67 protein-coding genes (2 of these 67 cut by a window edge) are annotated in these 54,795 nt (G+C 62.3%); 13 read left to right on the forward strand and 54 right to left on the reverse strand.

Annotated elements, in window-relative coordinates; genetic code table 11:
* The 7 genes from tsaD to ACFQ6Y_RS20820 all read right to left on the reverse strand — a co-directional run.
* A protein-coding gene (tsaD, locus tag ACFQ6Y_RS20790; RefSeq protein ID WP_378534429.1) for a tRNA (adenosine(37)-N6)-threonylcarbamoyltransferase complex transferase subunit TsaD crosses the window boundary here: on the reverse strand, positions 1–315 show its 5' end (the start). It extends 723 nt beyond the left edge of the window; the window shows 315 of its 1,038 coding nt (coding positions 1–315); it begins with the start codon at positions 313–315; the stop codon falls past the left edge of the window.
* On the reverse strand, positions 312–806 hold the full coding sequence (gene rimI, locus ACFQ6Y_RS20795; protein ID WP_378549971.1) for a ribosomal protein S18-alanine N-acetyltransferase: 495 nt from the start codon (positions 804–806) through the stop codon (positions 312–314). Before rimI ends, tsaD begins: the two co-directional genes overlap by 4 nt.
* A 27-nt stretch (positions 807–833) precedes the next feature.
* A complete protein-coding gene (gene tsaB, locus ACFQ6Y_RS20800; RefSeq protein ID WP_378636639.1) occupies positions 834–1,487 on the reverse strand; it encodes a tRNA (adenosine(37)-N6)-threonylcarbamoyltransferase complex dimerization subunit type 1 TsaB in 654 nt (217 codons plus the stop codon).
* A 78-nt stretch (positions 1,488–1,565) separates the two neighbouring features.
* Positions 1,566–2,057 carry a tRNA (adenosine(37)-N6)-threonylcarbamoyltransferase complex ATPase subunit type 1 TsaE gene (gene tsaE / locus ACFQ6Y_RS20805; RefSeq protein ID WP_378534434.1) on the reverse strand — a complete coding sequence of 164 codons (492 nt, stop codon included), beginning with the start codon at positions 2,055–2,057 and terminating at the stop codon, positions 1,566–1,568.
* On the reverse strand, positions 2,047–3,099 hold the full coding sequence (locus ACFQ6Y_RS20810; protein ID WP_378636644.1) for an alpha/beta fold hydrolase: 1,053 nt from the start codon (positions 3,097–3,099) through the stop codon (positions 2,047–2,049). Before ACFQ6Y_RS20810 ends, tsaE begins: the two co-directional genes overlap by 11 nt.
* Positions 3,096–4,298, reverse strand: a complete 1,203-nt coding sequence (gene alr / locus ACFQ6Y_RS20815) for an alanine racemase (RefSeq protein ID WP_378447801.1) — start codon at positions 4,296–4,298, stop codon at positions 3,096–3,098. The genes ACFQ6Y_RS20810 and alr overlap by 4 nt, the downstream gene beginning before the upstream one ends.
* 55 nt (positions 4,299–4,353) lie before the next feature.
* Positions 4,354–5,787, reverse strand: coding sequence for an NAD(P)H-hydrate dehydratase (locus ACFQ6Y_RS20820; RefSeq protein ID WP_378636649.1), 1,434 nt, complete (start codon positions 5,785–5,787; stop codon positions 4,354–4,356).
* Between the two features lie 38 nt (positions 5,788–5,825).
* Here ACFQ6Y_RS20820 and ACFQ6Y_RS20825 point away from each other — a divergent pair, with 38 nt between their 5' ends.
* Entirely contained in the window at positions 5,826–6,197 is a 372-nt protein-coding gene (locus tag ACFQ6Y_RS20825; protein ID WP_378636652.1) for a plastocyanin/azurin family copper-binding protein, read from the forward strand.
* Between the two features lie 53 nt (positions 6,198–6,250).
* Here the strand turns inward: ACFQ6Y_RS20825 and glmS are convergent, their stop codons facing one another.
* Complete coding sequence (glmS, locus tag ACFQ6Y_RS20830; RefSeq protein WP_378636656.1) at positions 6,251–8,113, reverse strand: glutamine--fructose-6-phosphate transaminase (isomerizing); 1,863 nt, start codon at positions 8,111–8,113, stop codon at positions 6,251–6,253.
* A gap of 112 nt (positions 8,114–8,225) precedes the next feature.
* Here glmS and ACFQ6Y_RS20835 point away from each other — a divergent pair, with 112 nt between their 5' ends.
* Entirely contained in the window at positions 8,226–9,065 is an 840-nt protein-coding gene (locus ACFQ6Y_RS20835) for a dienelactone hydrolase family protein (protein ID WP_283303192.1), read from the forward strand.
* Positions 9,066–9,071: 6 nt separating this feature from the next.
* Entirely contained in the window at positions 9,072–9,260 is a 189-nt protein-coding gene (locus ACFQ6Y_RS20840; RefSeq protein ID WP_378636660.1) for a hypothetical protein, read from the forward strand.
* Positions 9,261–9,306: 46 nt separating this feature from the next.
* Here ACFQ6Y_RS20840 and ACFQ6Y_RS20845 read toward each other — a convergent pair whose 3' ends face one another.
* The 9 genes from ACFQ6Y_RS20845 to eccCa form a co-directional block, all read right to left on the reverse strand.
* Positions 9,307–10,350 (reverse strand): hypothetical protein, encoded by a 1,044-nt coding sequence (locus ACFQ6Y_RS20845; RefSeq protein WP_378636664.1) that lies wholly within the window; start codon positions 10,348–10,350, stop codon positions 9,307–9,309.
* Between the two features lie 80 nt (positions 10,351–10,430).
* Positions 10,431–10,736 carry a hypothetical protein gene (locus ACFQ6Y_RS20850; RefSeq protein ID WP_378636668.1) on the reverse strand — a complete coding sequence of 102 codons (306 nt, stop codon included), beginning with the start codon at positions 10,734–10,736 and terminating at the stop codon, positions 10,431–10,433.
* Positions 10,737–10,875: 139 nt separating this feature from the next.
* On the reverse strand, positions 10,876–12,213 hold the full coding sequence (gene glmM / locus ACFQ6Y_RS20855) for a phosphoglucosamine mutase (protein ID WP_378636673.1): 1,338 nt from the start codon (positions 12,211–12,213) through the stop codon (positions 10,876–10,878).
* 155 nt (positions 12,214–12,368) lie between these two features.
* Positions 12,369–12,881, reverse strand: a complete 513-nt coding sequence (gene rpsI, locus ACFQ6Y_RS20860) for a 30S ribosomal protein S9 (RefSeq protein WP_230812265.1) — start codon at positions 12,879–12,881, stop codon at positions 12,369–12,371.
* Positions 12,878–13,321: a 50S ribosomal protein L13 gene (gene rplM / locus ACFQ6Y_RS20865; protein WP_019747566.1), complete on the reverse strand. Its 444-nt coding sequence runs from the start codon at positions 13,319–13,321 to the stop codon at positions 12,878–12,880. The genes rpsI and rplM overlap by 4 nt, the downstream gene beginning before the upstream one ends.
* A 312-nt stretch (positions 13,322–13,633) precedes the next feature.
* Entirely contained in the window at positions 13,634–13,927 is a 294-nt protein-coding gene (locus tag ACFQ6Y_RS20870) for a WXG100 family type VII secretion target (RefSeq protein ID WP_003940975.1), read from the reverse strand.
* Between the two features lie 86 nt (positions 13,928–14,013).
* On the reverse strand, positions 14,014–14,319 hold the full coding sequence (locus ACFQ6Y_RS20875; RefSeq protein WP_003940986.1) for a WXG100 family type VII secretion target: 306 nt from the start codon (positions 14,317–14,319) through the stop codon (positions 14,014–14,016).
* 184 nt (positions 14,320–14,503) lie between these two features.
* Positions 14,504–16,006: a type VII secretion-associated protein gene (locus ACFQ6Y_RS20880; RefSeq protein ID WP_378636678.1), complete on the reverse strand. Its 1,503-nt coding sequence runs from the start codon at positions 16,004–16,006 to the stop codon at positions 14,504–14,506.
* Positions 16,003–20,007: a type VII secretion protein EccCa gene (gene eccCa, locus ACFQ6Y_RS20885; RefSeq protein WP_378636682.1), complete on the reverse strand. Its 4,005-nt coding sequence runs from the start codon at positions 20,005–20,007 to the stop codon at positions 16,003–16,005. Before eccCa ends, ACFQ6Y_RS20880 begins: the two co-directional genes overlap by 4 nt.
* 237 nt (positions 20,008–20,244) lie before the next feature.
* Between eccCa and eccD the strand changes: the two genes are divergently transcribed.
* Together eccD and mycP are read left to right on the forward strand one after the other, a co-directional pair.
* Positions 20,245–21,711 carry a type VII secretion integral membrane protein EccD gene (gene eccD / locus ACFQ6Y_RS20890; RefSeq protein ID WP_378636686.1) on the forward strand — a complete coding sequence of 489 codons (1,467 nt, stop codon included), beginning with the start codon at positions 20,245–20,247 and terminating at the stop codon, positions 21,709–21,711.
* 14 nt (positions 21,712–21,725) lie between these two features.
* Positions 21,726–23,138 (forward strand): type VII secretion-associated serine protease mycosin, encoded by a 1,413-nt coding sequence (gene mycP / locus ACFQ6Y_RS20895; protein WP_378636690.1) that lies wholly within the window; start codon positions 21,726–21,728, stop codon positions 23,136–23,138.
* Between the two features lie 11 nt (positions 23,139–23,149).
* On the opposite strand, the gene eccB is transcribed toward mycP, so the two are convergent.
* Positions 23,150–24,616 carry a type VII secretion protein EccB gene (gene eccB, locus ACFQ6Y_RS20900; RefSeq protein WP_378636695.1) on the reverse strand — a complete coding sequence of 489 codons (1,467 nt, stop codon included), beginning with the start codon at positions 24,614–24,616 and terminating at the stop codon, positions 23,150–23,152.
* Between the two features lie 96 nt (positions 24,617–24,712).
* Here eccB and eccE point away from each other — a divergent pair, with 96 nt between their 5' ends.
* Positions 24,713–26,353, forward strand: a complete 1,641-nt coding sequence (eccE, locus tag ACFQ6Y_RS20905) for a type VII secretion protein EccE (protein WP_378636699.1) — start codon at positions 24,713–24,715, stop codon at positions 26,351–26,353.
* A 16-nt stretch (positions 26,354–26,369) separates the two neighbouring features.
* On the opposite strand, the gene ACFQ6Y_RS20910 is transcribed toward eccE, so the two are convergent.
* Positions 26,370–26,927, reverse strand: coding sequence for an NADPH-dependent FMN reductase (locus ACFQ6Y_RS20910; protein ID WP_378636704.1), 558 nt, complete (start codon positions 26,925–26,927; stop codon positions 26,370–26,372).
* Positions 26,928–26,949: 22 nt separating this feature from the next.
* Positions 26,950–27,528, reverse strand: coding sequence for a TetR/AcrR family transcriptional regulator (locus ACFQ6Y_RS20915; protein WP_378503995.1), 579 nt, complete (start codon positions 27,526–27,528; stop codon positions 26,950–26,952).
* 57 nt (positions 27,529–27,585) lie between these two features.
* Between ACFQ6Y_RS20915 and ACFQ6Y_RS20920 the strand changes: the two genes are divergently transcribed.
* Positions 27,586–28,728: an acyl-CoA dehydrogenase family protein gene (locus ACFQ6Y_RS20920; RefSeq protein ID WP_230812255.1), complete on the forward strand. Its 1,143-nt coding sequence runs from the start codon at positions 27,586–27,588 to the stop codon at positions 28,726–28,728.
* Positions 28,729–28,786: 58 nt separating this feature from the next.
* Here the strand turns inward: ACFQ6Y_RS20920 and truA are convergent, their stop codons facing one another.
* From truA to rpsJ, 33 genes are all read right to left on the reverse strand, one after another.
* Entirely contained in the window at positions 28,787–29,671 is an 885-nt protein-coding gene (gene truA / locus ACFQ6Y_RS20925) for a tRNA pseudouridine(38-40) synthase TruA (protein ID WP_378447819.1), read from the reverse strand.
* A gap of 6 nt (positions 29,672–29,677) precedes the next feature.
* Complete coding sequence (rplQ, locus tag ACFQ6Y_RS20930; protein WP_020906897.1) at positions 29,678–30,235, reverse strand: 50S ribosomal protein L17; 558 nt, start codon at positions 30,233–30,235, stop codon at positions 29,678–29,680.
* 29 nt (positions 30,236–30,264) lie between these two features.
* Positions 30,265–31,326, reverse strand: a complete 1,062-nt coding sequence (locus tag ACFQ6Y_RS20935; RefSeq protein ID WP_003941016.1) for a DNA-directed RNA polymerase subunit alpha — start codon at positions 31,324–31,326, stop codon at positions 30,265–30,267.
* Between the two features lie 120 nt (positions 31,327–31,446).
* Positions 31,447–32,052 carry a 30S ribosomal protein S4 gene (gene rpsD, locus ACFQ6Y_RS20940; protein ID WP_003940769.1) on the reverse strand — a complete coding sequence of 202 codons (606 nt, stop codon included), beginning with the start codon at positions 32,050–32,052 and terminating at the stop codon, positions 31,447–31,449.
* A 22-nt stretch (positions 32,053–32,074) separates the two neighbouring features.
* Positions 32,075–32,488 (reverse strand): 30S ribosomal protein S11, encoded by a 414-nt coding sequence (gene rpsK, locus ACFQ6Y_RS20945; protein WP_003940683.1) that lies wholly within the window; start codon positions 32,486–32,488, stop codon positions 32,075–32,077.
* Entirely contained in the window at positions 32,488–32,862 is a 375-nt protein-coding gene (gene rpsM, locus ACFQ6Y_RS20950) for a 30S ribosomal protein S13 (RefSeq protein WP_003940834.1), read from the reverse strand. Before rpsM ends, rpsK begins: the two co-directional genes overlap by 1 nt.
* A gap of 250 nt (positions 32,863–33,112) precedes the next feature.
* Positions 33,113–33,226: a 50S ribosomal protein L36 gene (rpmJ, locus tag ACFQ6Y_RS20955; protein ID WP_003938068.1), complete on the reverse strand. Its 114-nt coding sequence runs from the start codon at positions 33,224–33,226 to the stop codon at positions 33,113–33,115.
* Between the two features lie 90 nt (positions 33,227–33,316).
* The gene (gene infA / locus ACFQ6Y_RS20960) at positions 33,317–33,538 is read right to left on the reverse strand and encodes a translation initiation factor IF-1 (RefSeq protein WP_003418601.1); all 222 of its coding nucleotides are present in this window, start codon (positions 33,536–33,538) and stop codon (positions 33,317–33,319) included.
* Between the two features lie 314 nt (positions 33,539–33,852).
* The gene (gene map / locus ACFQ6Y_RS20965; protein ID WP_378447820.1) at positions 33,853–34,650 is read right to left on the reverse strand and encodes a type I methionyl aminopeptidase; all 798 of its coding nucleotides are present in this window, start codon (positions 34,648–34,650) and stop codon (positions 33,853–33,855) included.
* A complete protein-coding gene (locus ACFQ6Y_RS20970) occupies positions 34,650–35,195 on the reverse strand; it encodes an adenylate kinase (RefSeq protein ID WP_003940868.1) in 546 nt (181 codons plus the stop codon). The genes map and ACFQ6Y_RS20970 overlap by 1 nt, the downstream gene beginning before the upstream one ends.
* Positions 35,192–36,511 (reverse strand): preprotein translocase subunit SecY, encoded by a 1,320-nt coding sequence (secY, locus tag ACFQ6Y_RS20975; protein ID WP_230812251.1) that lies wholly within the window; start codon positions 36,509–36,511, stop codon positions 35,192–35,194. Before secY ends, ACFQ6Y_RS20970 begins: the two co-directional genes overlap by 4 nt.
* Positions 36,512–36,768: 257 nt before the next feature.
* Complete coding sequence (rplO, locus tag ACFQ6Y_RS20980; protein ID WP_138869531.1) at positions 36,769–37,212, reverse strand: 50S ribosomal protein L15; 444 nt, start codon at positions 37,210–37,212, stop codon at positions 36,769–36,771.
* Positions 37,213–37,214: 2 nt separating this feature from the next.
* Positions 37,215–37,394, reverse strand: coding sequence for a 50S ribosomal protein L30 (rpmD, locus tag ACFQ6Y_RS20985; RefSeq protein WP_003940751.1), 180 nt, complete (start codon positions 37,392–37,394; stop codon positions 37,215–37,217).
* Positions 37,394–38,065 carry a 30S ribosomal protein S5 gene (rpsE, locus tag ACFQ6Y_RS20990; RefSeq protein WP_003940718.1) on the reverse strand — a complete coding sequence of 224 codons (672 nt, stop codon included), beginning with the start codon at positions 38,063–38,065 and terminating at the stop codon, positions 37,394–37,396. Before rpsE ends, rpmD begins: the two co-directional genes overlap by 1 nt.
* 31 nt (positions 38,066–38,096) lie before the next feature.
* The gene (gene rplR, locus ACFQ6Y_RS20995) at positions 38,097–38,504 is read right to left on the reverse strand and encodes a 50S ribosomal protein L18 (protein ID WP_003940996.1); all 408 of its coding nucleotides are present in this window, start codon (positions 38,502–38,504) and stop codon (positions 38,097–38,099) included.
* A 1-nt stretch (position 38,505) separates the two neighbouring features.
* Positions 38,506–39,045, reverse strand: a complete 540-nt coding sequence (gene rplF / locus ACFQ6Y_RS21000) for a 50S ribosomal protein L6 (protein WP_003940970.1) — start codon at positions 39,043–39,045, stop codon at positions 38,506–38,508.
* Positions 39,046–39,059: 14 nt separating this feature from the next.
* A complete protein-coding gene (rpsH, locus tag ACFQ6Y_RS21005; RefSeq protein WP_003940873.1) occupies positions 39,060–39,458 on the reverse strand; it encodes a 30S ribosomal protein S8 in 399 nt (132 codons plus the stop codon).
* 209 nt (positions 39,459–39,667) lie between these two features.
* Positions 39,668–39,823, reverse strand: a complete 156-nt coding sequence (locus tag ACFQ6Y_RS21010) for a hypothetical protein (protein WP_378636708.1) — start codon at positions 39,821–39,823, stop codon at positions 39,668–39,670.
* Between the two features lie 98 nt (positions 39,824–39,921).
* Positions 39,922–40,107 carry a type Z 30S ribosomal protein S14 gene (locus ACFQ6Y_RS21015; protein WP_003940698.1) on the reverse strand — a complete coding sequence of 62 codons (186 nt, stop codon included), beginning with the start codon at positions 40,105–40,107 and terminating at the stop codon, positions 39,922–39,924.
* A gap of 4 nt (positions 40,108–40,111) precedes the next feature.
* Positions 40,112–40,678 carry a 50S ribosomal protein L5 gene (rplE, locus tag ACFQ6Y_RS21020; protein WP_003940924.1) on the reverse strand — a complete coding sequence of 189 codons (567 nt, stop codon included), beginning with the start codon at positions 40,676–40,678 and terminating at the stop codon, positions 40,112–40,114.
* A gap of 1 nt (position 40,679) precedes the next feature.
* The gene (rplX, locus tag ACFQ6Y_RS21025; protein ID WP_003941019.1) at positions 40,680–40,997 is read right to left on the reverse strand and encodes a 50S ribosomal protein L24; all 318 of its coding nucleotides are present in this window, start codon (positions 40,995–40,997) and stop codon (positions 40,680–40,682) included.
* Positions 40,997–41,365, reverse strand: a complete 369-nt coding sequence (gene rplN / locus ACFQ6Y_RS21030) for a 50S ribosomal protein L14 (protein ID WP_003940951.1) — start codon at positions 41,363–41,365, stop codon at positions 40,997–40,999. The genes rplX and rplN overlap by 1 nt, the downstream gene beginning before the upstream one ends.
* 346 nt (positions 41,366–41,711) lie before the next feature.
* On the reverse strand, positions 41,712–41,993 hold the full coding sequence (gene rpsQ, locus ACFQ6Y_RS21035; RefSeq protein WP_003941020.1) for a 30S ribosomal protein S17: 282 nt from the start codon (positions 41,991–41,993) through the stop codon (positions 41,712–41,714).
* Positions 41,990–42,226 carry a 50S ribosomal protein L29 gene (gene rpmC, locus ACFQ6Y_RS21040; protein ID WP_003940734.1) on the reverse strand — a complete coding sequence of 79 codons (237 nt, stop codon included), beginning with the start codon at positions 42,224–42,226 and terminating at the stop codon, positions 41,990–41,992. The genes rpsQ and rpmC overlap by 4 nt, the downstream gene beginning before the upstream one ends.
* Complete coding sequence (gene rplP, locus ACFQ6Y_RS21045; RefSeq protein ID WP_003940899.1) at positions 42,226–42,642, reverse strand: 50S ribosomal protein L16; 417 nt, start codon at positions 42,640–42,642, stop codon at positions 42,226–42,228. Before rplP ends, rpmC begins: the two co-directional genes overlap by 1 nt.
* 3 nt (positions 42,643–42,645) lie before the next feature.
* The gene (gene rpsC / locus ACFQ6Y_RS21050) at positions 42,646–43,452 is read right to left on the reverse strand and encodes a 30S ribosomal protein S3 (RefSeq protein ID WP_003941003.1); all 807 of its coding nucleotides are present in this window, start codon (positions 43,450–43,452) and stop codon (positions 42,646–42,648) included.
* Positions 43,452–43,856, reverse strand: a complete 405-nt coding sequence (gene rplV / locus ACFQ6Y_RS21055; protein ID WP_003940717.1) for a 50S ribosomal protein L22 — start codon at positions 43,854–43,856, stop codon at positions 43,452–43,454. Before rplV ends, rpsC begins: the two co-directional genes overlap by 1 nt.
* A complete protein-coding gene (rpsS, locus tag ACFQ6Y_RS21060; protein ID WP_003940820.1) occupies positions 43,853–44,134 on the reverse strand; it encodes a 30S ribosomal protein S19 in 282 nt (93 codons plus the stop codon). Before rpsS ends, rplV begins: the two co-directional genes overlap by 4 nt.
* 13 nt (positions 44,135–44,147) lie before the next feature.
* Positions 44,148–44,984 (reverse strand): 50S ribosomal protein L2, encoded by an 837-nt coding sequence (gene rplB / locus ACFQ6Y_RS21065; RefSeq protein ID WP_033231378.1) that lies wholly within the window; start codon positions 44,982–44,984, stop codon positions 44,148–44,150.
* 39 nt (positions 44,985–45,023) lie between these two features.
* Complete coding sequence (rplW, locus tag ACFQ6Y_RS21070) at positions 45,024–45,329, reverse strand: 50S ribosomal protein L23 (protein WP_003940990.1); 306 nt, start codon at positions 45,327–45,329, stop codon at positions 45,024–45,026.
* Positions 45,326–46,000, reverse strand: coding sequence for a 50S ribosomal protein L4 (rplD, locus tag ACFQ6Y_RS21075; protein WP_003940723.1), 675 nt, complete (start codon positions 45,998–46,000; stop codon positions 45,326–45,328). Before rplD ends, rplW begins: the two co-directional genes overlap by 4 nt.
* Complete coding sequence (gene rplC, locus ACFQ6Y_RS21080) at positions 45,997–46,653, reverse strand: 50S ribosomal protein L3 (protein ID WP_003940826.1); 657 nt, start codon at positions 46,651–46,653, stop codon at positions 45,997–45,999. The genes rplD and rplC overlap by 4 nt, the downstream gene beginning before the upstream one ends.
* 17 nt (positions 46,654–46,670) lie before the next feature.
* Positions 46,671–46,976, reverse strand: a complete 306-nt coding sequence (gene rpsJ, locus ACFQ6Y_RS21085) for a 30S ribosomal protein S10 (RefSeq protein WP_003938093.1) — start codon at positions 46,974–46,976, stop codon at positions 46,671–46,673.
* A gap of 553 nt (positions 46,977–47,529) precedes the next feature.
* Here rpsJ and ACFQ6Y_RS21090 point away from each other — a divergent pair.
* From ACFQ6Y_RS21090 to ACFQ6Y_RS21110, 5 genes are all read left to right on the forward strand, one after another.
* Entirely contained in the window at positions 47,530–48,006 is a 477-nt protein-coding gene (locus ACFQ6Y_RS21090) for a hotdog fold domain-containing protein (RefSeq protein ID WP_378534470.1), read from the forward strand.
* 231 nt (positions 48,007–48,237) lie between these two features.
* Positions 48,238–48,627, forward strand: a complete 390-nt coding sequence (locus ACFQ6Y_RS21095) for a chorismate mutase family protein (RefSeq protein WP_378636712.1) — start codon at positions 48,238–48,240, stop codon at positions 48,625–48,627.
* Entirely contained in the window at positions 48,624–50,708 is a 2,085-nt protein-coding gene (pabB, locus tag ACFQ6Y_RS21100; RefSeq protein WP_378447823.1) for an aminodeoxychorismate synthase component I, read from the forward strand. The genes ACFQ6Y_RS21095 and pabB overlap by 4 nt, the downstream gene beginning before the upstream one ends.
* Positions 50,709–50,716: 8 nt before the next feature.
* Positions 50,717–51,595 (forward strand): prephenate dehydrogenase dimerization domain-containing protein, encoded by an 879-nt coding sequence (locus tag ACFQ6Y_RS21105; protein ID WP_378636715.1) that lies wholly within the window; start codon positions 50,717–50,719, stop codon positions 51,593–51,595.
* Positions 51,596–51,601: 6 nt separating this feature from the next.
* A complete protein-coding gene (locus ACFQ6Y_RS21110) occupies positions 51,602–52,579 on the forward strand; it encodes a diiron oxygenase (RefSeq protein WP_378636719.1) in 978 nt (325 codons plus the stop codon).
* A 121-nt stretch (positions 52,580–52,700) separates the two neighbouring features.
* Here the strand turns inward: ACFQ6Y_RS21110 and ACFQ6Y_RS21115 are convergent, their stop codons facing one another.
* Positions 52,701–53,558 carry a glycosyltransferase family 2 protein gene (locus ACFQ6Y_RS21115; RefSeq protein WP_378636723.1) on the reverse strand — a complete coding sequence of 286 codons (858 nt, stop codon included), beginning with the start codon at positions 53,556–53,558 and terminating at the stop codon, positions 52,701–52,703.
* Between the two features lie 404 nt (positions 53,559–53,962).
* On the opposite strand from ACFQ6Y_RS21115, the gene ACFQ6Y_RS21120 reads away from it, so the two are divergent.
* A protein-coding gene (locus ACFQ6Y_RS21120) for an ATP-binding cassette domain-containing protein (protein WP_378549860.1) crosses the window boundary here: on the forward strand, positions 53,963–54,795 show its 5' portion. 139 nt of this gene lie beyond the right edge of the window; only the first 833 of its 972 coding nucleotides appear in the window; its start codon is at positions 53,963–53,965; its stop codon lies off the right edge, out of view.

The raw sequence follows: 54,795 nt of genomic DNA on the forward strand, positions 1-54,795 counted from the left end.
GTTCCATGCTGCCGCATAAGCTTTCGCGGCGGCAACACCGACCAGCAGCGCGCCGGCCAGGCCAGGTCCGATAGTGACGGCAAGCGCGTCGGGCTTCTCGATACCGGCGACGGCAAGGGCGCGGCGCATCGTCGGCACTATCGCCTCGAGGTGAGCCCGCGAGGCTACTTCTGGAACCACTCCGCCGTACCTGGCGTGCTGATCCACGCTCGAGGCCACCTCGTCGGCCAACAGGTCGCAGGTTCCGTCGCCGTTCCAGCGAACGACACCGACTCCTGTTTCGTCGCAAGAGCTTTCGACACCCATGACGATCATGCTTGCTGCTCCTCAGTTTCGCGGACACCGAGCACGGCGGGCCGTCGCATCGTGTACGCATCTGCCCCACTGGGCTGGTAGTACTTCTTTCGCGTTCCGACGATCTCGAATCCTTCACGCCGGTACAGCGCGATCGCAGGTTCGTTGTCGGTACGCACTTCCAGGAACACCGGGCACTGCCGTGAATCCGCCAGCGTCAGAAGCGCATCGAGCAACGCGCTGCCGATTCCCACCCGCTGAGCCGAAGGATCCGTGCCGATGGTGTGAACCTCGGCCTCCATGTTCGGCGACGCCCCCAACAGGGCGACTCCGGCGTAGCCGAGGACGTGACCGTCGGGTTCTCTGGCAACGAAATAATGATTATGTGCGCCCGCAAGTTCCGAGACGAACGCTTGTGCGCTCCATGGCCCGTCGCCCGCGAACAAGGCGCGCTCTAACTCCGCGCACCGTTCGGCGTCATCGACATTCATCGGCTCGATGCTGTACTTCATCTGCTCTGTCACTTCATCTGCTCTGTCTCACTTGCCACGTTCTGCGAGCGTCTTCGCATCCGGGCGTCGGAGGTACAGCGGCTCGAGCGGGGCAGGAACCGAGCCGGCCAGAATCTCGCGGGCAGCGACAGTCACCAACCCGGCCGGCGACGGTGTCTCAGCAGGTTCGACGGGCAGGTCGAAGAAGTCCACGTGCGACGCCGATCCGGCAATCAGCGTCGAGGGCGAAGGATCAACGTCGCCGGCGGAATTCACAGCCGGTCCTTCGACGCGCGCACCGCCGTCGTAGCGCGCCCAATAGATCTCCCGACGCCTCGCGTCGGTCACGACGAGCAAGCTCTCCGTGGTCGGTACCGCAGCCGCGATGGCGTCGAGGCTGCAGACGCCGTACACGGGAACACCGAGAGCATCGCCGAAGGCAGCGCCAGTCGCCATGCCGACCCGCAAGCCGGTGTACGGCCCCGGCCCGACACCCACTACGACGGCGTTCAACTCGGCCGGCGTGAGCCCTGCCTCGGCGAGGCATTCGAGGACGTGAGGAGTCAGGACCTCGGCGTGCGCACGAGGATTGACCGTGACACGCACGGCAAGCGTCTCCACTGTGTCCGGTGACGAAGCCGACAGGGAGACGACCCCGGCAGTGACTGCCGGAGTGGAGGTGTCAATTGCGAGAACAAGCACGATTTCTCAGGGTACCCGCACGTGAAGAACTACTTCCGGCCCGGGAGGGTCACGACGGCTGTGACACCAAACTCCGTTTCACGACGTCCAGGCCCAGCTGGCCGTCCGCACATCTGATTCAGGTTCCCGATGAAGCTGCACTCGCAGGTGCCGTTCGACGAGCCTTTCCACAACGTCGCCACCCCATTCGACAACCACCACTGCGTCGGTGAGGTCTGTATCGAGGTCGAGAGCATCGAGTTCGTCGAGTGCGTGCGGTCCGCTGTCGCCCAGTCGGTATGCATCGACGTGAATCATGCCGACGGGATCGCCGCCGCCGGGACGGGTGCCCGGTCGATGCTCACGGGCGATGACAAACGTGGGGGACGTCACCCGGCCCTGCACGCCGAGGCCCGCTCCGATACCGCGAGTCAACGCCGTCTTGCCTGCCCCGAGCGGTCCGTCGAGCACCACCAGGTCGCCGGCAACAAGCCCCGCCGCCAATCGTCGGCCGAAAGCCTCGGTGTCCTCGGCCGTTTCCAACGTGATCTGTCCGGATTCGGGAAGTCCGGTGAAGTTCTCAGCCGACATCGGACCGCTCTTCGACCTGCGCTCGCTGCACCAACTTGTCGATTGCCTCCGTCACGATCGCCGGGAACTCGAGCTGCACCAGATGGCCGGCCCCGTGAACTCGCACGAGTTCGGATTCGGGTAGATCGGCAGCGAGACGCTTGGAGCTGATGAACGGAATCATCATGTCTTGATCGCCGCAGATCACGACTGCCGGTGTGTGCGCGAGGACCTCGAGAGAAGCGGACTCGTCGTGCAGTTCCAACGTCCGCAGGAAATTGACGATGGTCACAACCGAGGTGCGGTCGAGCATGCCGTCCGAGAGTTCATGCAGCCGTGGGCTGACATCGGTGCCGTACGAGGCCGCACGCAGGATCGGCGTGATCAATACTCGCGCAGCGCCCCGTGCATGCTGAACTACTCCCGGTGAGGTGCGCACTGCCAACCGGAATCCGTCGATGATCGGATTCTGCAGATTGCGGGTCAGGCCGGTCTCGGCCAGGCCTGCCGCCGTCGTCGCGACCAGCCCCACGCCGATGACGCGGCCCTCGAACCATTCGGGTCGCTGACCGGCGAGCGCGAGTACCGTCATACCGCCCATCGAGTGACCGACGAGAACTATCGGGCCCTTGGGTACCTTGGCCTCGACGACGGTCGCGAGATCGCGGCCGAGCTGCGAAACCGTACAACTCTTCGAGCGTGGCATACCCGAATCCCCGTGTCCGCGCTGGTCGTAGAACACCATGCGAACCTTGTTGCCCCATCGCTCTTCGAGCTGGCGGCGCTGGAAATGCCAGGACAGCGCACTCAGGCAATATCCGTGCACGAAAACGACTGTCAGCGGAGCGTCGTCCGGTCCCACTTCGCGAACTGCCAGCTCGACGCCGTCCTCGGTGCGCACAGTGCTCTTGCGGTCGCGCGTCATGAGGTCGAAGTCCTCGTCGGCGTAGATTTCCCGGCCAGGACGCGTCGCGGTCTTGAATGCGTTCACGCCGGCCATCGACCCGAGCGCCACAGCGCTGAGCAGGCCACCGAGAATGCTCATTTTTCCTGCAGTCTTCATGACGTCTCTCCCCCGATGTACGTACGCACAGTGCGTCCACGTATTCCGGTCACGACCTCGTAGTGAATGGTGTCGAGTACGTCGGCCCAGGCCTGCGCGTTGGGTTCGCCGTGATCGCCATTGCCGAAGAAGATCGCGGTGTCGCCTTCGCGAACTCCGTCGCCGTCCGGCCCCAGGTCCACCAACACCTGGTCCATGCAGATACGCCCGACCGCCTGGCGACGCTTACCGCCCAACTGCACTTCGAACTTGCCGCTCAGGGAACGAGACAAACCATCGGCATAGCCGACGGGCAGCAGCGCAAGAGTGGTGTCGTGCGGTGCGACCCACTGATGCCCGTAGGAGACGCCCTCTCCGGCGGCCACCTTCTTCACCAGAATCACCTTCGCTCGCAGCGTCATCGCCGGTCGTAAACCGAAATCTCCGAGTTCGGGCACCGGAGACAATCCATATATCGCTATTCCGGGTCGAACCATGTCAAATCGCAGGTCAGGGCGGGTAACCGTCGCTGCCGAGTTGGAAAGATGAACAACTTCGGGGTCGAATCCGTGGGCACGGACGTCGGCAACCGCGTCGATCAGGCGTTGCTTCTGCATGTCGATGACGTCGTGATGTGGCTCGTCGGAGTGCGCGAGGTGCGAGAACACTCCGCGTAGCCGGATCGTGCCCTCGTCCCGGGCAGCGGCGAGGTCGTCGAGCATCTGCGGCCACTCGGTTCTCGATACGCCGTTGCGATTGAGACCGGTGTCCACCTTGAGCGTCACCGTCGCCGGTAGTCCCAGAACTCGTGCCGCGTCGACCACCGCAGCCAGGTGTCGCGGCGAGGAGACCCCGATCTCGACGTCCGAGCGGATCGCCGACGCGAAATCGGCATCGACGCCGTGCAACCAGGCCAGGACGGGAGCGGTGATGCCTGCCTCGCGAAGAACCAATGCCTCGGCGATGGTGGTGACGCCCAGTTCCCGCGCTCCGGCTGAGAGTGCCGTCCGTGCCACCGCAACTGCGCCGTGGTTGTATCCGTCCGCCTTGATGACCGCCATCAACGCTGCATCCCCGGCAAATTCACGCAGGACTCGCACGTTGTGCGCGATAGCGTCCAGATCGACGACTGCCTCCGTCTGCGGCCCTACTGCGATGTCAAGTTGGCTCGACTTCCCCTCCGCAGGCTCCTTCGGTGCTCTTCCCTGGGCAAGCGTCATGGCGACAATCCTGCCACCCACACAGGATCGGACACGTGTTCGGGTTTGAACACACTCAGTTCTGGGCAAAAGAGCGGAGCACACGCACCGACTCGCGCAGTCCTCCCAGCAGGGGTGACGCCGAAATCGGTGCTCCGGCGACATCGCTCTGATCGCCCGCGGCGGCGATATTCGCAGCCAACGCGTGGGCCCGCGCGCCGACGGCCCCGGCTTCGAGAGGGCTCAGACCCGCAGCCAGCAACGCGCCGATCACGCCGGAGAGGATGTCACCCGAACCTGCCGTCGACGCCCAGGAGCCGCCGGCGTCGTTGACCAGGACCTCACCGCCCGGATCCGAGATCACCGTCGTATGGCCCTTCAGTAGCACCGTGACTCCGAGTCGTTCGGCAAGAGCACGCGTGGCTGCGATTCTGTCGTCGCCGAGGGGTGTGAATCGTGCGAACTCGCCGGCGTGGGGAGTCAGAAGTGTCGGCGCGGCCCGTGCTGCGACAAGTTCGGGACGCTGAGCCAGCAAGGTCAGTCCGTCCGCATCGACGACAACAGGCACATCGGAAGCGAGTACCGACGCGAGAAGTCGCACAGCGGCATCGTCGGTACCCATACCGGGGCCGACCACCCAGGCCTGAACTCGCCCCGCAGCCTCGAACGTCTCACTGGCGATCACCTCCGGGAACCGGGACAGCACCTCTGCGGCTCCGTGCCCGGCGTAGCGGACCAGACCGGAGGTCGCGGTCACCGCGGCGCCGGTACAGAGCACGCCCGCGCCCGGATACTGCTCACTTCCCGCAACGATGCCCACCACACCCTGCGAGTACTTGTCGTCGTCTGGACCAGGTACCGGCCACAGCGCGCCGACCTCGGCCGGATCGAGTGAACCGAACTCCGGTTCGCCGACGCTCAATCCGATGTCCACGAGTTCGACACGACCACACAGCGGAGCCGCGAGTACGTGTACCGGTTTGAGCGCACCGAAGGTGACCGTCACATCAGCGCGTACCGACGGACCGTCCACTGCGCCGGTGTTCGCGTCGACGCCGCTCGGCACATCGACCGCCACGATCGGCGCATCCACCTGGCCGACCAGCTCAGCCGCATTCGGCCGCAGACCGCCGTGCCCGGAAATCCCGACGATGCCGTCGATCACCAGATCCGGCGACCCGACTTCGGCGGCGACTCGGCCACCGGCCTTCAGTAGAGCGTCGAGGCCCGCCCGATGAGCGCGGGCCGGGTCGAGCAGCACGGCCCGGACACTCACACCTCGTTTGCGGAGCAACGCACCGGCCCACAGGGCGTCACCGCCGTTGTCGCCGGTACCTACCAGAAGCGTCACGGACCGATGTGCGACCGATCCTGTGCGCGAACGTAATTCATCCGCGACGACTCGCGCGAGACCGTAAGCCGCTCGACGCATCAGCACCCCGTCCGGCAGCTTGTCGAGCAGTGGCGCCTCCGCTGCTCGCACCTGATCGGCTGTGTAGAACCCACGCATGTCGGAACCCTTCAGTTGCCGTCGCTACCCTCGGAACCATGAAATCACGTCTTCGCCCGGCAATCGCGGGACTCGTGCTCGCTCTCGGCTTGGTCGGGTGCAGTTCCACCACCGACTCCACACCACCGGCTCCGGAAACGACGGCCAGCGGACCTGTGGTCACAATCTCCGGGATGGCGTACTCCCCCGCTTCCATCACCGTGAACGTCGGCGAGACGGTCACGTGGGTGTTCGACGACAACGGAATGGCTCACGACGTCAGCGGCCTCGGTGACGCCAAGGGCAAACTCCGCAGCCCACTCAAGAGGTCGGGAACCTACACCTACACGTTCACCGAACCCGGAACCTTCGACTACACCTGCACACCTCATCCCGAGATGCGCGGAACCGTCGTCGTTGCGGCGCAGTAACGCACTCGGGCCCCACAGTCTTTCGACTGCGGGGCCCGAGTTTTGGGCGAAAGCTATTCGACCGTAACCGATTTCGCCAGGTTACGCGGCTTGTCGACGTCGTATCCGCGCGCCGCGGCAACCTCGGCTGCAAATATCTGCAACGGAACCGTGGACAGCAACGGCTGCAGCAGTGTCGGTGACGCCGGAATCTCGATCAGGTGATCCGCATGCGCCGCGGCGACGGTGTCGCCTTCCTCCGCGATGACGATCGTCGTCGCGCCGCGCGCCTTGATCTCCTGGATGTTCGACACCAACTTCGAGTGAAGCACAGCGCGACCCTGCGGCGACGGCATGACGATGATGACCGGCAGGCCCTCCTCGATCAGCGCGATCGGGCCGTGCTTGAGCTCACCGGCGGCAAAGCCCTCGGCGTGCATGTAGGCAAGCTCTTTGAGCTTGAGTGCACCCTCGAGCGCCACCGGGTAGCCGACATGGCGACCGAGGAACAGCACGGTCGACGCGTGCGCGAACTGGCGTGCCAACGCGCGCACCGGTTGTGCCGTCTCGAGTACCTTGCTGACCAATGCGGGCATCGCTTCGAGGTCGGCGTACTCGCGGGCGACCTCGTCCGGGTACTTGGTGCCGCGCGCCTGGGCCAATGCCAATCCGACGAGGTAATTCGCGGTCACCTGCGCAAGGAACGCCTTGGTGGACGCGACCGCGATTTCCGGTCCTGCCCGGGTGTAGAGGACGGCGTCGGCCTCACGCGGGATCTGCGCACCGTTGGTGTTGCAGATCGCGAGAACCCGCGCCTTCTGATCCTTGGCATGCTTGACAGCTTCGAGCGTGTCGGCCGTCTCTCCCGACTGCGAGATCGCGACAACAAGCGTCGAACGATCGAGAACCGGGTCGCGGTAACGGAATTCGCTCGCGAGTTCGACCTCGACAGGTAGACGCGTCCAATGCTCGATCGCGTACTTCGCCAACAGACCGGAGTGGTAGGCACTACCGCAAGCGACAACGAACACCTTGTCGACGTCGCGCAGTTCCTGATCGGACAACCGCTGCTCGTCGAGGACGATCTTCCCGTTTTCGAAGTGGCCGAGGAGCGTGTCGGCGACAGCAGTCGGCTGCTCTTCGATCTCCTTGAGCATGAAGTAATCGTGACCACCCTTTTCGGCGGCCGCGAGATCCCAGTCGATGCGGAACGGGCGTCCTTCTGCCTCGTTTCCCGCGAAGTCGGAGATCCGGTAGCTGTCGGCAGTGATCACCACTGCCTGATCCTGTCCGAGTTCAACCGCATCGCGTGTGTGCTCGATGAATGCAGCGACGTCGGAGCCGAGGAACATCTCGCCCTCACCGACACCGACTACGAGCGGTGTCGAGCGGCGCGCGGCGACAATCGTGTCCGCGTGATCAGCGTGCGTGAAGACGAGCGTGAACGCACCTTCCAACCGACGAACCACCGACAGCGCACTCTCGATGAAATCACCTGCCGTCGGCCCCTGGGCGTACGCCCGGGCGACGAGGTGAACCGCGACCTCGGAATCCGTGTCGCTCTGCAGTTCGACGCCTGCAGCCTCGAGCTCCGCACGCAGCGGGGCAAAATTCTCGATGATTCCGTTGTGAACGACAGCCAGCTTGCCCGAGGCATCACGATGCGGGTGCGCATTGCGGTCCGTCGGACGCCCATGCGTCGCCCAACGGGTATGGCCCATACCGGACGTACCGACGAAGTGATCCGCACCGTACTCGCCGAGCTCCGCCTCGAGGTTGGCCAACTTACCGGCCTTACGCTCGATCTCGACCCCACCGGTTCCGTCGAGAATCGCGATTCCCGACGAGTCGTACCCGCGATACTCCATTCGTCGCAAAGCCTCCACCACAACGCCCAGAGCTGGGCGGTGGCCGACGTATCCCACGATTCCGCACATGGTGACTCAGGGTACTTGGACATCGGCGGTGGGCGCATTTTGCGGTTCCCGCACCTGGTTCCGGCGTCCGCTCCGCATACACGAGGCGGCTCATCGGATAACGTCTTCAACCGTGGCACCGAAACTGAAGACACTGACCCGTGAGCTGTCCAAGCGCGGCCCGCACCGAGTTCTCCGCGGCAACCTCGCCCTGGCCGGACAGCCGGGCGTCGTGTACACGCCCGAAACCGGTTTCAATCTCCCCGCCGTTGCGTTCGCGCACGGGTGGATGGTCGGGTCACACAAGTACGAGCAAACACTCCAGCACCTCGCTTCCTGGGGAATTGTCGCAGCGGCGCCCGACAGCGAACGCGGTCCGGTCCCGTCACATCTCGGATTGGCTGCAGATCTTCGGGCGACGCTCGACATCTGCGTCGGCGTCCGACTCGGCCCCGGCCAGATCAGCGTCCAACCCGATCGGGTTGCGTTTGCCGGTCACGGCATGGGCGCGGGCGCGGCGGTACTGGCCGCAGCGCAGCGCGGGGATGTCGGTGCGGTAGCCGCACTGTTCCCGGCCCCGACAGCACCCAAGGCGGAGAACTACGCGTCGAAGATCACAGCGCCCGGATTGATCCTCGCCGGCGAAGACGACGTCGATTCCTTGACCAGCAATGCCCGGCCGCTGAGCGTGGAGTGGGGCGGTCCCGTCGTCGCACGCACCGTGAACGACGGCCAAGACGCCGGACTGATCGAAGGCCGACGACTCCTCGGCGCCCTGGGTCTCGGTGGATCCGAGCGCAAGACACAGTCCGCCACACGGTGCCTGCTCACGGGCTTCCTGTTGTTCCATCTGACCGGCGACAAGAAGTACAAGGACTTCGCTGATCCCGACGTCGAGATTCCGCACACGGCGCCGTTGCTCCCGGTCGACCCTCACTCCGACGCGCGGGCCAGCCAACTGTTGCGTAAGTAGGGGTCTGTGCTCGCCACCGGCGGGCTCGGCTTCGTCGGCGTCGGCTCGGAGGCGGATCGCAGATACGGGCCGGCTCTGGCGGTCCCATCCGTGCCGTTCTCGGCAGATGTCGTTTCAGGCCGCGGCGACGGCGGCTCCTGGCGCGATTCCTCGCTCGCCGCGGCTGCTCTGCGCTCACGGAAGTCGTCAAGTTGAGAGTCGAGGGTTCGACGGATCGCTTCAAACGGCGCGTGGACGGACCTCACAGCGGACCAGCTCCGGCCAGCTCCGCACCCGTCTCTCCGTCGGGGACCGCGACCGACTCGTCAGGGACTGTGACAGGCGGGTCCGGCGCTGGCGAGACTTCGGCGGTGGTTTCAACCGGCACTTCGGGCTGGGGAATATCAGGCTGGGGTGTCGCGGGCTGGGCAGCTTCTTGCGGGTGTGTCTCCTGCACGACCACCCCCTGACCGGCATCAAAAACTATTCTCGGCCAACCATTTTCGTCCAACTCCACGGTGACCGACACAGAGTTCCCGTCGGCGCCGGCGACATCGAGACTCACCCCACGACCGTCGGGCGCAATCGAGAAGCCCCACGTGTTGCCGCCGATCGAGAAAGAGATCGGCGCAGCCGCGGTGACGGATTCGTTCGTCTCGGCGACCGGCAAGGTCGACGGGAACGCGTCTGTCACCCACGCAGTCGCGGCATCGAAAGCATCGCCTACCGCGCTCGCGCACTGCGCACACGCCCTGTCGAATTCGTCGCGAGCCTCCAGATACGCCGAGCGAAAAACTGTGTCCAGCCAGGGCGCAGAGCCTCGACCACTGGAAGCGATGCGGACCAGCTGATCGATCTCCCCCGCACCCAGACCGCCGATGGTCGCCCGGTCCAGGCTGGCCACCTTGAAAGCCTTGTCTGCCAGAGCCCTTCGAACAGTCTGTGCGAGTTCGTCGGCCAGCACAATCAACAATGGCGCCGAATCCGCATCGGACCGAGCTTCTTGCCGCGCCGCGAAGACCTGATCTACGACCGCGTCGACGTCGGAAACATTCCACACCGCAGGAAGATTCTCCGCCAGGACCGTCAGCATCGCGATCTCCGCGACCGAACCATCCACCGCCCCAGCCATGTCCGACACGTCTCGCGCCAGGGGCTCGAAATCGATGCCGGCCTCTGCGCGATACGAATCCTCGTAAGACGTGAGAACTCGTTCTTCGAACCCCAACCGAGTGGCCAGGTAGTGAAATCGGTCGAAAAACTGCAGCCCTCGAGCGCCGGCGTCCAGAATTTCGTCGGGACGCACGAGTGAATCACGCAGTCCAAGAATATCTTCGAAAGAGTAGTAGCCGTTCGGTACTGCCTGGGCTGTATGGCTGTTCGATATCACGAGGCCGACCCGCCGGAGTCCCGCAACCGCTGCGCACCCTCACGGTCCACCTCGGCGATCACCTGAGCCGAGGAGGAAAGCCGGCGCCCCAGCGTATCGAGAAGATCAGCACGCCCAGTCAGACGAGAATTCAGGACCTCCAATGCCGACGCCAAAGCGGCTCCGTGCTCGACGTAGTCACGGCCCGAAACGGCACCGCTCCATCGCAAACACCTGAGCGGTGCCGCAGAATCGCGCAGACCCTGAGCCACAGACACCGCGTGGCGTGCCAATTCGTCTGTTCCAGCACGGTCGACGTCCACGAGCGCCCCCAAGTTTCAGCAGAACCACTCGCACGTCGAGCGGCCTTTGACTCCTTGGACGCAGCCGGGCGCAATTACGTTCCCTCAAATACGCGAACGCGTAGAGGCTCTCTCGAAAAAGCGCACGCGTAACGAAGAACTAGACCGAACCGACGATTTCAGCCAACTCGTCGGCCAGCTTCTGCGCGAGCGGAAGTTCGGTGGCCTCGACCATGACGCGGACCAGTTGCTCTGTCCCGGACGGGCGCAGGAGCACTCGACCACCGTCACCGAGAACGCGCTCGGCGTCCGCGACGGCTGCGAGTACCGACGGCGACGCTGCCACCGTCGCCTTGTCCCCGACCTTCACGTTGATCAGTACCTGCGGGAGGGTGGTCATCGTTGCGGCCAGTGCGGATGCCGACTTACGCGTACGAGCCATGCGTCCGAGCAGCCGGAGACCGGTGAGAATCCCATCGCCCGTGGTGCCGAACGCCGGCAACACGACATGGCCTGACTGTTCGCCGCCGAGGCTGTACCCGCCCGCGCGCAGTTCTTCCAAGACGTAGCGGTCACCTACGGCGGCCGTCACGATGTTGATACCTGCTTCGCGCATGGCGATGTGCAACCCGAGATTGCTCATGACGGTCGCGACGAGAGTGTTCTCGACCAACTCTCCGGCCTCGTTCATCGCGATCGCCAGAACTGCCATGATCGCGTCACCGTCGACCACCGCGCCGGTCTCGTCGACGGCCAGGCAGCGGTCGGCGTCGCCGTCGTGCGCGAGCCCTAGGTCAGCCCCGTGATCGACCACGGCTTTCTGGAGATTCTCCAGGTGTGTCGATCCGCAACCGTCGTTGATGTTGAGGCCGTCGGGATCGGCGCTGATCGCGATGACGCGAGCGCCCGCTGCGGCGTAGGCAACCGGTGCGAGCGCGGAAGCAGCGCCGTTTGCGCAGTCGACGACAACGGTGAGTCCGGCGAGTGGCTCGCTCGCCGCGCTTGCCAGATGCGCCAGGTACAACTGAGCGGCGTCGTCGACCGTACGAACTCGGCCGATTCCGGCACCTGTCGGAAGGACCGGCGACACGGTGCCGTCGAGTGCATCCTCGATCGCTACCTCGACCGAGTCGTCCAGCTTGTGTCCACCGGCTGCAAAGATCTTGATTCCGTTGTCCGGCATGGGATTATGCGATGCCGAAATCATGACACCGAGACTGGCGTCGAGCTTTGCCGTCAAGTATGCGACTGCGGGAGTCGGAAGAATACCCACGTCGAGCACGTCGACGCCTGCCGAACTCAACCCGGCCGTCACCGCGGCTTGAAGCATCTCACCGCTGGCGCGGGGGTCGCGACCGACCACGGCGGTCGGACGTGCATCCGAGGTGTCGGCTGTCAGTACGCTCGCTGCGGCAACTGCCAATCTCAATGCAAGATCTGCAGTCAGATCCGAATTGGCAAGTCCACGAACACCATCGGTACCGAACAACCGACCCATAGAACGACTCCTGAATCCTGAGAACCTCGAAAGTGGAACTTCGAGCATGGAATTTCTTCGAGAAACACAAGAGCGGGCGTCCGGTAACGATGGACGCCCGCTCTTGTGGTGAACAGGTGCCGAAGCAGACCCGTTGGGTCAACCTCGGCAAAGCATCAGCGCTTGGAGTACTGCGATGCCTTACGGGCCTTCTTCAGGCCGTACTTCTTACGCTCGACAGCGCGGGCGTCACGCGTCAGGAAGCCTGCACGCTTGAGGGCCGGACGATCATCAGGGGTTACCTCGATGAGTGCGCGCGCGATAGCCAGACGCAGAGCGCCTGCCTGACCGGACGGGCCGCCACCGTGCAGCAGTGCAATGATGTCGAAAGACTCGGGACGCTCGACGAGCACCAGCGGAGCCTTGATCAGCTGCTGGTGAACCTTGTTGGGGAAGTAATCCTCCAACGTACGGCCGTTGAGCTTGAACTGACCGGTGCCGGGAGCCATCCGGACGCGAACGACAGCCTCCTTGCGGCGACCGACGGTCTGGACCGGGCGATCGAGGACGATCGGTGCGAGCGTAGCTGCAGCAACCTCTTCGACGACCTCGACTGCGTCAGCGGAAACAAGCTCTTCCACTGCTTCGATGTTCTCTTCGGACACGTTCTGCTCTTCCGGCGATGTCACTGTGCGACCTGCTTGATCTCGAACGGCACCGGCTGCTGCGCGGTGTGGGGGTGATTCGGGCCCGCGTAGACCTTGAGCTTGCTGCTCATTGCGCGGCCGAGCTTCGTCTTGGGGAGCATGCCGACAATGGCCTTCTCGACGAGACGATCGGGAGTCCTGTCGAGGACCTCACCGACAGTGCGGGACTTCAGGCCACCCGGGAATCCGGAGTGGTGGTAAACGTTCTTGCCCTGGAGCTTGTTGCCGCTGATGGCAACCTTCTCAGCGTTGATGATGACAACGAAGTCACCACCGTCGATGTGCGGCGCGTAGGTGGGCTTGTGCTTGCCACGCAGCAAGTTCGCTGCCTGAACGGCAAGACGGCCGAGCACCACGTCAGTGGCGTCGATGACGTGCCACGAGTGGGTCACATCTCCGGCCTTCGGGGTGTACGTAGACACAGATCTTCCTCGTCTTAATTCATTCCACTGCTGACCATGTGCGTATCGCGTAAACGATCCTCGGCGGCCAGTTGAGACCCGAGAACCGCCGGTCTCCACGCATTTCTGCCGGAGCCCTACGGCACGCCACCGATAGACGATACCGGTCTACCCACCGCCAGGTCAAAGCGCGGCCAGGTCAAAGCGCGGCCAGGTCAAAGCGCGGCCAGGTCAAAGCGCGGCCCTCCCTGCCAACAGCATCTTCGTCCAGCACGACTGCCCCGGCACCTGTCAGTACCGGGGCAGTCGGGTGTCATCACGACATGATTGCTGTCAGCGACCGAACCCGTTTGCGGCGATCCGATCAGCTTCCTGCATCTTCTCGGAACCGCTTGCCGTCGCTCCGGCGATCTGCGCGAGAACCATGTTCAGTTCTTCGGAGGCCTGGGCCCAGCGGCGCTGTGCGTCGTTCCACGCTTCGGAACCTGCGCCTTCCCAACCTGCTTGCAGCTTGTCCACGACAACTTTGATGTCGCCCTGCTTGTCGTTGATCGCTTTGGCCTGCTGTTTCATCTGATCGGACAGCATTGCGAGGCCGCCGAAGTCGTACTTGATCCTGTCGGACATAACTGCTCCCGGTTCGGTGTGACTGAAGAGATCTTGTGAGAACTACTGGCTGAGAACTGCTCGATCGAACTGTGAAGAGCTGACGGTCAGGACATGTTCACCGTCGCGCCGCGAAGCGAGCTGACGTTGTCGTCTTCGGTCGAGTCGAAGGTTCCCGCAGCCTGCTTGATCTGCTCGCAGATGTCGGTCAGAGCGGTGTCCAACTTCAGGGCCGCGCTGTTGTATCGCTCCATGATCCCTGCGTATTCGACCTGCGCCGCGCCGTTCCACGAATTGTGCGAAGCGTCGGCCTCCGATCGAACAGCGTTGACCAGTCCCCTGATGTCACCGAGATGTCCGTCGATGGTCCCCGCCGAATCGATCAATTCAGCGGTAGTTGCGGTAAAGCCCATGTCGTCCCCCTGGATTCGGTGAGTACCGTTCGGTATCGGCGATCACACACGACGGCTTGTCCGTCGGACGTGCACCGGGGTCGAGCGGAACTCCCTGATGTGCGCTACACATACTTTGACGCGACCTCAGTGCCAACGGTTCCGGCCCGACCGAAGAATATTTTCAGAACCAACCGATCCGAGGTCACGGCGTGAATTCGAGTGACTGCCACGTCCGCAGGCAGTCCGCTTCGAGACTGTCCCACTCGCCGAGAAGATACTGACAGCCGATACTCACTTGCCATCCGTTGTCGACGTACACGTGCCAACGCACCTCGGAGAAATCGTCCGGAAACTCGAGATACACCACTGCCTGTTTTCCTGCACCATCGTCGAGCACGGAAAACTCCCCGAAGCGCAAAGGGTCTTCGAACGTCGAAAACTGCTGACGCAAAGCAGCTTCGACGGAATCGAATCCCGCACCTTCGGCCAGGCGTTTCTCGACGACCACGATCTTGCGATCCGCACCGGCGCTGGGCAACAAATCGGTACGCCCGCTCGAGGCCCCTCGCGGCACGAGTTTCCAATCGGAAGGTAGTTCTGCTGCAACGCTTCCCAGGTCCACACGCACGAGTTCCGGCGTGGCACCGGCGTCGATCGACGGCAGCGAATTCTTCGGGACAGGCTTTCCCTGCTCTTTCGACGCCTGCACGTTCTCGACATTGTCTTCCGCCGTAGCTGCGACCGACTCCGCCGACGGAGAATCGCCTCGATCGCGAATGGACACCACGATCGTCGCCGCGGCCGCAGCGGCGACGGCTCCCACTACAAGCGCCACAGCGAACCGTCGACGGCCTCGGAAGTGCCCATCGACACGACGCGGCAGAGGGGCATTCGAGTCCGCGCGAGGAACCGACATCGCAATGTCCGGAGTGCCTACCCACCCGGCACCAAAAGCCGAATTGTCGACGATTCGCCCGGAACTGTCCCGCACGGTTGTCTGGCGAACGAGCGCTCGAGGATCCACCAGAGACGAAGCCATACGGCTCTCGTCCAGAATTCGAATGCTCGCGTGACCGTGAACATTCGTCGGCCCACGTTCGAGCGAAGCCGCAACCGCGTGGGAGCGCGGCCCGACCAACACCACAGCGTCCCGAACCGACAAGTCCCCGATCGCGGAAAACAAACCCGCAACGTCTGCGATCTCCGAACTTTGTGCCCCGTCGATTCGTAGTTCACCGTCAACCTCACCGACAACGGAAGCGACCACCATTCCGCCGCGCAGTTCGAGGACGACACACCGCGATCGCCAGGCCGTATGCGCCGACCTCGCCGCCGCGATCGCGGTCGGCACGAGGACGACGTCGTGCGCCACTCGCCGTGCGGCATCCAGCAATCGGCGCCTGCGCGGGACGCCCCAATCCGAGGGATGACTGAGATAAAGAATGTCTGCGTCGACGATTCCGCACCCGTCCATCGCGCTGGAGATCAGCCTGGCCAACTCCAATACGGTCGGGACAATCCGACCGTCCACGTCGACATAATCGTCGTCGACAAAATCGATCGCATTGACAACGGTCGTACCGGGCCCCGACGCCGGTTCGCGTCTGAGGTCTGCACTACAACAGAATTCGCGTTGACCCGATACGACCCAGATGTTGGATGCGCCCCAATGTACCGAGACCGACACCGCGGACGGAACGGTCACAGCGGTGGCATCCACGGAACTTGGACAAGTTGGGTTTGCGAGCGAGAAACGTAAACCCCACGACCTTCCGGCATTGCCGACGCGCGGACAGTGCCGACGAGATTTCCCTCGTCACGACTTCCGCTCATGATCAATCCAGCCGGCGCCATGTCGCGGATTCTCGCAATCACCGGTTCGTACAGAGCTCTGGCTGCGCCACCGGAACGGCGGGCAATCACCAGATGCAAACCGATGTCCTTGGAATGTGGGATGTATTCGAGCAACGGCGCCACAGGGTTGCCACTCGATGTGGCCACAAGGTCGTAGTCGTCGATCAATACGTAAATCTCCGGCCCACTCCACCACGACCGTTCCCGTAGTTGCTGCTGTGTCGTCTCCGCGTTCGGCATTCTGGCGGCCACGATCCGAGCCAGGTCGACCATCAACTCACCGAACGTCGTCGACGACGCCGAGTACCCGCCGAGGTGATTCCCTTCGACCACCCCCAGCAGGGAATGCCGATAGTCACCGATGATCAGCTTGGCCTGAGCCGGCGTATTCGACGCAATGATCCCTTCGGCTATTCCGCGCAAGAGAGATGTCTTCCCACACGCGGTGTCGCCGAATATCAAGAAGTGCGGGTGTTCCCGGAAGTCCATGTACACCGGGGCGAGGTCGGTCTCACCGAGCCCGATCGGTACGGTGAGGCACCGACCGTCGGCCGCACTCGGTGAGGGCCACCGAGTCCCGACAGTTTCGAGAAGTTCTGCCCGCGAGTACGAATCCGGAAGCATCCGCACGGTCGGCGCCGGACGCGAATTCGACATGGCTGCAATATGTTCGACGGCCGACGCCACAGCCGCACTCGAGTTCTCACTACTAGGCGTGTCGTCGATTCGAGGTAGTCCGGTGAGAAGGTGAAGTCCGTCGCGAGTGATGCCACGACCCGGTCGACGTTCCGGTACCAGGCTCGCTTTCTGGCGACCCGCATCCGAATCGCCCGGATCACCCAATCGAAGTTCGATACGAGTACCCAGTTGATCCTTGAGTGCCGGCCGGATCTCGGCCCACCTCGACGTCGTGACGATCACGTGCACACCGAAGGACAAACCTTGACCGGCGAGCATGTTTATCTGAGGCTCGAGTGATTCGAAATCCGAACGCACGCTGGGCCAACCGTCGACGACGAGGAAGACGTCACCATACGGGTCCTCTCGGAGTCCCGCAGCCGCTCCTTCTCCGGTGGGATCAGCTGTTCGCAATCTACGGAAATCGGCCATTGATTCGATGCCGAGGTCACGAAACAGTCGCTCGCGTTTGGCGACCACACCGAGTACCTCGGCAACTGTGCGCCGGACGCGGTCGGAATCCAATCGGTTTGCCACCGATCCGACGTGCGGCAGATCTTTCAATCCGAGGAGCGTTCCACCACCGAAGTCGAGGCAGTAGAACTGAATCTGTTCTGACGTGTGTGTCATGCTCAGAGACAAGATCAACGTGCGCAATGCCGTCGACTTTCCCGACTGCGGGCCACCGACGATCGCGAGGTTGCCCGTCGATCCGTTGAGATCGGCGACGAGTAGATCGCGGCGCTGATCGAATGGCCTGTCGACTATGCCGAAGGGTGCGCTCAGATTTCCGCGAGGTTGATCACCGGCCGCCCACCGCGGCAACAACTGGTCGAGCGTCGGAGATGACTCGAGCGGTGGGAGCCACACCTCATGCGCACGTGGACCGTGACCGCGCATGCGGTCGACGAGGACTCCCATGAGAGAACGTGCATCGTCACCGACTTCACCCATGTCGATGACGTCGGGTTCGACGGGAACGACAACAGCCTCCGGGCCGATCACCGGCGTCGCGGTAAAGGGCAGCGGCGCAAGTTCGACGGGAGAATCGACCGAGAATCGAGTGGGCACTATCCGCTCGCCCTCGTACGGGCCTGACACGTAGGCACCTTGGAAGCGGACGATCTCCGCCGAATCGGACTTCAGGTATCCCGCACCGGGTGTGCCCGGTAGGTGATAAGCATCGGGAACGCCGAGGACGGAACGAGACTCGTTCGCCGAGAACGTTTTCAAACCGATCCGATACGAAAGATGGCTGTCGAGACCGCGTAGCTTTCCTTCGTCGAGTCGCTGACTGGCCAACAGCAGGTGAATGTGAAGTGACCTACCCAATCGCCCTATCGCCACGAACAATTCGGCAAATTCCGGCTGTTGACTGAGCAGTTCGGAAAACTCGTCGACAACCACGAAGAGCGCAGGCAACGGATCGAGTGCAGCGCCGGCCAGCCTCGCCTTCTCGTAGTCGGAGACGTTTGCGAAGTTTCCTGACGCACGCAGCAATTCTTGTCGACGGTTCATTTCGCCGGCGAGAGCGTCCCTCATACGATCGACCATCGCCAATTCCTCGGCGAGGTTGGTGATGATCGCAGCAACGTGCGGCGCCTCTTCGAGGCCGAGAAAGGTTGCACCACCTTTGAAGTCGATGAGGACGAGGTTCAGTGCGTTGGGTGAGTGCGTCGCGATCAGGCCGAGCACCAATGTTCGCAGGAACTCCGACTTACCGGAACCGGTGGCTCCGATACACAGCCCGTGCGGGCCCATACCGTTCTCGGCCGACTCCTTCAGATCCAGTTCGACGGGGTTTCCGTCTTGTCCGACTCCGATCGGCACGCGGAGTCGATCGCGCCCCTGACGTGGCAGCCAGCCATGCTCAGGATTGAACCTCGCAATGTTTCCGATCCCCAACATCTGACTCCAGGTCCGAACGGACCGGTCGTCGTCAGCTGCGTCGACGGCGTTCTGCGATGCCGCACGGAACGGTGCGATGCGACGTCCGAACGACTGCGCCAGGCTGGTCGACGCCGCGTCGGGCGTCGCAAAGTTCTCGACTCCTGCGCTGCTCACCGCACCGATCTGATCGCTACCGACGACCAGTCGCAAACCGCGCGCCGCCGCCAGTCGCGGGCAGAACCCGCACAGATCGAGGACGGTCACCGAGTCGAGCCCGGATTCGGACAACAGGCCGGTGTCACCTTCGAGCAACCCACCGTCGACGACCAACACGAGATGCGGAACACCCGCACTCGCCGGAGTGTTGCGAGCGAATCGAGCCCGCATCGAAAGCGGTTCCCCGAGGGAACTTTCGAACTCGAGATACGAACCGAACACCATGCGTGAAGCACCCGCGCCGTCCTGAGACTCCGGGTGTTGCACGTGTGGGAGCCACTTGACCCACTCCCACTCGGATTCGGTATCGGGTCCGCACACCACCGCAACTTGGACCGTGTCCGGACCATGGAAAGTGCACAGCTGCATCAACATCGAGCGGACAAGCGCACGAGCTGAATCTCGCTGCCCCTCGATGGACATCGCAGCAAATCCGCGAAGTGAGACGGCGGTCGGCAGGTCCTGTACAACCGAATGCGCACGGACGAAACGCCGAAGGGAGACAGCAGCGACGGGTTCGAGATCCTCGACCGGACCGGTCTCCGGAGATACGAGTCTGGTGGCCAATCGCTGTGTACCCAGACCGACACGAACGTGACAGTAGTCCGAGTCGGTGATCTGACGCTCCCACATCCGCACAGTTCCGGCGAGTGTCCAGAGCAGCGACGGCTCGGGATTGCTCCATTGAAGAGCAGCACGCTGCGCACCGGACGTCGCAGCGACGTCACTGCGCATCTGATCCAGGTACCGCAGGTAGTCCTTGCGGTCCTCGTTCGCTTCGGAAGCTCTTGCTCCACCGCTACGACCGCCCCCGGCAAGCATCCCGAGCATCGACACCATCATCATGACCGGAAACAGCAGGGACATCGGATTGCGCGCCATGCCGGAAGAAAACATCAGCGCCACCATGCCGATCATCGCAACTACCATGATCACCGGAAGTAGTTTGGTCAGTAGGTTTCCCGGCGTGACACGAGGAATCTCCGGTGGGGCCTGCAGCGTCACTTCGCCGCCCGGTGTGCGCGGCGATTCGCGGCGCGCTCGACGCGCAAATCTGACAGTACTCAATTCACCCACCCCATCGGTGCTGCGGCTGATGCCGCCATGCGCCTCGTCCGACTACCACCGGCCCGCCCCCCAAGGCGTGATCGCGCAATTGCAAAAGAGTAGATCACAACACCGACACTCGGGTCGGTACCACCTGTTGTCGGAGCTCTCCTGACACGGGCGCGCACTTCATGTCGTATTGTTCGGGTGAACTGGGGTGACGCGAAGGGGGAATCGCGTCATAGGAGGGGAAAGATCTTGACCAGCATCACTACAACCAGCGCTGCGAACACCGGAAACGGACGACGCGCGAGTCATTCTGCCGAGCTGTGCAGGTTGACGGTACTTTCAGCGCATTCGCAGGTGGATCTTGCGGTGCCGCTTCGTGTTCCGCTCGCGGTGGTCATTCCGGGCATTGTGGACACAATTGTCAATCACAGCAATTTCAACGAGTTCGACCAGAGCACCGAACAATTCGAGCCCGTCGACTGGACTCTGTCCAAAGTCGGCAGGGCACCGCTGTCACCGACGCTGTCGTTGCACGAGCACGGAATCCGCGATGGGGAATTGCTCGTACTCGATGCTGCGGACACGGCTGCCCCACCCCCACTTTTCGACGACATCATGTACACCGTCGCGGCCACGGATGCAGACATCTACCGACGCTGGACTCCGATCACCGCGCGCATTGTCGGCTCGAGCGCCGCCCTCGTCGCTGCGCTCATCGCGGCCCTCACCCTGGTCCTCGGCGATACCGGGCTGATCGGCGCCGTCTGCGGCGGAGTCACGTCCTTGGTTTCCACCGTCGCCGCGGTCGTGACAGCGCGCGTGTACGGAGACACGGCAAGTTCCGTCACGCTCGGATGCGCGTCGGTGCCGCTGGCGTTCGTCTCCGGCGCACTCTGCGTACCCGGCACTGTTCTTTCGGCTCATCTGCTTCTCGGTTCGGCATTTGCAGCCGCGGTAACTCTGATCTGTCTCCGCCTGTGCGGTGCCGGATTAGCTGTTTTCACCGCACTTCTCGTCGTCCTTCTCGCGGCCGTGGGCACCTTCGCCGTCACGACGACGCTTCCCGAGGCGCGCACCGCGACCGTCAGCGGCGCGGTGATTGCCACAGCATTACTCGTTCTGACGTTCACCGCTCGACTGTCTATGTTGTTCGCGCGACTACCGCTTCCCCCGGTTCCGACACCGAGTAATCCCCTCGACGACGACCGTGACGGACTGCCCGAGCCCGAACTACCCGGGCTGACCGAGTTGGCTGAAAGGGCAGGGCGGGCCCGTAGCTATCTGACGGGGCTGATCGTGGCCACGTCAGTGGTCGCACTCACCGCTGCCGTCGCACTCGCGTGGTCCTGGCCTGGTCAGGGGATCGTCTGGCCGAACCTTGCTCTCGCTTTCGCGACTTCCGTCGTGTTGATGTTTCGTGGGCGCACCTACGCGGGCGCGCAGCAGGCGATCCCACTCATCACGGCCGGGATCTCGGTGATTCTCGTTCTCCTGGGCGACATGGCATGGGCGCATCGCGACTATGCCATGGTCATCTTCGCCATCACGATGATCGTTCTCCTCCTGGCACTGATTCTGGGAATCCTCGCCCCCCAGAACACATTCAGCCCCGTGATGCGACGAGCAGCAGAACTGTTGGACCTCGCTGCGATTGCAGCAATCGTTCCGTTGATCTGCTGGGTCAGCGGACTCTTCGCGCTCATGCGTGGCCTCTGAGCGATCGGTGATCGATGGTGATTCGACGTGCAACAAACATCTGCGCCAGTCTCGTGATCGTTGCCTTCAGCGTTCTCGCCGGGGCGGGTGGCGCATCGAGCGCGGTTCCTTCCCCCGTCGATCCTGCAATGCTGCCGGAGGACGGTCCGCCTGCACCTCCACAACCCACCGAACAACGAACCCTGTGCGTCCCAGCCGTGGCAGTTGGTGACGGTGCGGACATTCCACGTTCTCAACAAGATCTGGGATTCGATTCGGTGTGGCCGATCACCCGAGGGGCAGGACAGCGAATTGCTGTCATCGATACCGGCGTCAGCAGGCATCCTCGGCTACCGTCGCTCGAAGGCGGCGGTGACTACGTCGGGACCTCCGACGGCACCGACGATTGTGACTCACACGGAACAGTCGTGGCCGGTCTCATTGCCGCCGAACAGGTCGAGGGTTCCGGATTCTCCGGAGCTGCACCGGACGCACAGATCATCTCGATCAGGCAGTCCAGTGCAGCCTTCTCGGTGGCCGGCCAACGCGAAGACCCGGCCGTAGCCGAGAACTCATCCGGGTACGGAAACGTCGACACCATGGCATCGGCCGTCCGTCACGCTGCGGACATGGGTGCCAGCGTCATCAACATCTCCGAAGTCGCCTGTAAACCTGCCGGGGACGGGATCAACGACCAACGACTCGGCGCTGCAATCGAATACGCCACGATCGCGAAGAATGCCGTAGTCGTCGCAGCTGCAGGTAACGTCGGATCCGGAGGTTGCAAGAACCAGAATCCACCACCGGATCCCGTCAATCCCCAAGCCGATCCATGGAACTCGGTTGTGACGATTGCCAGTCCGGCTTGGTACGACGACTATGTACTCACAGTGGGGTCGGTAGACCCCAATGGCGCCGCCAGCTCCTTCAGCCTCGGCGGTCCATGGGTCGACGTGGCGGCGCCCGGCACCGGAATCACCTCACTTCACCCGACGTCGCCGGGTCTGACCAACGGAGTCTACGGTTCCGACGGCGCCGTGCAGTCGTTCAACGGGACCAGTTTCGCTGCGCCCTATGTCGCGGCAACCGCTGCGTTGGTCAGGTCAGTTCACCCGGAACTGACTGCACTTCAGGTCATACAACGTATCGAAGCCACCGCCCACGCTCCGGCGCAGGGCTGGAATCCCTACATCGGTCACGGCGTCATCGATCCGCTCGCCGCAGTCACGGGCGAATTGGTCCCAGAAGAACGCGTCAGGGTCAACCATCAGTCGGTACCGATCGATCCCCTACCCACGCCACAGGCCCCCGACAACCGATCTCGCGACGCGGCACTCGTCGGAGCCGGAACCGTCGGTACTCTCGCCTTACTGGCACTGTTGGCGTCGATGCCCATACGTCGAGTAATTCGTCGGCGACTTCCCGAACGACGGGACGTCGATCTCTGAACTGTCGGAGATCAGTTCACCGGAGCGGCCGGCGCTGAATCGGGGGCGACTCCGTCGTGAGCTATCAGTGCATTGCTCTTCTCGAGCGCAGGACCTGATGCAAGTAGATCGAGCATCTGCCAAGGCGCGCGATCAGGCGTTCGCGTCAATCCGAGGGCGCGAGCGGAAGTTTCGTCCGGTACTCCGTATTTCACACCGGTATCGGCTACGTAGAATACTCCGTCGTGTCTGGTGCTGTTCGTCTCGATTCCGGTCGCTTGAACGAACCCGCCGAAGCCCTGTTCGACATGGACGCTGTCGAGATTGTCACCCGATCCGTCCGCCTGCGCCAAGGACACCAACTTGCCACCCTCCGGGATCGGAACCTGCAATCCAGCGATGAGTTTCAGGGTTGCAGAACTACTTTCGCCGCCCTCGACGGCAGGTGACGGACCCCATTCCAGACAGCCGACAGGTGCGTCGTGATCGTCGAGTACCGCTGGAGCCACCAGCGGCAACGAGTCGACGGCCAGCTCACTCACCGAGGGGATACGACTGATGGCATCTGGGGTGACGCTGGTGATCCCGGTAGCGCCCTGCGAATCCGAGAAGTAGATCAGTTGGGCAACTGCCGCGCCGACCTTCTGGATACCGTTCTCGAGTACCACGTAGTACTGCGGGTCCGCACCCACCGAAACCTGGACGACGGAGCCGACAGTCTTGTTCTGCAGAGGAAACCGGGGCGCTGATCCCAGTTCGGGAATTCGCGGAGCCTCGACGCGCGGGACTTCGGGAATCGAATTGAGGAATCCGGTACTGATCGGACGCGCCTGTGCCCCTTCCAGTCCCAAAGCCCGCATGATCGCCGGATTATCCACATCGATTGCCGCTCGCTTCCCGTCGTACACGAGAAAGTGATCGGAACCCGACTTCACCAGAAATCCACTGTCATTCGTCAGATATGTCGTGTTATCACCGACATTGGACGAGCCGACCAGGACCGAAGTCGTCAACGATCTTCTCCCGTCGGATCCGACGGAATCGCATACCGTCCACAAGGCGTTGGTCGGGTCGGACGATTCCGGCAGCGCGGACGGTGCGCCGGGAATGCCGACGAGCGCGCCCCGGGGTTTCGCCTCGACCTCGGATGCCTTGACCATTGCCGGTTTTCCTGGCGAACCCAGAATCAGTCGAGCGGAGGCCAAGTTCAGCACAGGACGAAAAGTACCCTCCATGGCGACGAACATTGCGCCAGATTCTTTTGCGACCACAATGTCGGCATCACCGATCTTGTCCTGTGGCCGAAAGAGGGCGAGTACTGCGCATCCCGCCAATCCCAGTGCGGCGAGGACTATTCCGACGGTGAAGGCGCGCGACTGAGATCGCATCGGATCATGAAGCATCCGTACGTCTCGTCTTACCAGCGCATGTTCCATCCGCCTGACCAAGAAACGGTATCCGTTGACCTGCCAGCGCGTGGTAGGTGTTGCAGCCATCATTCCCCCCGTGCCTTACATCCCCTTGCGAAGACACAGTACAGTTTCGCTGGGGCGGAAATTTCGGGTAGTAGGCAGGTCAGGTATCGGGGAGGAACCGTGGACCGATCGCGGTTGAAGCATTGGCCGTCGTCGCACAGGATTTCGGCGCGCGAATTCGTGTCGGCACAGATTCTCGGAATCGGTGCGGGCGGAATCGCGATGGTCAGTGGGCTGGATTGGCTCTGGGCGCTGACAATTGGTTGTGTGGTTGCCGGATCAATGCTACTCCATGTGGGCGGTTGGTCGGTAATGTCCTGGATTGCCAGGTACTTTCGCTATCTTCGCCACAAGAACGTGGACGGCGGAACGATCGTCAGTTTTCACACCCCCTCCGAGCAGTCGATCGGGCTGCGAGTTGACGGATCTTCACTCGTCGCTGTCGTCGAGATCGCTCCACCGCGCGACTACCTGACCAGGATCGGGCGTCATTCGTTCGACGCGTCCCACCTTCTGCCCACGGCTGCGCTCGTGGATTGTCTTCATCAGCACGACATCTCGCTCACCGGCATCGACATTGTCAGTCACGGATATCGCGCCGCATCCGGAACCCCGGCCACCGAAGTCTACGAACGACTCATCGGACCGCTACCAGCCACCGCCACCAGAAGTGTGTGGCTTGCACTACGTTTCGACGCTCTCGAGGGTTCTGCAGCAGTCGAGCGCCGCGGCGGGGGCGAACAGGGCGCGGGCCGCGCGATCGCTGTTGCCGCCAATCGTGTCATCCGGGTTCTCGATACAGCGGGATGCAAGGCGCGGATCCTGACCGCACCGGAAATTGCCTCGTCCACTGCCCAGGTGACAAGAGGAGTGGACAGCGACGAGGTCACCGAAACGTGGCGAAGTACCCCGTTGCCCGGCGTGTCCAACGTGGGATACGGGATTGAACCCCGCTTCATCACCGCCTCGACCCTGACTCGAATATGGGCAGTGGCAACGGTCGGGACATCCGTGACAATTCGGTTGCGCCCCAACGGCGAACGTGGAGAGGCGAAGGTCAGCGCGACATGCCGTTTCACCACGCGCAATCCACCTGAGAACGCACCGTTGGCCGGTTTGGTCTCGTTACGGGGGCGCCAACGCGACGGACTGTTGACCAACCTGCCGACCGCACTGACGGCGTTGGATCCGATCACGCCGCACATCCGCATGGACGCGGACACACTCGACTCACTCGCTCTACCTCTTGCCGGGTGCGGCCAGCTCATCGGCTCCGACCGAAACGGGAACGGTGTCACAGCAAGAATTTCGGGGCCCGGCGTCAACACGGTCTTTGTCGCCGGCGAACTCTATCTAGCTCAGCAATTGATCTTCAGAGCCATCGCGACCGGCGCTCGAGTACTCATCCACACCGATCGACCGGAAGCCTGGACCGCGCTCACCGACTCCATGGCAGTGCCCGACCGACTCCGCGTGTCCGGTCAGGGCGGTGGGCCTGAAGGCGCCTTCAACACTGTCGTGTTCGACGGAGTCGAGGGGCTGCCTCCGCGTGCCGGCGTGACCGCGATCTACGTGTACGGACATCCGCGCCAATGGCCTCGGATCGACCCTGAAATTTCGATAGTCCAGCCATTCGCACTCGGCGACAAGATCACGGTCGAAACCGGCCGTACGCGCGTCGACCTGACTCTGGTGACCATTGCTTCCGAGACCTCGTTCATCGGTCGTCCACGAGCCGGCGACGCTCACCAGATGGCGTGATCGCGTAGGTTCCCGATCAGCCGGGGTATGGGTCACTCGCACGCTGCGTACGCAATCCGCTCCCCCACCAATGCAATTCACGAATCATCTTCTCGGTCGCATCGATCGCAATCGGATCGATGCCGTACGGCTCGTGTCCGAATTGCTTACGAACCCGGTGAATGGTCACGCTTTGACGCACCGAGACCATGTGCAACTCCGCCACTACTTGCCTCAGCTGTTCGACGGCCCGAACACCACCTGAAATCCCGCCGTAGGACACGAAGCCGATCGGCTTGGCCCGCCACTCGTGCTTCACGGAATCGAATGCGGTCTTGAGGGCAGCCGGATATCCGTGGTTGTATTCGGAGGTCACGGCAACAACAGCGTCGGCGCGCCCGATTCGCTTGCGGAAAACCTCCGTGGCAGGTGAATCCGAGAAATCCTGGGGTAACGACAGGTCTCTGAGGTCGATCACCGACACCTTCCACGACGGGTTCGTGGTTGCGCGCTCGACAAACCAATCCGCCACTGCTCGTCCTATTCGCCCTTCGCGGACCGAACCTACGATGACTTCGACGTTCAAAGGTGCCATGAACATCGATGCTAGCGACCTCTCACGCAGTGATCCCGTCCGTGATGAGTGCCGCCAATTCCCGATACGCGCTGGCGTCGTCCAATCCCGTTGCCCGATAAACCGCGCGTTGCTGGATCCGAACCATCGTCGCCGCGGCCGCATCGGCAACAAATGACGCGTGTACCTGCCGGAATGCGCCCGAATCCACCCCCTCCACGATCAGTGCTCGCACGCGATCCGCGGCGATCGACGTGTTCTTCTCGTAAACCTGGCTCGCCGACGCCGATTCAGACAGGTCTTCCATGAATTGACGGGACGCCGGGGACAATTGATCACCGACTGCTTCGAGATAAACCGCCACTCGACGAGTGGGCGTCGCCTCTGCGGCCACGGCACTCTCCACCGCATCGGTCGCCGCACGGAAGAAGTGAACTGTCACCGCCCGCACGAGGTCCTCCTTGCCCGCCGCCACGGTGTACAAGGTGCTCTTGGAGCAGTGCAGACGAGCTGCGATCTCGTCGAGCGTGAGGTGGGCGAAACCCTCGCTCAGGAACAGCTCGACCAATTGATCGAACAGTTCCGCCCTGCGCGCAGTCGTCTTGCGAACCAGCCTTGCCATACGCAAGACAGTACTGCAGTATCGTTCTCAGTACTACTACCTAGCTAGGAGCCGACCGTGCCCGTCGAACGCCTGATGCCCAGCCAAGAAGCTCGCGATCTCATCGAACTGACGCGTGATGTCGCGGACAAGGTACTCGCGCCCAAGGTCAACGAATACGAGAAGGCCGAGAAGTATCCCGACGGAGTGTTCCCTGCACTCGGACAAGCAGGCCTACTGAGCCTTCCGTATCCCGAGGAGTTCGGTGGCGGCGATCAGCCGTACGAGGTCTACCTCCAAGTCCTCGAAGAGATCGCCTCTCGCTGGGCCGCGGTTGCGGTGGCGGTAAGCGTGCACAGCCTGTCATGCTTCCCGCTGTTCACCTTCGGCACCGACGAACAGAAGAACCGTTGGCTTCCGGACATGCTGGGTGGCAACACCATCGGCGCATACAGCCTCTCCGAAGCGCAGGCCGGATCCGACGCCGCCGCTTTGTCGTGCAAGGCGACGCCCACCGAAGGCGGTTACCGCGTCAACGGCTCGAAAGCCTGGATCACCAACGGCGGCAAGGCGGACTTCTACAACCTCTTCGCCCGCACCAGTGACGACGGCTCACGCGGGGTCTCCTGCCTCCTGGTGGACAAGGACACCGAGGGCCTCAGCTTCGGTAAACCAGAAGAGAAGATGGGGCTGCGCGCGGTCCCCACTGCCTCCGCGAACTACGACGACGCCTTCATTCCTGACGAGCGATTGATCGGTCAGCGCGGACAGGGGCTCCCGATCGCCTTCAGCGCGCTCGACTCCGGTCGACTCGGAATCGCTGCTGTTGCCGTCGGAATCGCCCAGGGCGCGCTCGACGACGCGGTCGCTTACGCGAAGGAGCGCAAGGCATTCGGCAAGCGGATCATCGATCACCAAGGACTCGGATTCGTGCTCGCAGACATGGCTGCCGCAGTTGACTCCGCTCGTGCCACCTACCTCGATGCAGCCCGCCGCCGCGACGCCGGAGTGCCGTATTCGCGCAATGCCAGCGTCGCAAAGCTTGTTGCCACCGACGCGGCAATGAAGGTCACCACCGACGCCGTTCAGGTATTCGGTGGGTACGGATACACCCAGGACTTCCCCGTCGAGCGCTACATGCGCGAGGCCAAGATCACGCAGATCTTCGAGGGCACCAACCAGATTCAGCGGCTGGTCATCGCGCGCCAACTGGCGGGATAGCCGCCCGATACGAATGCCCTCCCACACCAGAGTGGGAGGGCATTTTGTATGCAGTCGATCAGTCGCCGCAGCATCCACCCGAAGACGGAATCTCGCGGGTCTCACGGGTAATCGCGTTCCGGGCAGCCAGTTCCGAGTAGTCGGGGTAGTCCACGCGGACCAACGAAAGTCCGTGCGCCGGCGCAACGAGGATGGAACTGGACCGCGAAGTTTCGTCGAGCAAACCTGCCAGCCAGTCGGCGGTGCGCCGTCCCTCACCGACGGAGAGGACTGCGCCGACGAGACTGCGAACCATCGACCAGCAGAATGCGTCCGCATTCACGTAAGCCGTGAATACCGTGCCCTCTTGTGCCCAGTCGAATCGTTGCAGCTCTCGCACCGTTGTGGCACCTTCTCGACGCTTGCAGAATGCCGCGAAGTTGTGAAGGCCGAGAAGCCGATTCGACGCTTCCTGCATCGCGCCGAGATCGAGTGGTTTGGGGTACGACACGGTATCGCGTGCGCGAAGGGGCTCCACGCCGAATGCCGCGTTGGTCACCCGGTACTCGTAATAGCGTCGCATCGCCGAGAATCGCGCGTCGAACTCACCGGGAACCACCGAGATCTGTTTGACCCGAACGTCCTTGGGCAAGAATCGTGCGAGCCTGCGCACAAGTCGCGAAGGGTCGTCCGGGAGCAACTCGCCCGGGACGTCGACGTGCGCTACCTGCCCGGTCGCGTGGACACCGGCGTCCGTTCGACCGGCAACAGTGAGCTGAACCGGTTGCCGTAGCACCGTTCCCAACTTGTCTTCGATCTCGCCGCACACGGTGCGCAGGTCGGTCTGACGGGCCCAACCCGAGAAATCGGTGCCGTCATAGGAGATGTCGAGCCGCAATCGAACGAGCCCGCCGTCCCCGGTGGGGGCGGCGGGCTCGTTCGATTCAGCGTGTGCCGAAACCAAGGGAGACTAGTCCTTCTTGGCCTCTTCGGCCTCGGGAGCGTCGGCCGCAGTTGCGGTCTCGTCCTCGATGGCCTCGACGACTGCGTCAGCGTTCTCGACCTCAGCCTCGGTCGCGTCGGCCTCTACGGCCTCGACGACGTTCTCTGCGGCGGGAGCTTCCTGCGAGGACTTGACGCGACGAGCGCGATCAGCCTCGGAGGTGACGGTCTTTTCCTTGACGAGCTCGATGATTGCCATCGGAGCGTTATCACCCTTGCGGGGGATCGTCTTGATGATGCGGGTGTATCCACCGTTACGGTCCGCGTAGAACGGGCCGATCTCGGCGAACAGGGTGTGAACGACATCCTTGTTACGGATGACCTTCAGCACCTCACGACGGTGAGCCAGCGTGCCGGCCTTTGCGTGCGTGACGAGCTTCTCGGCGTAGGGGCGCAGTGCCTTGGCCTTGGACTCGGTGGTGGTGATGCGACCGTGCTCGAAGAGCGCGGTAGCCAGATTGGCGAAAATCGCCTTCTGGTGGGAAGCCGACCCGCCGAAGCGGGCACCCTTCTTGGGCTTGGGCATGATGATCTCCTAGTAAAGGACCTGAGCTGCTACAGCTGTTCGGTCTCGGCGTAGTCCTCGGTACCCTCGGCATCGCCGAAGGAACCGGCATCAGTGTCACTCCACGTTCCGGTGGCGGCGTCGTAGCCGGCAACGGTGGTGGGATCGAAGGATGCGGGGCTGTCCTTGAGGGACAGGCCGAGCGAATGCAGCTTGACCTTGACCTCGTCGATGGACTTCTGTCCGAAGTTGCGGATGTCGAGCAGATCGGACTCGGTACGGCCGACAAGCTCACCGACGGTGTGAACACCTTCGCGCTTGAGGCAGTTGTAGGAGCGGACCGTGAGGTCCAGATCCTCGATGGGGAGTCCGAAGGAAGCGATGTGATCGGCCTCGGCGGGCGAGGGTCCGATCTCGATTCCTTCTGCTTCGACGTTCAGCTCACGGGCCAGGCCGAAGAGCTCAACCAGGGTCTTGCCCGCAGAAGCGAGCGCGTCCCGTGCGGTGATGGAGTTCTTCGTTTCCACGTCGAGAACGAGCCGATCGAAGTCGGTGCGCTGTTCGACGCGAGTGGCCTCCACCTTGTAGGTGACCTTGAGCACCGGCGAGTAGATCGAGTCGACCGGGATACGGCCGATCTCTGCGCCGGACGCCTTGTTCTGGACGGCGGGGACATAGCCGCGACCGCGCTCGACAACGAGCTCGATCTCCAGCTTTCCCTTGTCGTTCAGGGTGGCGATGTGCAGATCAGGGTTGTTCACGGTGACGCCTGCCGGGGGCACGATGTCGCCTGCGGTAACAGCGCCGGGGCCCTGCTTGCGGACGTACATGGTGACCGGCTCGTCCTCTTCGGAGTTCACGACGAGGCCCTTGAGGTTCAGGATGATGTCGGTGACATCTTCCTTCACGCCCGGGACGGTGGTGAACTCGTGGAGAACGCCGTCGATACGGATGCTGGTGACAGCAGCGCCGGGGATCGACGAGAGCAGCGTGCGGCGCAGCGAATTGCCGAGCGTGTACCCGAAACCTGGCTCCAGGGGCTCGATGACGAACTTCGAGCGGTTATCAGCGATGACCTCTTCGGTCAGCGTGGGTCGCTGAGAAATGAGCATTGGTATTTCCTCCTGTACGGACGTCCACTATTTGACGCCCACGATGGGAAAGGGCCTGCGGCCCCGTGAGTGGTTGAGGAGTCCGGAGACTCCTCAACCACTCACGGGGTGCGGAGCACCTTACTTCGAGTAGTACTCGACGATGAGCTGTTCCTGCAGAGCGATGTCGATCTGCGCACGCTCGGGAAGTTGGTGAACCAGGATCCGCAGACGCGAGCCGACAACCTGCAGCCACCCGGGAACCGGGCGATCGCCGACGGTCTCACGCGCAACCTGGAACGGAAGCGTGGAGAGCGACTTCTCCTTGACATCGATGATGTCGTACTGCGAGACGCGGTAGCTCGGGATGTCGACCTTCTTGTTGTTCACGAGAAGGTGACCGTGCGTGACCAGCTGACGTGCCTGACGGCGCGTGCGAGCGAGGCCTGCGCGGTACACGACGTTGTCGAGACGCGACTCGAGGATGCGAAGCAGGTTCTCACCGGTCTTGCCGGGGCGGTTGTTCGCCTCCTTGTAGTACAGGCGGAACTGCTTCTCCATGACGCCGTAGGTGAAGCGAGCCTTCTGCTTCTCCTGCAGCTGGAGCAGGTACTCGCTCTCCTTGATACGCGCGCGGCCGTGCTGTCCGGGCGGGTACGGGCGACGCTCGAATGCCTGGTCGCCTCCAACGAGGTCGACGCGCAGACGACGCGACTTGCGGGTGATGGGTCCGGTATAACGTGCCATTTTCTTCTACCTATCCTTCCCGCTATACCCGACGCCGCTTGGGCGGACGGCAGCCGTTGTGCGGCTGGGGGGTTACATCGGAAATGGTGCCGACCTCGAGGCCAGCAGCCTGGAGGGAACGGATTGCGGTCTCGCGACCGGATCCCGGTCCCTTGACGAAGACGTCAACCTTCTTGACACCGTGCTCCTGCGCCTTGCGGGCAGCGCTCTCAGCAGCAAGCTGAGCGGCGAAGGGAGTCGACTTACGCGAACCCTTGAAGCCGACGTGTCCCGAAGACGCCCAGGAAATGACATTTCCGGCGGGGTCCGTGATGGACACGATGGTGTTGTTGAAGGTGCTCTTGATGTGAGCGGCGCCGTGCGGGATGTTCTTCTTATCCCTGCGACGCGTCTTCTGGGTCTTCTTCGGACCGGTGCTACGTGACTTCGGGGGCATTACTTCGCCTTCTTCTTGCCGGCAATGGTGCGCTTCGGACCCTTACGGGTACGGGCGTTGGTCTTGGTGCGCTGACCACGCACGGGCAGACCACGACGGTGGCGCAGGCCCTGGTAGCAGCCGATCTCGATCTTGCGACGGATGTCGGCCTGAACCTCGCGGCGAAGGTCACCCTCGACCTTGAGCGACTCCTCGATGTACTCGCGGAGCTTTGCCAGGTCCTCGTCCGAGAGGTCCTTGCTCCGGAGATCCGGGCTGACGCCGGTGGCGTCAAGGATTTCCTTGGAGCGGGTACGGCCGATGCCGTAGATGTATGTCAGTGCGATCTCCATGCGCTTTTCGCGAGGAAGATCAACACCAGAGAGACGTGCCATGGTGGCATTTCCTTATCGGTGTGCGGAGGTCTGCTCCCAGCCCTTCCCCTGTGCCTCTTGCCGAGTACCGACGCCCGAAGGCGCAGATGATCTCATCAACTAACTCAGTGGGGCCCCGGCCTCCGTGCCGGGGGTGAACCATTGTCCGACCTTGGCGATCGGTGAACGATCGCGTGGGGTCTCGTCAACAATGGCTGGTACTGGGAGGTCTTCTTTGCTTGTTGCCAAGCAGATCTTCGAAAAGCTAGATCTAGCCCTGACGCTGCTTGTGACGCAGGTTCTCGCAGATCACCATGACTCGACCGTTACGGCGAATCACTTTGCACTTCTCGCAGATCTTCTTGACGCTCGGCTGAACCTTCACGTCTTCTGATCTCCTGTTTTGTCGCAGCCTGCCGCGATGAACCGCAGCAGACATACTTCTCCCTGACCCAGGTCAGGTCCGGGAAGTTCGTTACTTGTAGCGGTAAACGATGCGTCCGCGCGACAAATCGTAGGGCGAGAGCTCTACGACAACGCGATCTTCCGGGAGGATGCGAATGTAGTGCTGACGCATCTTTCCGCTGATGTGGGCGAGGACCTTGTGGCCATTCTCGAGCTCAATGCGGAACATCGCATTGGGCAGCGGCTCGACTACTCGTCCTTCGACCTCGATGGCCCCGTCTTTCTTAGCCATATCCTCCGCGATCCGTTTGGTTTGGCATGCTTCGTGCATCGGCTTCCGTTACATTGGCACGCAATGGAAAGATCGTCGGCAGTTCGCAAGCCCGATCCCGGAACGATCCGGGCGTAGGCACACGAACTATCGACGCGCATAGCGCACCGCCTAGCCATGTTACGCGATGTAAACGACCAGGCCAAATGCGCCTCCGGCCAGGGTGCCGACACACACCGCTCCCCCATCGAAAAAGTCCCAGCCTCGACATGAGGCTGGGACTTTTTCGAACGTGAAACATGCTCGCTGCCAACACTTGTCAGCGACTGTGCCGACTACTCCGGCCGAAGGGTAAGAATCCGCGGCCCGTCTTCGGTCACAGCGACGGTGTGTTCCCAGTGCGCTGCGCGGGAACCGTCGGTGGTCACGACAGTCCAGTCGTCGTCGAGAATCACCGTGTCGGTGGTGCCGAGCGTGAGCATCGGCTCGATCGCCAGGCACGATCCGACAACCAATTCAGGACCCTTACCCGGGGCGCCTTCATTGGCAAGGAACGGATCCATGTGCATTTCCCGACCGATTCCGTGTCCGCCGTATCCGTCGACGATGCCGTAGGAACGACCGTGCAACTTCTCGGCGGCCTTGGTGCCGACCTCGATCGCGTGCGAAACGTCCGTCAGACGGTTGCCTGCGATCATCGCCGCGATCCCGGCTTCCATCGAAAGCCGAGTTGCCTCGCTCAGTTCCTGATCGGCGACGCTGATCTCGCCGACACCGAACGTCCAAGCAGAGTCACCGTGCCAACCGTCGAGGATCGCACCGCAGTCGATCGAAACGAGGTCACCTTCGGCCAGGATGTCCTGAGCCGAAGGGATCCCGTGAACGACGCGATCGTTGACCGAGGAGCAGATCGAACCGGTGAAGCCGTGGTACCCGAGGAACGAGGGCACGGCGCCGGCGTCACGAATGACGGATTCTGCGACCGCGTTCAGTTCCAAAGTGCTGACACCGGGCTTCGCCGCAGCGCGCACCGCCACCAACGCCGAACCCACGATCGCGCCGGCAGCAGCCATCGCGTCGAGTTCGCCCGCGGAGCGGAACGGAACAACCTTGCGCTTACGCCCGAAGACCATTACTTACCCAACGCTGCCAGTGCGCGTGCGTTGACCTCTTCGACCTCGCCGATCGCGTCGACGGAGACGATGCTGTCCTTGTAGTAGTCGAACAGCGGTGACGTCTCGTCGCGGTAGACCCGGAGGCGGTTGCGGATGACGTCCTCGGTGTCGTCTGCACGACCGCGGGCGAGCATGCGCTCGACCACGATGTCCTCGTCGACGACGAAGGAGAGGACACCGTCGAGCTTGGTGTCGAGGTCCTTCAGGATTCCCTCGAGTGCCTGAGCCTGTTCGACCGAGCGCGGGAATCCGTCGAGAAGGAATCCATTTGCTGCGTCCGGTTCTGCGACGCGAGCCTTCACCATGTCGTTGGTGATCGAACTCGGTACGAGTTCACCGGCGTCGATGTACTTCTTTGCTTCTACACCGAGAGCGGTGGCCTGACCGATGTTCGCGCGGAAGAGATCACCCGTTGAAATGTGGGGAACGCCGAACTTCTCGGACAAGATAGCGGCCTGGGTGCCCTTGCCGGCACCGGGAGGACCAAGGAGGACAAGTCTCACTTGAGGAACCCTTCATAGTTACGCTGCATTAGCTGACTCTCGATCTGCTTCACGGTGTCCAGACCGACGCTGACCATGATCAGCACCGCGGTGCCACCGAACGGCAGGTTCTGCGCGCCGCCACCATTCCCGATATCGAGGAACAGGTTGGGCAGAACAGCAATGGTGCCGAGGTAAATCGCACCCGGAAGGGTGATGCGACTCAGCACGTAGTTGAGGTAATCCGCGGTCGGTTGACCGGGTCGGATACCGGGGATGAAGCCACCGAACTTCTTCATCTCGTCGGCGCGCTCTTCGGGGTTGAAGGTGATGGCGACGTAGAAGTACGTGAAGAAGACGATCAGGCCGAAGTAGATCGCGATGTACACCGGGTTGGCCGGGTTCACCAGGTAGGTGTTGATCAGGCGCTGCCACCAGCTGGGGTCGACCGCTGTGCTGGCCGAAGTCAGCTGTGCGATCAAGTTCGGGAGGTACAGCAGTGAAGACGCGAAGATCACCGGGATGACGCCGGCCTGGTTCACCTTCAGAGGCAGGTACGTCGAGGATCCGCCGTACATCTTGCGTCCGACCATCCGCTTTGCGTACTGCACCGGAATGCGGCGCTGACCCTGCTCGACGAAGACGACACCGGCGATGATCAACAGCGCTGCGAGGCAGACGAAGGCGAAGACCAGTGGACCACGGCTGTCGAGAATCGACTTGCCCTCGCTCGGGATACGCGATGCGATACCGGCGAAGATGAGGAGCGACATACCGTTGCCGACGCCGCGTTCGGTGATGACCTCACCGAACCACATGACCATGGCAGCACCGGCAGTCATGACCAGCACGATGATGACAAGACCGAAGATCGACTTGTCGGCGATGATGTCGTCACAGCCCTGGAGCAACTGTCCACGCGCCGCGAGGGCGACGATGCCAGTCGACTGCAGGATGGCCAGAGCGATGGACAGGTAACGCGTGTACTGCGTCATCTTGGCCTGACCGGACTGGCCTTCTTTTCGAAGTTCCTCGAACTTCGGGATCACCACGGTCAGCAGCTGCACGATGATGCTTGCCGTGATGTACGGCATGATGCCGATCGCAAAGATCGACATCTGCAGCAGAGCGCCACCGGAGAACAGGTTGATCAGCGAGTAGATACCTGCTGAGTCACCGGAGTTGGCGATATCGATGCACTGACGCACGCGGCCGTAGTCGACACCTGGGGACGGAATGAGAGCGCCGACCCGATACAGAGCCACCAAGCCGAGGGTGAAGAGGATCTTCCGCCTCAGGTCTGGGGTCCTGAGGGCCGAGACGAAGGCGGAAAGCAAAGATCCTCCTGGCACGACGGTAGGGAGACAGATCGTTTTGACCTGTCGAACTTTTGAACTCTAACAGTGAGCATTTGGGAACTAAGCGGGCAGACCACGAAAACCGGGTAAGCCGAAGATACATTTGCCACTCGGTGACCAGAATACTGACCCGTCCGAGCAAGCACGACCAATCCGTGACACGACCTCGTAGACGCCGACGGCCGCAACGCAGCAAACGCTGCGCTGCGGCCATCGGACTAGCTAAGCGTGATCACTCACAGCTCGGTAGCGGAACCACCGGCAGCAGCAATCTTTTCCTTGGCGGAACCGGTGAACTTGTCGACGGTCACCTGAACGGCAACAGTCAGTTCGCCGTCGCCCAGAACCTTGACGAGCTGGTTCTTGCGGACTGCGCCCTTGGCAACGAGATCCTCGACCGTGATTGCTCCACCTTCGGGGAACAGACGGGCGATGTCGCCGACATTGACGACCTGGTACTCGGTGCGGAAGGGGTTCTTGAAGCCCTTGAGCTTGGGCAGACGCATGTGAAGCGGCATCTGTCCACCCTCGAAGCCCACGCGCACGGTGTTACGTGCCTTGGTGCCCTTGGTACCGCGACCTGCGGTCTTACCACGCTTGCCGCCCTCACCGCGTCCAACACGAATCTTGTTGGACTTGGATCCGGGAGCGGGGCGCAGGTGGTGCAGTTTGATGGTCATGGTTAGACCTCCTCAACTGTTACGAGGTGGCGCACCACGTTGATCAGACCGCGGTTCTGTGCGTTGTCCTCACGAACAACGGTCTGACGGATGCCCTTGAGACCGAGCGTGCGCAGAGAATCCTTCTGGTTCTGCTTGGTCCCGATGATGCTCTTGATCTGAGTGACCTTGAGATCTGCCATTACTTCACACTCCCAGCAGCCTGTGCGCGAGCGCGAAGCATGCCGGCGGGTGCAACCTCTTCGAGGGTGAGGCCGCGGCGAGCCGCAACTTCCTCGGGACGCTGCAGACCCTTGAGCGCAGCAACGGTCGCATGCACGACGTTGATGGCGTTGTCGCTACCGAGCGACTTCGACAGGATGTCCGCGATTCCAGCGCACTCCAGCACGGCGCGCACAGCGCCACCGGCGATAACACCGGTACCGGGGCTTGCCGGGCGAAGCATGACGATGCCGGCAGCAGCCTCACCCTGAACGGGGTGAGTGATGGTGTTGGCGATCATCGGGACGCGGAAGAAGCTCTTGCGAGCCTCCTCGACACCCTTCTGGATGGCCGCGGGAACTTCCTTGGCCTTTCCATAGCCGACGCCGACCAGTCCGTTGCCGTCTCCGACGATCACCAGAGCGGTGAAGCTGAAGCGACGACCACCCTTGACGACCTTGGAAACGCGGTTGATCGTGACAACGCGCTCGATGAACTGTGACTTCTCCGCAGCGTTTCCGCCACGGCCACCGTCGCGACGGTCACGGCCGCCACCACGGTTGTCCCCACGAGCGTTGCTGTTGTCACCGCTGTTGGGGCCATTCTGTCCGGCGGGTCCGCTTCCGCCGTCACGCCTTTGACGTCCCGGCATCAGGCTGTCCTTCCGTTGAAAATGTTGGTCATCAGAACTTCAACCCGCCTTCGCGAGCCGCGTCTGCCAGGGCCGCGATGCGACCGTGGTAGCCGTGTCCGCCGTGGTCGAAGACAACTGCTTCCACGCCGGCAGCCTTGGCGCGCTCGGCGATCAGCTGACCGACCTTCGCGCTCGCAGCCTTCTTGTCGCCCTCTGCCACGCGCACGTCGGCTTCGATGGTCGACGCGGAGGCCAGGGTGTGGCCTGCCAGGTCGTCCACGAGCTGGACGTGGATGTGGCGCGAGGACCGGTTGACGACCAAGCGGGGACGCTCGGGCGTGCCGGAGACCTTCTTGCGGAGACGGAAGTGACGACGCGTCTTCGAGAGACGACGCTTGGTGGACGCATCCTTGCCCAGCGGAATCCGCTTGGCTTTCTGGTTTGCAGTCTGGCTCATATCACTTACCCGTCTTTCCGACCTTGCGGCGGATCTGCTCACCCTCGTAACGCACGCCCTTACCCTTGTACGGGTCCGGACGACGGAGACGACGGATGTTGGCCGAGATCTGCCCGACCTTCTGCTTGTCGATGCCGGACACCGAGAACCGGGTGGGCGACTCGACGACGAAGGTGATGCCTTCGGGAGCCTCGATCGGCACCGGGTGGCTGAAGCCGAGCGCGAACTCGAGGTCCTTGCCCTTCAGTGCCACACGGTAACCAACACCGTGGATCTCCATCTTCTTCGTGTAACCCTCGGTAACACCGGTGATGATGTTCGCAACGAGGGTCCGCGACAGACCGTGCAGCGCGCGGCTACGACGCTCGTCGTCGGGGCGGGTGACGCTCAGCGAGCCGTCCTCTGCCTTTTCGATTGCGATGGGCTCGGAGATGGTCAACGCGAGGGTGCCCTTGGGACCCTTGACGGTGACATCCTGGCCGCTGATCGTGACGTCAACGCCCGCGGGGACGGTGACCGGAATCTTTCCAATACGCGACATTGTGGTGGCCTCCCTTACCAGACGTAGGCGAGGACTTCCCCGCCTACTCCTTGATTGGCCGCCTGGCGATCGGTGAGCAGACCGGACGACGTGGAGATGATGGCCACGCCGAGGCCTCCGAGGACCTTGGGCAGGTTGGTGGACTTCGCGTAAACCCGGAGACCGGGCTTGGAAACGCGACGCACGCCGGCGAGGCTACGCTCGCGGCTGGGTCCGTACTTCAGGTCGACGATGAGGGTCTTGCCGACCTCAGCGTCTTCGGTACGGAAATCGGAGATGTAGCCCTCACGCTTGAGGATCTCGGCGATGTTCGCCTTGATCTTCGAGTGGGGAAGCTTCACCTCATCGTGGTACGCCGTGTTGGCGTTGCGCAGACGCGTCAAGAAGTCTGCGATGGGGTCAGTCATGGTCATAGGTCGACCTCGACACCTTTCTCGCTGTGGTTCCCATGCAACACCGGACGAATCCGATCGTGGGCCTCCAGCAATTCGGCTGGGCCGTCCGACTTGTGTCAGACGGCGTAAGTTACCGCACCGAGCTGAACGCATGCGTCAGCCACGGCAACCGCTCTAGTGTAGGGAACTTTGGCGCAGGTGTCCACCGAGATGCCACGTCGCCTACCTCACCATCGCCCGGAAGACATGCCGGTCCAGGTATCGAGGCGTCCCGAAATCTGAACTGCTCGTTCGAGACCGAAGATCGACATCGACGGCCGATGGATCATCTCGATCCAGAGTTGCAGCGGGACAGTTCTTTTCAGGATCAACACGATGCACATTCAGCGCACATCTCGGTTCAAACGCCGAATGGGCGTGGGTCCCAAAGGAACCCACGCCCATTCAGATGCGTGGTGTGACGAAGCCCGAGGGCCTCAGATCACCAAGAGCTCTTGCGAACTCCGGGAAGCTCGCCGGCGTGAGCCATCTCGCGAACGCAGATACGGCACAAGCCGAACTTGCGGAACACCGAGTGCGGGCGACCGCACCGCTGGCAGCGGGTGTAGGCGCGAACCGCGAACTTGGGCTTCTTGTTGGCCTTGTTGACCAATGCCTTCTTAGCCATGCGCTCAGTTCTCCTTGAACGGGAAGCCGAGGTGCTTGAGCAGTGCACGGCCTTCTTCGTTGTTGGTTGCGGTGGTCACGACGGTGATGTCCATACCGCGGGGGCGATCGATCTTGTCCACGTCGATCTCGTGGAACATCGACTGCTCGTTGAGGCCGAACGTGTAGTTGCCGTTGCCGTCGAACTGGTTGCCCGAGAGACCGCGGAAGTCGCGGATACGGGGCAGAGCGACAGACACGAGGCGGTCCAGGAACTCCCACATGCGGTCGCCACGGAGGGTGACGCGTGCGCCGATGGGCATACCTTCGCGGAGCTTGAACTGCGCGATGGACTTACGTGCCTTGCGGATCTCGGGCTTCTGGCCCGTGATCAGCGACAGGTCATGGACAGCGCCGTTGATCAGCTTGGCGTCACGGGCAGCGTCGCCGACGCCCATGTTGACGACAACCTTGACGACGCCGGGGATCTGCATGACGTTCGAGTAGTCGAACTCGCTGTTGAGCGCGTCCTTGATCTCAGCGCGGTAGCGTGCCTTGAGGCGCGGCTGGACCTTGTTTTCGGTGGAGGTCATGTCAGATGTCCTTCCCGTTCTTCCGGGAAATCCGAACGCGCTTGCCGGACTCTTCGTCAGTGCGGTAGCCCACGCGAGTGGGGTTTCCGTCCGAGTCGACGACTGCAACGTTGGAAACGTGGATCGGGGCTTCCTGCGTGACGATGCCGCCGGAGGATGCTCCGCGCTCGTTCGCGGAAACCGCGGTGTGCTTCTTGATTCGGTTCACGCCTTCGACGAGGACCTTGTCGGTCGCGGGGTAGGCCTGAATGACCTTGCCCTTCGCGCCCTTGTCCTTGCCTGCGATGACCAGAACGGTGTCACCCTTGTGCACCTTCATCACAGCACCTCCGGGGCAAGCGAAACGATCTTCATGAACTTCTTCTCGCGCAGCTCACGGCCGACGGGTCCGAAGATGCGGGTTCCACGGGGATCACTGTCAGCCTTGATAAGCACTGCAGCGTTCTCGTCGAACTTGATGTAGGAACCGTCCGGACGACGGCGCTCCTTGGTCGTACGAACGATGACGGCCTTGACGACCTCACCCTTCTTGATGTTTCCACCGGGGATTGCGTCCTTGACGGTGGCGACGATGACGTCACCGATCCCGGCGTAGCGACGTGACGAACCGCCGAGAACGCGGATGCAAAGGATTTCCTTGGCACCCGTGTTATCAGCGACGCGAACTCGCGACTCCTGCTGAATCACTTGATCTCCCTAGACCTGGAATTTCGTGCGCAACGGATTACCGACCCGGTGCGCGCGGTCATTGTTGCCACCTGCGTCGTGTCTGAGCTGCAGTCCCACCGACTGACGCCGGGAGACGATCACTGCAAGCACCGTTCGAGCTGCGCACGTGAAGACACACCTCTGCCACAGGCAACCGTTCTATTGTAGGGAAGGGTTCGCCGATTACCAAATCAGCACTGCTCGACGCAACTCGAACCCCTCACCCGGAAGAATCCCGGAAAGCCTGAAACGCCGAATGGCCCACTCCCCCAACGGGAAGCGGGCCATTCGGTGATACTCGATCAGCTCAAGGATTCGATCAGGCTTACTTGGCCTTTTCGAGGACCTCGACCAGACGCCAGTGCTTCGTCGCGGACAGCGGACGGGTTTCCATCAGCTGAACGCGGTCGCCGACGCCGGCAACGCCGTTCTCGTCGTGCGCCTTCACCTTGGTCGTACGGCGGATGATCTTGCCGTAGAGCTTGTGCTTGACGCGGTCTTCGAGCTCGACCACGATCGTCTTTTCCATCTTGTCGGACACGACGTATCCGACACGGACCTTGCGGCTCGCGCGCTCTTCTGTGCTCACTGCTTTTTCCTCACTCATGCCGCGTCACCTGCATCCGGACCCACAGCGAGTCCGAGCTCACGCTCACGCAGGACGGTGTAGATGCGCGCGATCTCGTGACGAACGGTGCGCAGTCGTCGGTTGTTGTCCATCTGGCCGGTAGCCATCTGGAAACGAAGGTTGAAAAGCTCTTCCTTCGACTCACGGAGCCGGGTGACCAGCTCGTCTTCACTGAGCTCGCGGAGCTCTGCTGCTGGGGTTCCAGTAGCCATCAGAACTGCTCCTCTCTGGTCACGATCCGGCACTTGCACGGGAGCTTGTGCATCGCGCGGCGCAGGGCCTCACGAGCAATCTCCTCGTTGGGGTATGTCATCTCGAACAGAACGCGTCCGGGCTTGACGTTGGCAATCCACCACTCGGGCGAACCCTTACCGGAACCCATTCGGGTTTCGGCCGGCTTCTTCGTGAGGGGGCGATCCGGGAAGATGTTGATCCAGATCTTGCCGCCACGCTTGATGTGCCGAGTCATGGCGATACGAGCGGACTCGATCTGCCGGTTGGTGATGTAGGCAGGCTCGAGAGCCTGGATGCCGTAGTCACCGAAGGTCACCTGGGTACCGCCCTTGGCGGCACCCGAACGGCTCGGGTGGTGCTGCTTGCGGTGCTTGACCCGCCGTGGGATCAACATGCGTCAGCCCTCCTGATTCTGTTCAGTTGCGGGAGCATCGGCGGTTGCGGTCGCTGCGCGGCCGGCCTCGGTGCTGGTCGCAGTGGTACCGGTGGCACCGGAACGACGCGGACGGCTCGGACGCTCACGACGCGGGCGATCCCCGGCCGGTGCGGCCGTGTTGGCGGCGAGCTCGCGCTTGCCACCGACGATGTCGCCCTTGTAGATCCAGACCTTGACGCCGATGCGACCGAAGGTGGTCTTGGCCTCGTAGAGGCCGTAGTCGATGTCCGCACGAAGCGTGTGCAGCGGCACACGGCCTTCGCGGTAGAACTCCGACCGGGACATCTCGGCGCCGCCGAGACGACCGGAGCACTGAACGCGGATTCCCTTGACGTTGGGCTGACGCATGGCCGACTGGATGGCCTTGCGCATTGCACGACGGAAGGCAACGCGGTTCGAGAGCTGCTCGGCCACACCCTGTGCGACGAGCTGTGCTTCAGCTTCTGCGTTCTTGACCTCGAGGATGTTCAGCTGAACCTGCTTGCCGGTCAGCTTCTCGAGCTCGGAGCGGATGCGATCGGCTTCGGCGCCGCGGCGGCCGATGACGATGCCCGGACGTGCAGTGTGGATGTCCACGCGAACACGGTCACGGGTGCGCTCGATTTCGACCTTCGCGATTCCTGCGCGCTCCATGCCGGTGGCGAGGAGCTTACGGATCGCGACGTCTTCCTTGACGTACTCCGCGTACTGCTTGTCTGCGTACCAGCGAGACTTCCAGTCGGTGGTGATGCCGAGACGGAAGCCGTGCGGGTTGATTTTCTGGCCCACTACTGAGCACTTCCCTTCCGGCGATTACGGGTCGATGTTCCGGTCTTCGGCAGGCTCTCCACGATCACGGTGATGTGACTGGTGCGCTTGCGAATACGGAACGCACGTCCCTGTGCACGCGGCTGGAACCGCTTGAGGGTCGCGCCCTCGTCCACGAACGCCGTAGCAACGACAAGCGTGCTGGGGTCGAGGTCGAGGTTGTTCTCGGCGTTGGCTGCTGCGGAGGCGATCACCTTGGCGACCGGCTCGCTCGCTGCCTGCGGCGCGAACTTCAGGATGTTCAGGGCGTCTTCAACCGAGCGCCCGCGGACCAGGTCCACAACTCGACGTGCCTTCATCGGCGTAACGCGAACGTGCTTCGCTACGGCCTTGGCAGTCGGGTTGGCGGTTTCGGTGTTGCTCATCGCCTCTTCGCCTTCCGATCATCCTTGATGTGACCCTTGAACGTGCGGGTCGGTGCAAACTCTCCGAGCTTGTGTCCGACCATGGAGTCGGAAACGAAAACGGGGACGTGCTTGCGGCCGTCGTGAACTGCAAACGTGTGGCCGATGAAGTCCGGGATGATTGTCGAACGACGGGACCAGGTCTTGATGACCTGCTTGGTTCCCTTTTCGTTCTGTACATCCACCTTCGCGAGGAGGTGGTCATCGACGAACGGGCCCTTCTTAAGGCTGCGTGGCATCCTTCACTCCCTCCTAGCGCTTGTTCTTGCCGGTGCGGCGGCGACGGACGATCATCTTGTCGCTTGCCTTGTTCTTGCGGGTACGGCCTTCCGGCTTACCCCACGGGCTGACCGGGTGGCGTCCACCTGAGGTCTTGCCCTCGCCGCCACCGTGCGGGTGGTCGACCGGGTTCATCACGACACCACGAACGGTCGGGCGCTTGCCCTTCCAACGCATACGGCCGGCCTTGCCCCAGTTGATGTTCGACTGCTCGGCGTTGCCGACCTCGCCGACGGATGCGCGGCAGCGCACGTCGACGCGACGGATTTCACCGGAAGGCATACGCAGTGTGGCGTAGCTGCCTTCCTTACCGAGGAGCTGGATGCTGGCGCCTGCGGAACGAGCCATCTTGGCTCCGCCGCCGGGACGCAGTTCCACACCGTGGATGGTGGTACCAGTCGGGATGTTGCGCAGCGGCAGGTTGTTGCCCGGCTTGATGTCGGCGCCTGCACCGGACTCGATCGGTGAACCCTGCACCAGGCCCTTGGGGGCGATGATGTAGCGCTTCTCACCGTCTGCGTAATGCAGGAGTGCGATGTTTGCTGTGCGGTTGGGGTCGTACTCGATGTGAGCGACCTTTGCCGGGATGCCGTCCTTGTCGTTGCGACGGAAATCGATCAGTCGGTATGCACGCTTGTGTCCGCCGCCCTTGTGACGGGTGGTGATACGACCGTGTGCGTTACGTCCACCGCGACCGTGCAGCGGGCGAACCAGCGACTTCTCGGGGGTCGACCGAGTGATCTCGGCGAAGTCCGAGACGCTCGAGCCACGACGGCCCGGTGTTGTCGGCTTGTACTTACGGATTGCCATGAGTCTTCTCGTCCTCTATGTCTCGTCAAGTCCCGGCGCTTACGCGACCGGTCCTCCGAAGATCTCGATGGGCTTGCTGTCAGCGGACAGGGTCACGAGCGCGCGCTTGGTGTCCTTGCGCTTGCCGTAACCGAATCGGGTCCGCTTACGCTTGCCCTGACGGTTGGCGGTGTTGACGCTGGTCACCTTGACGCCGAAGACCTTCTCGACGGCAATCTTGATCTGCGTCTTGTTCGAGTCCGGGTGCACCAGGAAGGTGTAGGTGCCTTCCTCGATCAGTCCGTAGGACTTCTCGGAGATGACCGGAGCGAGCAGGATGTCGCGGGGGTCAGCGATGGTGCTCACTTGGCGTCCTCCTTGTTCTGAGCGCTCTCTGCGGGCCCGTGGATGAACGCGTTGAGTGCCTCGACGCTGAACACGACATCGTCTGCATTGAGCACGTCGTAGGTGTTGAGCTGGTCGGGTGCAATGGGATGCACGCCTTCCAGGTTCTGCACGCTCTTCCAAGCGGCTACATCCTGGCGACCCACGACGAGCAGCAGCTTCTTGCGATCCGAGATCTCGCCGAGGAACGCGATAGCGCCCTTGGTCGAAGGCGTCTGCCCTGCAACCAGCTCGGTGATGACGTGGATGCGCTCGTTGCGTGCGCGGTCAGAGAGGGCTCCGCGCAGAGCGGCTGCCTTCATCTTCTTGGGGGTGCGCTGGCTGTAGTCACGCGGCTGCGGGCCGTGAACGGTTCCGCCGCCGACGAACTGCGGTGCGCGAGTCGAGCCCTGGCGTGCGCGGCCGGTGCCCTTCTGGCGGTACGGCTTCTTTCCACCGCCGCGGACGTCGCCGCGGGTCTTGGTGGAGTGGGTTCCCTGACGAGCAGCTGCGAGCTGCGCGACGACAACCTGATGGAGAAGCGCGATGTTGGCCGGAGCGTCGAAGATCTCAGCGGGGAGATCGACGGTGCCGTTGGTCTTGCCGCCGGCGACCTTGACGTCCAGGGTCAACTTGGTCTCGGTGCTGGTCATGCCCGTGCACCACCCTTCACTGCACTCTTGACGATCACGAGGCCGCCCTTGCGGCCGGGGATCGCACCCTTGATCAGCAGCAGGCCGTTCTCGGCATCCACCTTGTGGACCGAGAGGTTCTGCGTCGTGATGCGGTCGCTACCCATGCGTCCGGACATGCGCATGCCCTTGAACACGCGGCCGGGAGTTGCACAGCCACCGATGGAGCCCGGGCGGCGGTGAACAGCCTGGGTACCGTGCGACGCACCCTGTCCCTTGAAGCCGTGACGCTTCATGGTTCCGGCGAAGCCCTTGCCCTTGCTGGTTCCGGTGACGTCGACGTATGCGCCGTCCTCGAAGACCTCGGCGGTGAGCTCCTGGCCGACCTCGTAGTCGGAGGTGTCCGCAACGCGGAGCTCCACTACGTGGCGACGCGGGGTCACACCGGCCTTGGTGAACTGGCCGGAAGTCGGCTTGTTCACCTTGCGCGGGTCGATGGCGCCGAACGCGAGCTGAACGGCGCTGTAGCCGTCACGCTCTTCGGTACGGATCTGGGTTACGACGTTCGGCCCAGCCTTCACGACGGTGACCGGGACAACCCGGTTGTTCTCGTCGAAGACCTGGGTCATGCCGAGCTTGGTGCCCAGGATTCCCTTGATCTTGGTATCAGTCATTGTTTTTGTCTCCGCCGTCACTGAATGTTCACGTCGACACTGGCCGGAAGGTCGATGCGCATGAGCGCGTCAACCGTCTTCGGCGTCGGGTCGAGAATGTCGATCAGCCGCTTGTGAGTACGCATCTCGAAGTGCTCGCGCGAGTCCTTGTACTTGTGCGGCGAGCGGATGACGCAATATACGTTCTTCTCGGTCGGCAACGGCACAGGTCCAACGACGCGGGCACCCGTACGGGTTACCGTCTCGACGATCTTGCGCGCTGACGCGTCGATCGCCTCGTGGTCGTAGGCCTTGAGCCTGATGCGGATCTTTTGTCCCGCCACGCTTAGTGTCCTTTTCTTGCCGCGTTTCGTAGCCCGCCTGGTCAGGCTCGAGCTACCTCGTCTGCACAGTCCTTGCCTGGACGATGACACGACGAACACTGAAGCGATCGGGACCAAGTCCAAGTTCTCGGGAGTACCGAGATTCGGATCGAGATCAGGATCTGCTGCCGCTGTTCGTTTGTCATTGTTCTCCGGTACACGCGGTCGGGCGTGTCGCCTTCTCACTCATCCTGCGCCGGACAATCTTTCGATCATCTGGCGCGTGATGCGTACCGGACGTGTTCGATGTCGAACACAAAGTAGGTACTGCTTCCGTCCTGCATTACTTCTCGTCTTGCATGGTCACAGTCGTAGACCCGATTACCCTTGACGGGATCTGCGATCGAACGTCTGTGACGTCTTACCCTTACCCGATCACGGCCGCAAACGACCGCGTCCCGGACAAGGCAACCCGACCAGTATGCCGTACCTGGCCCAATTCCTCAACTCCCCCGAACTGCCTTTTCCGAGTGAGCTGCGCGACAACAACCTTACTCAGAAGTAAGATAGGTTCATGACTACCTCCAGCCCTACCTATCGCGGATGGCAGAAATTGCCGGACAACGCCCTCGGACATGCAGTTTTCTCGGCGGCGATGTCCATTCGCGTCCCCTATTTCGCCTCCGTTCTCCCCCGGGTGACCAAGCTGGAACCAGGGCTCTGCGAGGTCCGCTCCCCCAAATGGTGGGGTGTCCACAACCATCTCGGCACGTTTCACGCGATCGCAGCTTGCAATCTCGCGGAGGTCGCAATGGGCATGCTGAGCGAAGCGACGGTTCCGAACTCACACCGCTGGATCCCCAAGTCGATGAAGGTCGACTACCTCGCCAAAGCCGAAACGGGTCTGCGAGCAGTCGCCCGCCTCGAGACCTTGCCGGACTTCGCTGCGATCGACAGCGGAACTGAACTGGTCGTTCCCATCTCGATCTTCGACCGCGACGGCAAGGAAGTAGTCCACGCCGAGATCACCACTTGGGTCACCCCCAAATAGGCACCCACGTAGGCGGTCACGAACCCGCCTGCATCGCAAGCTAATTCGCCCGCCAACAGGTTTCGCAGAAATTCGGGCCGCCGCAGGTTTCGGCGAAAGACGATCGTGGAACACCTCCCCGAACGGCGATGGTCGGTCGGGGTGCCGGTGTCCGGAGGTGATTTACGTTCCGGACACCGCATTGTCGACCTCGCGTCACGCCGAGCACCGGGAGGCCTCGTGGAAGAGTTCTTGACCACAACGAGTTCCGAATCAGGCACGGAGACCCGGGCGTATCCGGACAATGCCGAGGGGTTGGACAGCTTTCGGCGCGACCTCGACGCCATCGACGCTCTACTTCTCGAAACGGTGCGAGAACGGCTGGAACTCTGCCTGCGTATCGGCGAGTGGAAGCGCTCCCGCGAGGTTCCGATGATGCAACCCGGCCGAGTCCGCCTCGTTCAGGAACGGGCACGCGAATTCGCCCGGAGTCACGACCTCTCCCCTGACTTCTTCAACTCGCTGTACGAGCTGATGATTGCCGAGACCTGTCGACTCGAAGACCTGGTGATCAACGCACCTGTTGAGGAGGAGGACACTGTTCGGGAATCCGTCGGACCGAGATCAGGATCATCGACATGAGTTCCCGCACCCTTCTGGTGGACAATTACGACTCGTTCACCTACAACCTGTTCACCCTGTTGACCGAGGTCAACGGGGTTGTGCCCACCGTGGTCCGCAACGACGCGGACTGGGATTCCCTCGATCTCGCGTCGTACGACAACGTGGTCATCTCCCCCGGTCCCGGCCGGCCCGATCGCGAGCGTGACTTCGGAATCAGCCGCCGTTTCATCGAGGAGGCACCTCTCCCACTTCTCGGTGTCTGTCTAGGTCACCAGGGCTTGTGCGAGTTGTTCGGTGCCGACGTGGTGGTTGCGCCCGTCCCGATGCACGGCCGCATCTCGCTGATCGATCACGACGGTTCGGGCATCTTTGCCGGACTTCCGTCACCGTTCCGAGCTGTTCGCTACCACTCGTTGACCGTCGAGAATCTGCCGAATGCCTTCGTTCGCACCGCGTGGACCTCCGACGGACTGCTCATGGGTGTCAGACACCGGACCAAGCCGATGTGGGGCGTGCAGTTTCATCCGGAGTCCATCAGTACCGAGTTCGGCATCGATCTGCTCGCGAACTTCCGCGATCTGTCTGTCGGACGAACTCTGGATTCGGTGATCCGACACGAACCGGCGCCACAAACGCCCGACTTGCGACCGGCGATCAACTACGACGTCGACGACGTGACCCTCGATTTTGCCGTGGACCCGTCGGCGGCATTTGCAGCACTGTTCGCCGACGGCCCCAATGCGTTCTGGCTGGACCGCGCGGCCACTGCGGAACCGAGTGCACGCTTTTCGATTCTGGGCGATTCCGCGGGTCCGCTGGCTGAATTCATCACGTACGACGTACAAGCCGGGGTGCTGACGGTCAGCCGAAAAGGCTTGTCCGACGAGCACATTCGAGTTCCGTTCTTCGACTACTTGGACGCGCAACTCGCGACGCGCTTCGTGCCCTCGCATCCGGAACTCGACTTCAACCTCGGTTACGTGGGCTATCTCGGCTACGAACTGAAAGCACAGACCGGAGGGCGGGCAGTACATCCGGCACCCACTCCTGATGCCGCCCTGGTGTTTGCCGATCGCGCCGTCGTCATCGATCACACTGCCGGCCGCACTCACGTTTTGAGGTTGCGCGAGAAAGTCCGCGACGCCGGCCACGACGACTGGCTCGAATCGACCATCGACACCCTGGCGCGGATCGGCGCGGACCTTCCGGAACGCACCCCGGTTCCACTGATCAGCGAGACGGTCTGGACACAGGCTCGACTTCGGCATGATCGCGATCAGTACCTGTCATTGATCGGGACCGCGCTCTCGGAGATCCGGGCAGGTGAGTCGTACGAGGTGTGTCTGACCAACATGGCGAGCGTCGACGAGACGATCGATGCGCTGCGGGCGTTCGAGTACCTGCGCTCGATCAATCCGACGCCGTACAGCGCACTGCTCGACTTCACCGGCATCTCGGTCGTTTCGGCCTCACCAGAGCGGTTCCTACGTGTCGACGCGGACGGCAACGTCGAGTCCAAGCCCATCAAGGGCACTCGCCCGCGTGGCGTTACCCGGGCGCGCGATGCTGCCCTTCGGCAGGACCTGCTCGACAGCGAGAAGGACCGCGCCGAGAACCTGATGATCGTCGACCTCACTCGCAACGACCTCACGAAAGTCTGCGTTCCGGGAAGCGTGCACGTTCCGAGGCTGTTCGCGATCGAGTCGTACTCGTCCGTTCATCAAATGGTGTCGACCGTGCGTGGACATCTGAGTCCGGGATCGTCGGCCGTGGACTGTGTCCGGGCCGCTTTCCCCGGTGGATCGATGACCGGCGCCCCGAAGGTACGGACGATGGAAATCATCGACCGCCTCGAATCCGGCCCGCGCGGGGTGTACTCCGGATCGATCGGGTACTTCGCCCTCGGTGGCGCCGCGGACCTCTCGATCGTGATCCGGTCGCTGGTCTGCACCGAGAGCGGCGTGACCTTCGGAATCGGTGGTGCCATCACCGCGTTGTCCGACCCGGAAGAAGAGTTCGACGAGACCACGGTCAAGGCGTCCACGCTGCTCCGTGCCCTCGATGCGGTGTCCTCTCGGGTTCTCGAGTACGGCGGGTAGGACCAGCCATGATGGCGGCATCAGGTACTGCGACGGTGGTCGGCGGGCGGGGTGCCGTCGGAGCAATGTTCGTCGAACTGCTTCGCGCCGATGGCCTGACGGTCACCGTCGTCGATCCAGCAGGCTGCGATCCTGACGGAGATGTAGTCGTCGGTGACATCACGAAACCCAGTGACCGGGTCCTCGCGCACGTGGAGTCCGCGAGCGTCATCGTGCTCGCGGTTCCCGAACAGGTCGCTCTAGCCGCACTACCGAGCCTTCGGACATCCGGCGCTCTCGTTGTGGACACGCTGTCGGTCAAATCGCGGATGGACGCAGCAATCGCCGACGCCGGCCGAGAAGGGGATTTCCTCGGACTCAACCCGATGTTCCGTCCGTCGCTCGGACCGCGCGGTCGGGCCGTCATCGCAGTGCCGTACGTCGACGGTCGGCAAACCAGAAAGTTTCTCGACGTCGTTCGCTCGTGGGGAGCGTCGGTCGCGGTGATGGACGCCGATCGGCACGACCGATTGGCCGCAGCGACCCAGGTACTGACCCACGCGTCGGTGCTGGCCTTCGGCGTTGCCCTGACCGAACTCGGACTTTCCGCGGACGAACTCCTCGCGGTCGCCCCTCCCCCGCATCGGGCCCTGCTGGCGCTCCTGGCGCGTGTAGCCGGCGGCGAACCGGAGGTGTACTGGGACGTACAAGCGGGCAATCCGTACGCAGGTGCGACACGGAAAGCGCTGGCGGAAGCAACCGCGCAGGTGGACACGGCGGCCGCGACCCTCGGCGACTTCACGACGTTGATGAAAACCGCCGAGGCAGCGCTCGACGATCGCTCGGGCGAATTGAACGCGGAGTGTCAGAGCTTGTTCGATCGCATTGCCGAAGGGCATAGAGAGTAGGGCACGATGAGACCTGGGGTGAGGCCGCCCAGCCTCCCGGATTACGACGCCTCCGATCCGGTCGAGAGTGCAATCGTCCGCCGCCTTGCGAGCAATTGGGCACGCCGGGCAACCGTGAAGAAGGCGGAGCCGGAACTGGACGATCTCTTCGACCCTTCGCTGTCCGACTACCCCGAAGCACTTCTCCCGTTCGCGGAGCATCCGACCTACCTGGCAATGAGTCCCGAGCAGAAGCAACGCCTGCAGGCCTGGGCATGGATTGCGTTCAACAAGAACGTCATGGATATCGAGAAGTACGTCGTCAACCCCGGGTTCGATGTTCTCGCTGAAGACCGTCTCGGCGTCGGACTCGGAGATTGGGCTGCAGTTGCCGTCAATCAGGCGATGGTCGACGAGCAATATCACACGCTCATGCACTTCAATGCCAGTTCAGCGACCCGTCGAGGCAGGGGCTGGGAGCTTCCGTCGAGGGCATTGCCCGACGTGTTGACGGTCCGTACCCGCGCGAAAGCTCTCGACGCAGCCGAGGGGCCTCGCAAGATCGCGCTCACCGAGTTGGCGTTCATGACCGTCGCGGAGGTGTCGATCACCGCGTACCTCGACCTGATCTCGGATGACCCGGGCGTGCAGTCGATCAACCGCGCGACAATCCGGTTGCACGCTCGCGACGAGTACTGCCATGCCTCGATTGCCGGGGAACTGGCGGTGCTGGTCTGGGATTCCCTGGATCGTGGAGATCGCAGCTATCTATTGGAAGGCTTCGAGGGCGCCATGCGCGCTTTCAGCGGAACCGACTTCGGCGCTTGGCGAGCAATCATGGAAATCGAAGCCATACCCGGCGGGCAGAAGATGCTCGACGACGTCGAATCGGTGCCGCGCAACGAGTTGTTCGTGCAGGACTACAGCGGAATAACGTCCCTGCTTCAAAAGCTACAAGTTGCACCGGAAGTAACAATCGCTGTAGAAAAATATTCTTCCAGTTAATCCCGTGCAATAAAAGAAATAGTCGGCAACGAACCCAAACCAGAAATATTCCGCAATTATCGGGCACTCCCGATTATTCAGCTAGATACGAGCTTTCTTGTATAAATACCGGACGGATTTCTCAAGAAAAGACGGGAAGGTCCCGCGCCCGCTGCCTCCGACCCAAGACCCGAGAAGAGAGGTGTCCGGAATTCTTGTCATACATTCGATAAAGAGGCCACAAGATTGCATGTAGAATACTGTCCGCTGCAATCAAGAATGTAAACTTCCAATTCGATACACCATGATGCGCGAGGGTTTTCTTCGATGCTCGATTATATCGCGCATACACTCGCGGCGAACTAACTCCACGTCTCCCCGAAACCTTTGCGGCCATGCTCGAGATCTGCCCCACTGCGCAACGAACATGCGCCATGCAGAGGGATAGATCGATATCCTCGTGAATGTCGGTTCGATCGCTGACCGCATCCCTAACTGCCAACCAAGCCGACTGACGCATCGCCATGTTACTGCCTGGAACTGCAACAACGGGCCGAACCGCCCCCTGGGCTCTGCGACCGAGGCGCCAATTCGTCCATCGGCGCTGAAGCCCGGCGATCGGAGATTCATAAAGGTAAGTCAGGCCAGTTACGCCCGAGAAATCGTCGCGACGCTCGAAGAATTCGTGAACCGCAACGGCCCAGCCTTCCCCCACGATCGTATCTGCGTCAATACGTCCGATGAGTTCACCGCTAGCCGCATCAAACCCTTTGTTTCTCGCATGCACAACCCCGGGGCGGGATTCATTGAGAAGCCGAACCTTGGGATAACTACTTTGATATTTCTTGATCAACGCGGAAGTGTTGTCCGAGGAATTATTGTCAACGACGATGATTTCGTCGACATATTCACCTTGAGCAATGAGCGCTTCGATGCACGTTTCGATGTATTCAGATTCATTAAAAGCCGGAACAACCACCGACAACGCCGCGTTCACCATTTCCCAACGGTATCGCGAATCTCTCCACAAGACATTGAGCAGCGGGCCCAGGGACCAATCGGGAGGAATCGGAGGACTTTCATCACCGGTCAAATCAAAGACCTCCGTGCCAACACATCTGAATACCCACCTGCGCAGATGCGCTGAAAATCTATTTGGTCATTCGTTCAATTAGAGGAGGTCCTCCCGTTACAAAGAATATTTGTGATTCTTGCCACAAGGTGAAATTGAGGGTGAGAGTTCCTGGCAGGAGCCACACACTCCCTGTCACGCGTCCGATTGCCCGAGTGTCGGTTTGACCCTCCGGTAACATCTGAGCGGAGATCACGGATAGAAGACAGAAGGCATCTGTGCGCCCGTCGGGAGCGCGTGCCCGTTCCGACAATGCAGACAGCGGAGTGTTGATGCCCTTTTCCACGGACGCAGCGGTACTAGTGGAGGACGTACACAAGTCCTTCAAGAACGTGCACGCGCTGCGAGGGATCAACTTCACCGCCCCACGTGGGACAGTGCTCGGCATCTTAGGTCCCAACGGCGCAGGCAAGACAACGACAGTGAAGGTCCTCTCCACGCTTATTCGTCCCACTAGTGGACGCGCGATGGTGGCTGGCTACGACGTCGTGCGCAATGCTCCAGAGGTTCGACGCTCCATCATGATGACCGGGCAGTTCGCCGCCCTGGATGATGCACTCACCGGCCGGGAGAACATCGAACTGTTCGGCAGGTTGATGGGGCTCGACCGAATGTCCGCCAAGGTGCGCGCTGCCGACCTGCTGTCTCAATTCGACCTCGTCGAGGCTGGATCCCGAGTAGTCAGGAACTACTCCGGCGGTATGCGCCGACGAATCGATATCGCGTGTGGCCTGGTTGTCCGCCCCGAGGTCGTTTTCCTCGACGAGCCGACCACCGGCTTGGATCCGCGCAGTCGGCAGAGCGTCTGGTCGCTGGTTCAGTCGCTGAAGGAGCAGGGAATCACCGTGCTCCTGACAACTCAGTACCTCGAAGAAGCAGATTTACTGAGCGACAACATCATCGTCATCGACAAAGGCGCAGTCATTGCCGAGGGGACTGCTGACCAGTTGAAGGCTCGAACCGGCGCAAGCTTCTGCGAGATCGTGCCCGCAGATCTCAAACAGCTGCCTCACGCGGTCCATGCACTGGGCAATCTGGTCCCCCGTGACTTCAGATTCGATCTGGCTCAGGAGAGCGGGCGGATCGCAATCCCCGCACCTGTCGG

Origin of the sequence: Rhodococcus sp. NPDC056516 (assembly GCF_042794655.1) — a bacterium.
GTDB lineage: Bacteria > Actinomycetota > Actinomycetes > Mycobacteriales > Mycobacteriaceae > Rhodococcus_F.

Coding starts and splice junctions, on each gene's coding strand:
- rimI (WP_378549971.1), bottom strand. CDS start 806: ATGAAGTACAGCATCGAGCCGATGAATGTCGATGACGCCGAACGGTGC.
- tsaE (WP_378534434.1), bottom strand. CDS start 2,057: ATGTCGGCTGAGAACTTCACCGGACTTCCCGAATCCGGACAGATCACG.
- ACFQ6Y_RS20810 (WP_378636644.1), bottom strand. CDS start 3,099: ATGAAGACTGCAGGAAAAATGAGCATTCTCGGTGGCCTGCTCAGCGCT.
- alr (WP_378447801.1), bottom strand. CDS start 4,298: ATGACGCTTGCCCAGGGAAGAGCACCGAAGGAGCCTGCGGAGGGGAAG.
- ACFQ6Y_RS20820 (WP_378636649.1), bottom strand. CDS start 5,787: ATGCGTGGGTTCTACACAGCCGATCAGGTGCGAGCAGCGGAGGCGCCA.
- ACFQ6Y_RS20825 (WP_378636652.1), top strand. CDS start 5,826: ATGAAATCACGTCTTCGCCCGGCAATCGCGGGACTCGTGCTCGCTCTC.
- glmS (WP_378636656.1), bottom strand. CDS start 8,113: ATGTGCGGAATCGTGGGATACGTCGGCCACCGCCCAGCTCTGGGCGTT.
- glmM (WP_378636673.1), bottom strand. CDS start 12,213: ATGGGTCGGTTGTTCGGTACCGATGGTGTTCGTGGACTTGCCAATTCG.
- ACFQ6Y_RS20870 (WP_003940975.1), bottom strand. CDS start 13,927: ATGTCCGACAGGATCAAGTACGACTTCGGCGGCCTCGCAATGCTGTCC.
- ACFQ6Y_RS20875 (WP_003940986.1), bottom strand. CDS start 14,319: ATGGGCTTTACCGCAACTACCGCTGAATTGATCGATTCGGCGGGGACC.
- mycP (WP_378636690.1), top strand. CDS start 21,726: ATGGTGATTCGACGTGCAACAAACATCTGCGCCAGTCTCGTGATCGTT.
- eccB (WP_378636695.1), bottom strand. CDS start 24,616: ATGATGGCTGCAACACCTACCACGCGCTGGCAGGTCAACGGATACCGT.
- ACFQ6Y_RS20910 (WP_378636704.1), bottom strand. CDS start 26,927: ATGGCACCTTTGAACGTCGAAGTCATCGTAGGTTCGGTCCGCGAAGGG.
- ACFQ6Y_RS20915 (WP_378503995.1), bottom strand. CDS start 27,528: ATGGCAAGGCTGGTTCGCAAGACGACTGCGCGCAGGGCGGAACTGTTC.
- rplQ (WP_020906897.1), bottom strand. CDS start 30,235: ATGCCCAAGCCCAAGAAGGGTGCCCGCTTCGGCGGGTCGGCTTCCCAC.
- ACFQ6Y_RS20935 (WP_003941016.1), bottom strand. CDS start 31,326: ATGCTCATTTCTCAGCGACCCACGCTGACCGAAGAGGTCATCGCTGAT.
- rpsD (WP_003940769.1), bottom strand. CDS start 32,052: ATGGCACGTTATACCGGACCCATCACCCGCAAGTCGCGTCGTCTGCGC.
- rpsK (WP_003940683.1), bottom strand. CDS start 32,488: ATGCCCCCGAAGTCACGTAGCACCGGTCCGAAGAAGACCCAGAAGACG.
- rpsM (WP_003940834.1), bottom strand. CDS start 32,862: ATGGCACGTCTCTCTGGTGTTGATCTTCCTCGCGAAAAGCGCATGGAG.
- infA (WP_003418601.1), bottom strand. CDS start 33,538: ATGGCTAAGAAAGACGGGGCCATCGAGGTCGAAGGACGAGTAGTCGAG.
- map (WP_378447820.1), bottom strand. CDS start 34,650: ATGGTCTTCGGGCGTAAGCGCAAGGTTGTTCCGTTCCGCTCCGCGGGC.
- rplO (WP_138869531.1), bottom strand. CDS start 37,212: ATGACCATCAAACTGCACCACCTGCGCCCCGCTCCCGGATCCAAGTCC.
- rpmD (WP_003940751.1), bottom strand. CDS start 37,394: ATGGCAGATCTCAAGGTCACTCAGATCAAGAGCATCATCGGGACCAAG.
- rpsE (WP_003940718.1), bottom strand. CDS start 38,065: ATGCCGGGACGTCAAAGGCGTGACGGCGGAAGCGGACCCGCCGGACAG.
- rplR (WP_003940996.1), bottom strand. CDS start 38,504: ATGAGCCAGACTGCAAACCAGAAAGCCAAGCGGATTCCGCTGGGCAAG.
- rplF (WP_003940970.1), bottom strand. CDS start 39,045: ATGTCGCGTATTGGAAAGATTCCGGTCACCGTCCCCGCGGGCGTTGAC.
- rpsH (WP_003940873.1), bottom strand. CDS start 39,458: ATGACCATGACTGACCCCATCGCAGACTTCTTGACGCGTCTGCGCAAC.
- ACFQ6Y_RS21010 (WP_378636708.1), bottom strand. CDS start 39,823: ATGTGCATCGTGTTGATCCTGAAAAGAACTGTCCCGCTGCAACTCTGG.
- ACFQ6Y_RS21015 (WP_003940698.1), bottom strand. CDS start 40,107: ATGGCTAAGAAGGCATTGGTCAACAAGGCCAACAAGAAGCCCAAGTTC.
- rplE (WP_003940924.1), bottom strand. CDS start 40,678: ATGACCTCCACCGAAAACAAGGTCCAGCCGCGCCTCAAGGCACGCTAC.
- rplX (WP_003941019.1), bottom strand. CDS start 40,997: ATGAAGGTGCACAAGGGTGACACCGTTCTGGTCATCGCAGGCAAGGAC.
- rpsQ (WP_003941020.1), bottom strand. CDS start 41,993: ATGAGTGAGGAAAAAGCAGTGAGCACAGAAGAGCGCGCGAGCCGCAAG.
- rpmC (WP_003940734.1), bottom strand. CDS start 42,226: ATGGCTACTGGAACCCCAGCAGCAGAGCTCCGCGAGCTCAGTGAAGAC.
- rplP (WP_003940899.1), bottom strand. CDS start 42,642: ATGTTGATCCCACGGCGGGTCAAGCACCGCAAGCAGCACCACCCGAGC.
- rplV (WP_003940717.1), bottom strand. CDS start 43,856: ATGAGCAACACCGAAACCGCCAACCCGACTGCCAAGGCCGTAGCGAAG.
- rpsS (WP_003940820.1), bottom strand. CDS start 44,134: ATGCCACGCAGCCTTAAGAAGGGCCCGTTCGTCGATGACCACCTCCTC.
- rplB (WP_033231378.1), bottom strand. CDS start 44,984: ATGGCAATCCGTAAGTACAAGCCGACAACACCGGGCCGTCGTGGCTCG.
- rplD (WP_003940723.1), bottom strand. CDS start 46,000: ATGACCAGCACCGAGACCAAGTTGACCCTGGACGTCAAGGTCGCCGGC.
- rplC (WP_003940826.1), bottom strand. CDS start 46,653: ATGACTGATACCAAGATCAAGGGAATCCTGGGCACCAAGCTCGGCATG.
- ACFQ6Y_RS21090 (WP_378534470.1), top strand. CDS start 47,530: ATGACTACCTCCAGCCCTACCTATCGCGGATGGCAGAAATTGCCGGAC.
- pabB (WP_378447823.1), top strand. CDS start 48,624: ATGAGTTCCCGCACCCTTCTGGTGGACAATTACGACTCGTTCACCTAC.
- ACFQ6Y_RS21105 (WP_378636715.1), top strand. CDS start 50,717: ATGATGGCGGCATCAGGTACTGCGACGGTGGTCGGCGGGCGGGGTGCC.
- ACFQ6Y_RS21110 (WP_378636719.1), top strand. CDS start 51,602: ATGAGACCTGGGGTGAGGCCGCCCAGCCTCCCGGATTACGACGCCTCC.
- ACFQ6Y_RS21115 (WP_378636723.1), bottom strand. CDS start 53,558: ATGGTGAACGCGGCGTTGTCGGTGGTTGTTCCGGCTTTTAATGAATCT.